Source organism: Enterobacter sp. Bisph1 (assembly GCF_000814905.1).
GTDB lineage: Bacteria > Pseudomonadota > Gammaproteobacteria > Enterobacterales > Enterobacteriaceae > Kosakonia.
The window spans coordinates 115,343-173,013 of record NZ_JXAG01000043.1 but is presented as its reverse complement, the minus strand read 5'-3'; the positions used below and the strand labels follow the sequence as shown (position 1 = coordinate 173,013).

The 57,671-nt window shown below is 55.7% G+C and carries 47 protein-coding genes and 1 riboswitch (1 of these 48 cut by a window edge); of the genes, 26 read left to right on the top strand and 21 right to left on the bottom strand.

Features of this window, described 5'->3' with window-relative positions:
* From dapB to folA, 7 genes are all read left to right on the top strand, one after another.
* On the top strand, positions 1-801 hold the 3' portion of the coding sequence (dapB, locus tag RW65_RS14565) for a 4-hydroxy-tetrahydrodipicolinate reductase (RefSeq protein ID WP_039057491.1). It extends 21 nt beyond the left edge of the window; 801 of the gene's 822 nt are visible here — the last part of the coding sequence; the start codon falls outside the window, past its left edge; its stop codon occupies positions 799-801.
* 454 nt (positions 802-1,255) lie between these two features.
* Positions 1,256-2,404, top strand: a complete 1,149-nt coding sequence (carA, locus tag RW65_RS14560; protein ID WP_039057490.1) for a glutamine-hydrolyzing carbamoyl-phosphate synthase small subunit — start codon at positions 1,256-1,258, stop codon at positions 2,402-2,404.
* A 15-nt stretch (positions 2,405-2,419) separates the two neighbouring features.
* Positions 2,420-5,644, top strand: a complete 3,225-nt coding sequence (gene carB, locus RW65_RS14555) for a carbamoyl-phosphate synthase large subunit (RefSeq protein WP_039057489.1) — start codon at positions 2,420-2,422, stop codon at positions 5,642-5,644.
* A 139-nt stretch (positions 5,645-5,783) separates the two neighbouring features.
* Positions 5,784-6,017, top strand: a complete 234-nt coding sequence (locus RW65_RS14550; RefSeq protein ID WP_039057488.1) for a YgdI/YgdR family lipoprotein — start codon at positions 5,784-5,786, stop codon at positions 6,015-6,017.
* Positions 6,018-6,146: 129 nt separating this feature from the next.
* Positions 6,147-6,677 carry a glutathione-regulated potassium-efflux system oxidoreductase KefF gene (kefF, locus tag RW65_RS14545; RefSeq protein ID WP_039057487.1) on the top strand — a complete coding sequence of 177 codons (531 nt, stop codon included), beginning with the start codon at positions 6,147-6,149 and terminating at the stop codon, positions 6,675-6,677.
* The gene (gene kefC, locus RW65_RS14540) at positions 6,670-8,532 is read left to right on the top strand and encodes a glutathione-regulated potassium-efflux system protein KefC (protein ID WP_039057486.1); all 1,863 of its coding nucleotides are present in this window, start codon (positions 6,670-6,672) and stop codon (positions 8,530-8,532) included. The genes kefF and kefC overlap by 8 nt, the downstream gene beginning before the upstream one ends.
* A 173-nt stretch (positions 8,533-8,705) precedes the next feature.
* Positions 8,706-9,185, top strand: coding sequence for a type 3 dihydrofolate reductase (folA, locus tag RW65_RS14535; RefSeq protein WP_039057485.1), 480 nt, complete (start codon positions 8,706-8,708; stop codon positions 9,183-9,185).
* A gap of 35 nt (positions 9,186-9,220) precedes the next feature.
* On the opposite strand, the gene apaH is transcribed toward folA, so the two are convergent.
* The 6 genes from apaH to lptD are packed head-to-tail and all read right to left on the bottom strand — an operon-like array spanning position 9,221 to position 15,923.
* A complete protein-coding gene (apaH, locus tag RW65_RS14530; protein ID WP_039057484.1) occupies positions 9,221-10,069 on the bottom strand; it encodes a bis(5'-nucleosyl)-tetraphosphatase (symmetrical) ApaH in 849 nt (282 codons plus the stop codon).
* Between the two features lie 4 nt (positions 10,070-10,073).
* Positions 10,074-10,451, bottom strand: a complete 378-nt coding sequence (gene apaG, locus RW65_RS14525) for a Co2+/Mg2+ efflux facilitator ApaG/CorD (RefSeq protein WP_039057483.1) — start codon at positions 10,449-10,451, stop codon at positions 10,074-10,076.
* Between the two features lie 3 nt (positions 10,452-10,454).
* Positions 10,455-11,276, bottom strand: coding sequence for a 16S rRNA (adenine(1518)-N(6)/adenine(1519)-N(6))-dimethyltransferase RsmA (gene rsmA / locus RW65_RS14520; RefSeq protein ID WP_039057482.1), 822 nt, complete (start codon positions 11,274-11,276; stop codon positions 10,455-10,457).
* Entirely contained in the window at positions 11,273-12,262 is a 990-nt protein-coding gene (gene pdxA, locus RW65_RS14515) for a 4-hydroxythreonine-4-phosphate dehydrogenase PdxA (RefSeq protein WP_156124006.1), read from the bottom strand. The genes rsmA and pdxA overlap by 4 nt, the downstream gene beginning before the upstream one ends.
* Positions 12,259-13,545, bottom strand: coding sequence for a peptidylprolyl isomerase SurA (gene surA, locus RW65_RS14510; protein ID WP_039057480.1), 1,287 nt, complete (start codon positions 13,543-13,545; stop codon positions 12,259-12,261). The genes pdxA and surA overlap by 4 nt, the downstream gene beginning before the upstream one ends.
* Positions 13,546-13,598: 53 nt before the next feature.
* Positions 13,599-15,923 (bottom strand): LPS assembly protein LptD, encoded by a 2,325-nt coding sequence (lptD, locus tag RW65_RS14505; RefSeq protein ID WP_039057479.1) that lies wholly within the window; start codon positions 15,921-15,923, stop codon positions 13,599-13,601.
* 197 nt (positions 15,924-16,120) lie between these two features.
* Here lptD and djlA point away from each other — a divergent pair, with 197 nt between their 5' ends.
* Positions 16,121-16,936 (top strand): co-chaperone DjlA, encoded by an 816-nt coding sequence (gene djlA, locus RW65_RS14500; protein ID WP_039057478.1) that lies wholly within the window; start codon positions 16,121-16,123, stop codon positions 16,934-16,936.
* Between the two features lie 39 nt (positions 16,937-16,975).
* Here the strand turns inward: djlA and rluA are convergent, their stop codons facing one another.
* From rluA to araB, 6 genes are all read right to left on the bottom strand, one after another.
* A complete protein-coding gene (gene rluA, locus RW65_RS14495; protein WP_039057477.1) occupies positions 16,976-17,635 on the bottom strand; it encodes a bifunctional tRNA pseudouridine(32) synthase/23S rRNA pseudouridine(746) synthase RluA in 660 nt (219 codons plus the stop codon).
* Between the two features lie 11 nt (positions 17,636-17,646).
* Positions 17,647-20,553, bottom strand: a complete 2,907-nt coding sequence (gene rapA, locus RW65_RS14490) for an RNA polymerase-associated protein RapA (RefSeq protein ID WP_039057476.1) — start codon at positions 20,551-20,553, stop codon at positions 17,647-17,649.
* A gap of 223 nt (positions 20,554-20,776) precedes the next feature.
* Positions 20,777-23,134, bottom strand: coding sequence for a DNA polymerase II (gene polB / locus RW65_RS14485; RefSeq protein ID WP_039057475.1), 2,358 nt, complete (start codon positions 23,132-23,134; stop codon positions 20,777-20,779).
* Positions 23,135-23,207: 73 nt separating this feature from the next.
* The gene (gene araD / locus RW65_RS14480) at positions 23,208-23,903 is read right to left on the bottom strand and encodes an L-ribulose-5-phosphate 4-epimerase (RefSeq protein WP_039057474.1); all 696 of its coding nucleotides are present in this window, start codon (positions 23,901-23,903) and stop codon (positions 23,208-23,210) included.
* 48 nt (positions 23,904-23,951) lie between these two features.
* On the bottom strand, positions 23,952-25,454 hold the full coding sequence (araA, locus tag RW65_RS14475) for an L-arabinose isomerase (RefSeq protein WP_039057473.1): 1,503 nt from the start codon (positions 25,452-25,454) through the stop codon (positions 23,952-23,954).
* Positions 25,455-25,464: 10 nt separating this feature from the next.
* A complete protein-coding gene (gene araB, locus RW65_RS14470) occupies positions 25,465-27,156 on the bottom strand; it encodes a ribulokinase (RefSeq protein WP_039057472.1) in 1,692 nt (563 codons plus the stop codon).
* 337 nt (positions 27,157-27,493) lie between these two features.
* Here araB and araC point away from each other — a divergent pair, with 337 nt between their 5' ends.
* The gene (gene araC / locus RW65_RS14465) at positions 27,494-28,339 is read left to right on the top strand and encodes an arabinose operon transcriptional regulator AraC (protein ID WP_039057471.1); all 846 of its coding nucleotides are present in this window, start codon (positions 27,494-27,496) and stop codon (positions 28,337-28,339) included.
* 127 nt (positions 28,340-28,466) lie between these two features.
* Positions 28,467-29,237, top strand: coding sequence for a DedA family protein (locus tag RW65_RS14460; protein ID WP_039057470.1), 771 nt, complete (start codon positions 28,467-28,469; stop codon positions 29,235-29,237).
* On the opposite strand, the gene thiQ is transcribed toward RW65_RS14460, so the two are convergent.
* The 4 genes from thiQ to sgrR all read right to left on the bottom strand — a co-directional run bounded on the left by thiQ (position 29,234) and on the right by sgrR (position 34,308).
* A complete protein-coding gene (gene thiQ / locus RW65_RS14455; RefSeq protein ID WP_039057469.1) occupies positions 29,234-29,932 on the bottom strand; it encodes a thiamine ABC transporter ATP-binding protein ThiQ in 699 nt (232 codons plus the stop codon). The genes RW65_RS14460 and thiQ overlap by 4 nt on opposite strands.
* Positions 29,916-31,526, bottom strand: a complete 1,611-nt coding sequence (gene thiP / locus RW65_RS14450) for a thiamine/thiamine pyrophosphate ABC transporter permease ThiP (protein ID WP_039057468.1) — start codon at positions 31,524-31,526, stop codon at positions 29,916-29,918. The genes thiQ and thiP overlap by 17 nt, the downstream gene beginning before the upstream one ends.
* Positions 31,502-32,485 (bottom strand): thiamine ABC transporter substrate binding subunit, encoded by a 984-nt coding sequence (gene thiB / locus RW65_RS14445; RefSeq protein WP_039057467.1) that lies wholly within the window; start codon positions 32,483-32,485, stop codon positions 31,502-31,504. Before thiB ends, thiP begins: the two co-directional genes overlap by 25 nt.
* 30 nt (positions 32,486-32,515) lie before the next feature.
* Positions 32,516-32,616: riboswitch (TPP riboswitch) on the bottom strand.
* Between the two features lie 36 nt (positions 32,617-32,652).
* The gene (gene sgrR / locus RW65_RS14440) at positions 32,653-34,308 is read right to left on the bottom strand and encodes an HTH-type transcriptional regulator SgrR (protein WP_039057466.1); all 1,656 of its coding nucleotides are present in this window, start codon (positions 34,306-34,308) and stop codon (positions 32,653-32,655) included.
* 87 nt (positions 34,309-34,395) lie between these two features.
* Between sgrR and sgrT the strand changes: the two genes are divergently transcribed.
* Positions 34,396-34,545, top strand: coding sequence for a glucose uptake inhibitor SgrT (gene sgrT, locus RW65_RS22045; protein ID WP_072037764.1), 150 nt, complete (start codon positions 34,396-34,398; stop codon positions 34,543-34,545).
* A 123-nt stretch (positions 34,546-34,668) separates the two neighbouring features.
* Positions 34,669-35,847, top strand: a complete 1,179-nt coding sequence (locus RW65_RS14435; RefSeq protein WP_039057465.1) for a sugar efflux transporter — start codon at positions 34,669-34,671, stop codon at positions 35,845-35,847.
* Positions 35,848-35,882: 35 nt separating this feature from the next.
* Here RW65_RS14435 and leuD read toward each other — a convergent pair whose 3' ends face one another.
* The 5 genes from leuD to leuL form a co-directional block, all read right to left on the bottom strand.
* Positions 35,883-36,488 (bottom strand): 3-isopropylmalate dehydratase small subunit, encoded by a 606-nt coding sequence (leuD, locus tag RW65_RS14430; protein WP_039057464.1) that lies wholly within the window; start codon positions 36,486-36,488, stop codon positions 35,883-35,885.
* Between the two features lie 10 nt (positions 36,489-36,498).
* Entirely contained in the window at positions 36,499-37,896 is a 1,398-nt protein-coding gene (gene leuC / locus RW65_RS14425; protein ID WP_039057463.1) for a 3-isopropylmalate dehydratase large subunit, read from the bottom strand.
* Positions 37,897-37,898: 2 nt separating this feature from the next.
* Positions 37,899-38,990 (bottom strand): 3-isopropylmalate dehydrogenase, encoded by a 1,092-nt coding sequence (gene leuB, locus RW65_RS14420; RefSeq protein WP_039057462.1) that lies wholly within the window; start codon positions 38,988-38,990, stop codon positions 37,899-37,901.
* Positions 38,990-40,561, bottom strand: a complete 1,572-nt coding sequence (leuA, locus tag RW65_RS14415) for a 2-isopropylmalate synthase (RefSeq protein ID WP_039057461.1) — start codon at positions 40,559-40,561, stop codon at positions 38,990-38,992. The genes leuB and leuA overlap by 1 nt, the downstream gene beginning before the upstream one ends.
* Before the next feature lie 91 nt (positions 40,562-40,652).
* A complete protein-coding gene (gene leuL / locus RW65_RS23240; protein WP_156124007.1) occupies positions 40,653-40,739 on the bottom strand; it encodes a leu operon leader peptide in 87 nt (28 codons plus the stop codon).
* A 463-nt stretch (positions 40,740-41,202) separates the two neighbouring features.
* Between leuL and leuO the strand changes: the two genes are divergently transcribed.
* The 14 genes from leuO (at position 41,203) to murG (ending at position 57,650) form a co-directional block, all read left to right on the top strand.
* The gene (leuO, locus tag RW65_RS14410; RefSeq protein WP_502685558.1) at positions 41,203-42,159 is read left to right on the top strand and encodes a transcriptional regulator LeuO; all 957 of its coding nucleotides are present in this window, start codon (positions 41,203-41,205) and stop codon (positions 42,157-42,159) included.
* A 382-nt stretch (positions 42,160-42,541) separates the two neighbouring features.
* Entirely contained in the window at positions 42,542-44,266 is a 1,725-nt protein-coding gene (gene ilvI / locus RW65_RS14405; protein WP_039057459.1) for an acetolactate synthase 3 large subunit, read from the top strand.
* 2 nt (positions 44,267-44,268) lie between these two features.
* A complete protein-coding gene (gene ilvN, locus RW65_RS14400) occupies positions 44,269-44,760 on the top strand; it encodes an acetolactate synthase small subunit (protein ID WP_039057458.1) in 492 nt (163 codons plus the stop codon).
* A 177-nt stretch (positions 44,761-44,937) separates the two neighbouring features.
* Positions 44,938-45,942 (top strand): catabolite repressor/activator, encoded by a 1,005-nt coding sequence (cra, locus tag RW65_RS14395; RefSeq protein WP_039057457.1) that lies wholly within the window; start codon positions 44,938-44,940, stop codon positions 45,940-45,942.
* A 619-nt stretch (positions 45,943-46,561) separates the two neighbouring features.
* Positions 46,562-47,020 (top strand): division/cell wall cluster transcriptional repressor MraZ, encoded by a 459-nt coding sequence (gene mraZ, locus RW65_RS14390; protein WP_039057456.1) that lies wholly within the window; start codon positions 46,562-46,564, stop codon positions 47,018-47,020.
* A gap of 2 nt (positions 47,021-47,022) precedes the next feature.
* Complete coding sequence (gene rsmH, locus RW65_RS14385) at positions 47,023-47,964, top strand: 16S rRNA (cytosine(1402)-N(4))-methyltransferase RsmH (protein WP_039057519.1); 942 nt, start codon at positions 47,023-47,025, stop codon at positions 47,962-47,964.
* Positions 47,961-48,326 carry a cell division protein FtsL gene (gene ftsL / locus RW65_RS14380; protein ID WP_039057455.1) on the top strand — a complete coding sequence of 122 codons (366 nt, stop codon included), beginning with the start codon at positions 47,961-47,963 and terminating at the stop codon, positions 48,324-48,326. Before rsmH ends, ftsL begins: the two co-directional genes overlap by 4 nt.
* A gap of 25 nt (positions 48,327-48,351) precedes the next feature.
* The gene (gene ftsI, locus RW65_RS14375; protein ID WP_039057454.1) at positions 48,352-50,118 is read left to right on the top strand and encodes a peptidoglycan DD-transpeptidase PBP3; all 1,767 of its coding nucleotides are present in this window, start codon (positions 48,352-48,354) and stop codon (positions 50,116-50,118) included.
* Positions 50,105-51,592 (top strand): UDP-N-acetylmuramoyl-L-alanyl-D-glutamate--2,6-diaminopimelate ligase, encoded by a 1,488-nt coding sequence (murE, locus tag RW65_RS14370; RefSeq protein ID WP_039057453.1) that lies wholly within the window; start codon positions 50,105-50,107, stop codon positions 51,590-51,592. Before ftsI ends, murE begins: the two co-directional genes overlap by 14 nt.
* Positions 51,589-52,947, top strand: a complete 1,359-nt coding sequence (murF, locus tag RW65_RS14365) for a UDP-N-acetylmuramoyl-tripeptide--D-alanyl-D-alanine ligase (RefSeq protein ID WP_039057452.1) — start codon at positions 51,589-51,591, stop codon at positions 52,945-52,947. Before murE ends, murF begins: the two co-directional genes overlap by 4 nt.
* Positions 52,941-54,023, top strand: coding sequence for a phospho-N-acetylmuramoyl-pentapeptide-transferase (mraY, locus tag RW65_RS14360; protein WP_039057451.1), 1,083 nt, complete (start codon positions 52,941-52,943; stop codon positions 54,021-54,023). The genes murF and mraY overlap by 7 nt, the downstream gene beginning before the upstream one ends.
* 2 nt (positions 54,024-54,025) lie before the next feature.
* Positions 54,026-55,342 carry a UDP-N-acetylmuramoyl-L-alanine--D-glutamate ligase gene (murD, locus tag RW65_RS14355; protein WP_039057450.1) on the top strand — a complete coding sequence of 439 codons (1,317 nt, stop codon included), beginning with the start codon at positions 54,026-54,028 and terminating at the stop codon, positions 55,340-55,342.
* Positions 55,342-56,583 carry a cell division protein FtsW gene (gene ftsW / locus RW65_RS14350; RefSeq protein ID WP_039057449.1) on the top strand — a complete coding sequence of 414 codons (1,242 nt, stop codon included), beginning with the start codon at positions 55,342-55,344 and terminating at the stop codon, positions 56,581-56,583. The genes murD and ftsW overlap by 1 nt, the downstream gene beginning before the upstream one ends.
* Positions 56,583-57,650 (top strand): undecaprenyldiphospho-muramoylpentapeptide beta-N-acetylglucosaminyltransferase, encoded by a 1,068-nt coding sequence (murG, locus tag RW65_RS14345; RefSeq protein WP_039057448.1) that lies wholly within the window; start codon positions 56,583-56,585, stop codon positions 57,648-57,650. Before ftsW ends, murG begins: the two co-directional genes overlap by 1 nt.
* Positions 57,651-57,671 lie beyond the last annotated feature (21 nt).

The window sequence follows — 57,671 nt, the reverse complement described above, 5'->3', positions numbered from 1 at the left end:
GTAGCCATCGCGGGTGCTGGCGGACGTATGGGCCGCCAGCTGATTCAGGCGGCACTGGCTATGGACGGCGTCAAACTTGGCGCGGCGCTGGAACGTGAGGGTTCTTCTCTGCTGGGCAGCGATGCGGGCGAACTGGCCGGGGCGGCGAAAACCGGCGTAACGGTGCAGAGCAGTCTTGCGGCCATCAAAGATGATTTCGATGTCTTTATCGATTTCACCCGCCCGGAAGGCACGCTGGCACATCTGGCTTTTTGTCGCCAGCACCACAAAGGCATGGTTATCGGCACCACTGGTTTTGATGACGCGGGCAAGCAGGCTATCGCCGATGCGGCGCAGGATATCGCCATTGTTTTTGCCGCCAACTTTAGTGTCGGCGTTAACGTCATGCTGAAACTGCTGGAGAAAGCGGCGAAAGTGATGGGCGAGTATAGCGATATTGAAATTATCGAAGCGCACCACCGCTATAAAGTCGATGCGCCGTCGGGCACGGCGCTGGCAATGGGGGAAGCTATCGCTGGCGCACTGAATAAAGATTTAAAAGAGTGCGCTGTTTATACGCGCGAAGGGCACACCGGAGAACGCGTTCCCGGCACGATTGGCTTTGCCACCGTGCGTGCCGGGGATATCGTCGGTGAACATACTGCGATGTTCGCCGATATCGGCGAACGTGTTGAGATAACGCATAAAGCGTCCAGTCGTATGACCTTCGCCAACGGTGCGGTGCGTTCCGCTTTATGGCTAAAAGGGAACAAAGCGGGGCTTTTTGATATGCGAGATGTGCTTGATCTCAATAATTTATAAGATTTATTACCCATCGTGATGTGGTTTTAGCAATATTAATTTATTGATTGCAAAGGGCGATATTTTATTGCCCTTTAATTTTATCTCTTTTAGTTCGTTTTTTGCATCAAACCGCTTTTTCTTGCAGCTATCTCGCCATTTAATGTTGATTAATTGTGAATTTTGACCATCTGGTCTACTTTTTTCAACGCCCACGCTTAAATTTGCAATTTTCCTTCGACGCAAGCGTTTTCCAACACGGTTTATTTGCTATTTTTATCTGTTAAATTCCATAAAACAGAGCAGTGGCGTAAAAGAACAAGAAAAATAGCGGAGAAAAGTTGACTTTTAACCCACTTCTCTCCAGAATGCCGCCGTTTGCCAAAATTCCACGGCCAGCAAATTTGCATTGATTCAACGGTTACACATGAATTAATATGCAAATAAAGTGAGTGAATATTCTCTGGAGGGTGTTTTGATTAAGTCAGCGCTATTGGTTCTGGAAGACGGAACCCAGTTTCACGGTCGGGCCATAGGGGCAACAGGCACGGCGGTTGGGGAAGTCGTTTTCAATACTTCAATGACCGGTTATCAAGAAATCCTCACTGATCCTTCCTATTCCCGCCAAATCGTTACTCTTACTTATCCTCATATCGGCAATGTCGGCACCAACTCCGCTGACGAAGAATCCTCTCAGGTACATGCGCAAGGTCTGGTCATTCGCGACCTGCCGCTGATTGCCAGCAACTACCGCAATACCGAAGACCTCTCTTCTTATCTCAAGCGCCATAACATTGTGGCCATTGCCGATATCGATACCCGTAAGCTAACGCGACTCCTGCGCGAAAAAGGTGCCCAGAACGGCTGTATTATCGCTGGCGAAAATGTCGATGCCGCAGTGGCGCTGGAGAAAGCGAAAGCGTTTCCTGGCCTGAACGGTATGGACCTGGCGAAGGAAGTTACAACGGCGGAACCCTACAGCTGGACGCAAGGCAGTTGGACGCTGGCTGGCGAACTGCCGCCAGCGAAGAGCGAGAGCGAATTGCCGTTCCATGTTGTAGCGTACGATTACGGTGCCAAACGCAATATCCTGCGCATGCTGGTGGATCGCGGCTGCCGTCTGACGATTGTCCCGGCGCAAACCCCGGCGGCCGATGTCCTGAAGCTCAACCCGGACGGTATCTTTCTCTCGAATGGCCCTGGCGACCCGGCACCCTGCGATTATGCTATCGAGGCGATTAAAACCTTCCTCGATACCGAGATTCCGCTGTTCGGTATCTGTCTCGGCCATCAGCTGCTGGCGTTAGCGAGCGGCGCGAAAACGGTAAAAATGAAGTTTGGTCACCACGGCGGCAACCATCCGGTAAAAGATATCGATAACAACACCGTGATGATTACCGCGCAGAACCACGGCTTTGCGGTGGACGAAGCGACGATGCCAGCCAACCTGCGCGTCACGCATAAATCCCTGTTCGATGGCACCTTGCAGGGGATTCATCGCACCGATAAACCGGCGTTTAGTTTCCAGGGTCATCCGGAAGCAAGCCCCGGCCCCCATGACGCCGCGCCGCTGTTTGACCACTTTATTGCCTTAATTAAGCAGTATCGTAATACCGCCAAATAATCAGGAGAAAAAGCCATGCCAAAACGTACAGACCTAAAAAGCATCCTGATCCTTGGCGCTGGTCCGATTGTTATCGGCCAGGCATGTGAATTCGACTACTCTGGCGCGCAGGCGTGTAAAGCGCTGCGCGAAGAGGGCTACCGCGTTATTCTGGTGAACTCCAACCCGGCGACCATTATGACCGACCCGGAGATGGCGGACGCCACCTATATCGAGCCTATCCACTGGGAAGTGGTGCGCAAAATCATCGAAAAAGAGCGCCCGGATGCGGTGCTGCCGACCATGGGCGGCCAGACGGCGCTTAACTGTGCACTCGAGCTTGAGCGCCAGGGCGTGCTGGAAGAGTTCGGCGTCACCATGATTGGTGCCACCGCCGATGCGATTGATAAAGCGGAAGACCGCCGTCGTTTCGACATCGCGATGAAAAAAATTGGCCTCGACACGGCGCGCTCCGGTATCGCACACAATATGGATGAAGCGCTGGGTGTAGCGGCTGACGTCGGTTATCCGTGCATTATCCGCCCGTCGTTTACCATGGGCGGCACCGGTGGCGGCATCGCTTATAACCGCGAAGAGTTTGAAGAGATTTGCGCCCGCGGGCTCGATCTCTCCCCGACCAAAGAGCTGCTGATTGATGAGTCGCTGATTGGCTGGAAAGAGTATGAAATGGAAGTGGTGCGCGATAAGAATGACAACTGCATCATTGTCTGCTCGATTGAAAACTTTGACGCCATGGGGATTCACACTGGTGACTCTATTACCGTTGCACCCGCGCAAACCCTGACGGATAAAGAGTACCAAATCATGCGTAACGCCTCGATGGCGGTACTGCGTGAAATCGGCGTTGAAACCGGTGGTTCTAACGTACAGTTTGCGGTAAACCCGAAAAACGGTCGTCTGATTGTTATCGAAATGAACCCGCGTGTTTCGCGCTCTTCGGCGCTGGCGTCGAAAGCGACCGGTTTCCCGATTGCCAAAGTAGCGGCGAAACTGGCGGTCGGCTACACCCTCGATGAGCTGATGAATGACATTACCGGCGGGCGTACCCCGGCCTCGTTCGAGCCCTCTATCGACTACGTTGTGACCAAAATCCCGCGTTTTAACTTTGAAAAATTTGTCGGCGCGAATGACCGACTGACCACGCAGATGAAATCCGTGGGCGAAGTGATGGCGATTGGCCGCACTCAGCAGGAGTCGCTGCAAAAAGCCCTGCGCGGTCTGGAAGTAGGCGTTACCGGTTTCGATCCGAAAGTAAGCCTCGATGATCCGGAAGCACTGACCAAAATCCGCCGCGAGTTAAAAGACGCCGGTGCCGAGCGTATCTGGTATATCGCCGATGCGTTCCGCGCAGGGCTGTCCGTGGATGGCGTATTCAACCTGACCAATATCGATCGCTGGTTCCTGGTGCAAATTGAAGAGCTGGTGCGCCTGGAAGAGCAGGTTGAAAGCCTCGGTATTAACGGTCTTGATGCCGATTTCCTGCGTACCCTGAAACGCAAAGGTTTTGCCGATGCGCGGCTGGCGAAGCTGGTTGGCGTGCGTGAAGCGGAAATCCGCAAACTGCGCGATCAGTACAATCTGCATCCGGTGTACAAACGCGTCGATACCTGTGCGGCGGAATTTGCCACCGACACTGCGTATATGTACTCCACCTACGACGAAGAGTGCGAAGCCAATCCGAATCAGGATCGCGAAAAAATCATGGTTCTCGGCGGCGGGCCAAACCGCATCGGGCAGGGCATTGAGTTTGACTACTGCTGTGTACACGCTGCGCTGGCGCTGCGCGAAGACGGTTACGAAACCATTATGGTCAACTGTAACCCGGAAACCGTCTCCACGGATTACGACACCTCCGACCGTCTCTACTTTGAGCCGGTAACCTTCGAAGACGTGCTGGAAATCGTCCGCATTGAGAAACCGAAAGGCGTTATCGTGCAGTACGGCGGCCAGACGCCGCTGAAACTGGCGCGCGCGCTGGAGTCAGCCGGCGTGCCGGTGATTGGTACCAGCCCGGATGCTATCGACCGCGCGGAAGACCGCGAGCGCTTCCAGCATGCGGTTGAACGTCTGAAACTGAAACAGCCGGCCAACGCCACCGTCACGGCGCTGGAACAGGCGGTTGAGAAAGCGAAAGAGATCACCTATCCGCTGGTGGTGCGTCCTTCCTACGTCCTCGGCGGTCGGGCGATGGAAATCGTCTATGACGAAGTGGATCTGCGCCGCTACTTTATGACGGCGGTCAGCGTCTCTAACGATGCGCCGGTACTGCTGGACAAGTTCCTTGATGATGCCGTGGAAGTGGATGTTGACGCCATTTGCGACGGCGAAACGGTGCTGATTGGCGGCATCATGGAGCATATCGAGCAGGCAGGCGTCCACTCCGGCGACTCGGCCTGTTCGCTGCCGGCCTACACCCTGAGCCAGGAAATTCAGGATGTGATGCGCCAGCAAGTACAGAAACTGGCGTTTGAACTGCAGGTGCGTGGCCTGATGAACGTCCAGTTTGCGGTAAAAGATAACGAAGTTTATCTGATTGAGGTTAACCCGCGTGCCGCGCGTACCGTACCGTTCGTGTCAAAAGCGACCGGCGTGCCGCTGGCGAAAGTCGCCGCGCGCGTGATGACCGGTAAAACTCTGGCGCAACAGGGCCACACCAAAGAGATTATCCCGCCGTATTACTCGGTGAAAGAGGTGGTGCTGCCGTTTAACAAATTCCCAGGCGTCGATCCGCTGTTAGGGCCAGAAATGCGCTCCACCGGCGAGGTAATGGGCGTCGGTCGTACCTTTGCCGAAGCCTTCGCCAAAGCGCAGTTGGGCAGTAGCTCGACCATGAAAAAACAGGGCCGGGCGCTGCTTTCGGTGCGTGAAGGGGATAAAGAACGCGTGGTGGATCTTGCCGCGAAGCTGCTGAAACAGGGCTTCGAGCTGGATGCTACCCACGGTACGGCGATTGTGCTGGGCGAAGCAGGCATCAACCCGCGTCTGGTGAACAAGGTGCATGAAGGGCGTCCGCACATTCAGGATCGTATCAAGAATGGCGAATATACCTACATCATCAACACCACAGAAGGGCGTCAGGCGATTGAGGATTCCAAGCTGATTCGCCGCAGTGCGCTGCAGTATAAAGTGCATTACGACACGACGCTGAACGGCGGCTTTGCCACCGCGATGGCGCTGAATGCCGATGCCACTGAAAAAGTGATTTCCGTTCAGGAAATGCATGCGCAGATAAGCAAGTAATCTGCCCCCCTCTCTCCGTATCGGGGAGAGGGTTTTCTCCCGCCTCATTCAGAGTGTTCTGCATTTTCCCCACCGTTCAGTGAGTTAGCTAAAATATAATCACAAGCGATTGTCATTCACTGAAAGCAGGGAGATAAACATGCGAACGAAGCTACTGATGACCTCAATTTTTACTGCCGCAGCACTGTTTACCGTAGCGGGTTGTTCTTCTAACCAGTCGGTGCGCACTGTTGATGGCCGTACCATTGTCACCGACGGCAAACCGAAGGTGGACAAGGACACCGGCATGGTTTCCTATAAAAATGCGGAAACCGGTAAAACCGAGCAAATAAACCGCGATCAGGTGAAAAATATGAGCGAACTGGATAACTAATCCCATGCTCATCAGCGGTAGCTACGGCTGCCGCACACCTTTCCTCAATACCCGCACAGATTGCCGCTGTTTACCTGAGCACTAACTGTCTACACTCACAAGAAAAAGCGAGTGAAAACAGGTTAATTGATGATCCTCATAATTTATGCCCATCCTTATCCGCAGCATTCCCATGCCAACAAGCGCATGATCGAGCAGGCGGAAACCCTTAAAGACGTCGAAATAAGATCCCTGTACGAACTCTATCCTGACTTCAATATTGATATTGCCGCCGAGCAAGAGGCGATTTCCCGCGCCGATTTGATTATCTGGCAGCACCCGATGCAGTGGTACAGCGTGCCGCCGCTTCTTAAACTGTGGCTGGATAAAGTGCTGGCTCACGGCTGGGCTTATGGCCACGGTGGTACCGCCCTACGCGGTAAAAGCGTGCTGTGGGCGGTGACAACCGGCGGTGGCGATAACCATTTTGATATCGGATCCCATCCCGGCTTTGACGTGCTTTCCCAGCCGCTTCAGGCCACGGCGCTCTACTGTGGCATGCGCTGGCTGCCGCCTTTTTCCGTGCACTGTACTTTTATCTGTGACGATGAAACTTTGCAGGCGCAGGCGCGCCATTACAAACAACGTTTGCTGGCGTGGCAGGAGGTGTCGCATGGATAGCCATTCATTAATTCAGGCGCTGATCTATCTGGGATCGGCGGCGCTGATAGTCCCTATTGCCGTACGGTTGGGGTTGGGTTCGGTGCTTGGCTATTTGATTGCCGGCGGCATTATTGGGCCGTGGGGATTGCGGCTGGTGACGGACGCTGAATCCATCCTCCACTTTGCCGAAATCGGCGTCGTATTAATGCTGTTTGTCATCGGCCTTGAGCTGGATCCGCAGCGCTTATGGAAACTGCGGGCCTCGGTGTTTGGCGGCGGCGCGCTGCAAATGGCCAGCTGCGGTCTATTGCTGGGGGGTTTTTGCGTGCTGCTCGGGCTGCCGTGGCCGGTGGCCTTATTGATTGGCCTGACGCTGGCGCTCTCCTCGACGGCGATTGCCATGCAGGCGATGAACGAGCGTAACCTGACGGTATCGCAAATGGGGCGCAGCGCTTTTTCCGTACTGCTGTTCCAGGATATCGCCGCTATTCCGCTGGTAGCGATGATCCCGTTGCTGGCCGCCAGCGGTGGCGCAATGACGCTCTCTGCTTTTACGCTCTCGGCGCTTAAGGTGGTTGCCGCCCTGACGCTGGTGGTGCTGATTGGGCGCTACGTTGCCCGTCCGGCGCTGCGCTTTGTGGCTCGCTCCGGGCTGCGGGAAGTGTTCTGCGCCGTGGCGCTGTTTCTGGTTTTCGGCTTCGGGTTATTACTGGAAGAGGCCGGTTTGTCGATGGCAATGGGGGCGTTTCTTGCCGGTGTGCTGCTTGCCAGTTCTGAATACCGTCATGCGCTGGAGAGCGACATTGAGCCGTTTAAGGGTTTGCTGCTGGGGCTGTTTTTTATCGGCGTCGGTATGTCGATCGACTTCGGCACCCTGGTAACGCATCCGCTGCGGATTTTAGTGCTGCTGGTCGGGTTTTTGCTGATTAAAAGCGTCGTTCTGTGGCTGATTGCGCGTCCGCTGCGCGTGCCGGGCAAGCAGCGGTTATGGTTTGCCGCGCTGTTAGGGCAGGGCAGTGAATTCGCCTTTGTAGTGTTTGGTGCCGCGCAAACGGCGCAGGTGCTGGATAGCGAATGGGTGAAAGCGCTCACCCTGACGGTCGCGCTGTCGATGGCGGTAACCCCGCTGCTGCTGGTGCTGTTGACGCGCCTTGAAGCATCCAGCAGCCAGCAGGAGCGCGAAGCGGACGAGATCGATGAGGAACAAGCACGGGTGATTATTGCCGGGTTTGGGCGTTTCGGGCAGATCGCCGGACGTTTGTTACTCTCCAGCGGGGTAAAAATGGTGGTGTTGGATCACGACCCGGATCATATTGAGACGCTGCGTAAATTCGGTATGAAGGTCTTTTATGGCGATGCAACGCGTGTCGATTTACTCGAATCGGCGGGGGCCGGGCGTGCAGAAGTGCTGATCAACGCCATTGACGATCCTCAGGCCAGCCTGCAATTAACGGAACTGGTAAAAGAGCATTTCCCGGATCTGCACATTATTGCCCGCGCCCGCGATGTCGATCACTATATTCGCTTGCGTCAGGCCGGTGTGGATAAACCGGAGCGTGAAACCTTTGAAGCGGCGCTGAAAGTTGGCCGACTGGCGCTGGAAGGGTTGGGGCTGGGTTCCTATGAGGCCCGCGAACGTGCCGATCATTTCCGTCGTTTTAACACCTCCATGGTGGATGAGATGGCGCAGGGGGAGAACGATACCCAGGCGCGGGCGGCGGTATTCAAACGAACCAGTGCGATGCTGACGGAGATCATCTCTCATGACCGGAGCCATTTGTCGGTGACCCAGCGTCATGGCTGGCAGGGGACGGAAGAGGGACGTCATACGGGCGATCCCGCAGACGAACCGGCGGCAAAACCAGAGGCCTAAATTGTCGTTTTAATCTGCTGATTCCACTTTAGTTAAGCGCGGGCGGGGTAACGATGCCGTGCGGGGCCGCCCGCAAAACAGAAAATTTTCGCATTCTTTACCTCGCCCCCCGTCGACGAAAGATTGCGCTTTCCGTATAGTGGCGACAATTTTTTGCATCCGGGAATGAATAAATGATCAGTCTGATTGCGGCGTTGGCAGTGGATCGCGTCATCGGCATGGAGAATGCGATGCCGTGGAACTTACATGCCGATCTCGCCTGGTTTAAACGCAACACCCTGAACAAACCGGTGGTGATGGGCCGCCTGACGTGGGAATCCATCGGTCGTCCGCTGCCGGGCCGCAAAAACATTGTCATCAGCAGCCAGCCGGGGACGGACGATCGCGTGCAGTGGGTGAAATCCGTTGACGAAGCTCTCGCCCAGTGCGGCGATGCCGAAGAGATCATGGTGATTGGCGGTGGTCGGGTTTATGAACAGTTTCTGCCGAAAGCGCAGCGCTTGTACCTGACGCATATTGATGCGGAAGTGGAAGGCGATACCCATTTTCCGGATTACGATCCCGACGAATGGGATTCGGTGTTTAGCGAATTTCACGATGCGGACGCGCAGAACTCGCACAGCTACTGCTTCGAGATCCTTGAGCGCAGATAGTCAATGTTCCCCGGCGCAGGCCGGGGAACTGCATTTCACGAGGCAATCGCCTCGCCATCGCCCAAATCCATCTGACGGTTTGAGGCCTGCGTGAAGTACTGTTTGTCTTCCCAGCGCAGGCAGGTCAGTAAGCCGCCCCAGCAGCAGCCCGTGTCCAGACCGTAAATGCCTTCCGGCGTTCCCGTCCCTTCCAGCGAAGCCCAGTGACCAAAGACAATACTGTACTCTTGCGCCACCGGTCCCGGAAGTGAGAACCAGGGTTTAAGCGGCGCGGGAGCGTTCTCAGGCGTGTCTTTGCAGTACATATCCAGCTGCCCGTTCGGGAAGCAGTAGCGCATACGCGTCAACGCATTGGTAATAAAGCGCAGACGGGCGAGACCGCTGAGTTCTGGCGTCCAGTGGTTCGGCAGATCGCCGTACATTGCATCGAGAAATAACGGATAGGAGTCACTCGATAGCACCGCTTCAACATCACGCGCGCAGCGCTGAGCGGTATCCAGATCCCACTGCGGCGTAATGCCGGCATGGGCCATCACCAGTTTTTTCTCTTCGTCGATCTGCAGCAACGGCTGGCGACGCAGCCAGTTAATCAGTTCGTCAGCATCGGGCGCTTCCAGCAGCGGGTTTAATCTGTCTTTCGGTTTGTTACGGCTGATGCCTGCGAAGACCGCGAGCAGGTGCAAATCGTGGTTGCCCAGCACGATACGTACGCTGTCGCCGAGGGATTTGACGAAGCGCAACACCTCAAGGGAGCCTGCCCCGCGTGCGACTAAATCGCCCGTCAGCCAAAGCGTGTCCTGCTCTGGCGAAAACTCCACCTGTTTTAACAGCGCGATCAGTTCATCATAGCAACCATGAACGTCGCCAATAAGATAAGTAGACATGGTATTAATGGACTAGTGTTGGAACGGCGAGCCGGAAGACCGGGATAGCGATGCGGAAAGTTTCTCCCTCGGCATCGATCATTTCGTAATGGCCTTGCATGGTGCCCAGCGGCGTTTCGATTACCGCGCCGCTGGTATATTGATATTCACCGCCCGGCTCAATATGCGGCTGAACCCCAACCACACCTTCGCCCTGAACTTCCGTTTCGCGGCCATTTCCATTAGTGATAAGCCAGTAGCGTTTGAGCAACTGAACTGGCGTTCGCCCCAGGTTCCGGATGGTAATGGTGTAGGCGAAAACATAGCGTTCATCGTCGGGAGCCGACTGAGACTCAATGTAGATGCTCTGTACCTGAATACAAACTCGGGGCGAATTGATCATACGTTAACTCTCCTTCGGCGGCGCGTTATCAGTCAGGTAATTCGCCAACTGGCAATATTGCGCAACGGAGATGTTTTCCGCGCGCATTGCCGGATCGATACCTAACGACGCCAGCACCTCGACGGTAAATACGTTTCCGAGGCTGTTGCGAATGGTTTTACGACGCTGGTTAAACGCTTCGGTGGTGACGCGGCTCAGCAGGCGAACCTCTTTCACCGGATGCGGCAACGTGGCGTGCGGGACCAAACGAACCACAGCGGAGTCCACCTTCGGCGGCGGTGCAAACGCCGTTGGCGGCACTTCCAGCACCGGAATAATCTGGCAGTAGTACTGCGCCATTACGCTTAATCGACCATACGCCTTACTGTTAGGTCCTGCAACCAAACGGTTGACTACCTCTTTTTGCAGCATAAAGTGCATGTCGGCGATGGCATCAGTATAGCTAAACAGATGGAACATCAACGGCGTGGAGATGTTATACGGCAGGTTGCCGAAAACACGCAGCGGCTGACCGATGGTCTGTGCAAGCTCGCCAAAGTTCATGGTCATGGCATCTTGCTGATAGATAGTCAGTTTCGGTGCCAGGAACGGATGGGTTTGCAGACGTGCCGCCAGATCGCGGTCCAGCTCAATGACGGTGAGTTTATCCAGACGTTCGCCCACTGGTTCGGTGAGCGCGCCAAGGCCCGGGCCGATTTCGACCATGGCCTGGCCTTTTTGCGGGTTGATGGCCGATACAATGCTGTCGATCACAAAATGATCGTGGAGAAAGTTTTGCCCGAAGCGTTTGCGAGCTAAGTGGCCCTGATGGACGCGAGTATTCATTGAGTATTAACAATCATTTTGATGGCGAGATTAAGCGCCGTAATAAAACTGCCGACATCCGCCGTCCCTTTGCCCGCCAGTTCAAGGGCGGTGCCGTGGTCAACGGATGTGCGAATAAAAGGTAAACCGAGGGTGATATTCACGCCACGGCCAAAGCCCTGGTATTTTAGCACGGGCAGGCCCTGATCGTGGTACATCGCCAGTACGGCATCGGCGTTATCAAGATATTTTGGCTGAAAGAGCGTGTCCGCAGGCAGCGGACCGCTTAAATTCATGCCCTGCGCGCGCAGTTCATTGAGCACCGGAATAATAGTTTCAATCTCTTCCGTTCCCATATGTCCGCCTTCACCCGCGTGCGGATTCAGCCCACATACCAGAATATGCGGCGTCGGAATACCGAACTTCTGCTGCAGATCCGCGTGTAAAATACCAATCACTTCCCGTAGCAAATCCGGCGTAATGGCGTCGGCCACGGCTTTGATGGGCAGATGGGTGGTCGCCAGCGCGACGCGCAGCTCTTCCGTCGCCAGCATCATCACCACTTTGGCGGCATGGGCGCGCTCTTCGAAAAACTCCGTATGGCCGGTAAACGGTGTGCCTGCGTCGTTGATCACCCCTTTATGCACCGGACCGGTAATCAGCGCGGCAAATTCGCCGCTCAGACAACCGTCGCAGGCGCGAGCCAGCGTCTCCACAACGTAAGCACCATTAAGGGTGCTCAAAACACCGGCGGTGACGGTGGTATGTAAAGGGATATGCAACAGCGTCAAGGTGCCTGCCTGCTGCGGCGCGGCGCCGACCGTGGGATCGTAGCGGCGCAGCTGCAGCGGCAGACCGAGCTGGGAAGCCCGGTCGGTCAGCAGCGTAGCGTCTGCACAGATAACCAGTTCAACCGGCCAGTCGCGCTGGGCGAGCTGCACCACCAGATCCGGGCCAATCCCGGCAGGTTCGCCGGGAGTGATAACGACACGCTGCGTGTTCATCAGTTGCTCAGAATTTTAACGTAGGCGCTGGCACGCTGTTCCTGCATCCAGGTTGCCGCTTCTTCCGAGAACTTACGGTTCATCAACATGCGATAGGCTCTGTCTTTTTGCGCCGCATCGGTTTTGTCGACGTTACGGCTATCCAGCATTTCGATCAGATGCCAGCCAAAGGAGGAGTGAACCGGACCGCTCATCTGGCCGCGTTTCAACTTCGACAGCGCATCGCGGAAAGCCGGATCGTAGATATCCGCTGCCGCCCAGCCCAGATCGCCGCCCTGATTGGCAGAACCCGGATCCTGAGAGAACTCTTTCGCGGCGTTAGCAAAGGTGGTTTTGCCACTTTTGATATCGGCGGCGATCTGTTCCAGCTTCGCCCGCGCTTGATCGTCGCTCATGATCGGCGACGGTTTCAGCAGGATATGGCGGGCATGCACTTCCGTCACGGAGATACTCTGTGACTGGCCGCGCATATCGTTGACTTTAAGGATATGGAAACCCACACCGGAACGGATAGGTCCGATGATATCGCCTTTTTTCGCCGTGCTCAGCGCCTGGGCAAAAATGCTCGGCAGCTCCTGAATGCGCCCCCAGCCCATCTGGCCGCCTTTCAGCGCTTGCTGATCGGCAGAATAGGTGATCGCCAGCTTGCCAAAATCACCGCCGTTTTGCGCCTGCTGCACAATAGAACGCGCCTGGCTTTCCGCCTCGTTGACCTGATCAGAGGTCGGGTTTTCCGGCAGCGGGATCAGGATATGGCTCAGATTCAGTTCGGTGCTGGCGTCATTCTGGTTACCGACCTGCTGCGCCAGCGCTTCCACTTCCTGCGGCAGTACGGTAACGCGACGGCGTACTTCACCGTTACGCACTTCGGAGATAATCATCTCTTTACGGATCTGGTTACGGTAGGTGTTGAAATTCATCCCGTCGTAAGCCAGGCGGCTACGCATCTGATCCATGGTCATATTGTTTTGTTTAGCAATATCAGCAATGGCGGCATCCAGCTGTTCGTCCGTCACCTTGACGCCCATTTTATTGCCCATCTGCAAAATAATTTGATCCATGATCAGTCGTTCAAGGATCTGGTGGCGCAGGGTTGCGTCATCCGGTAACTGCTGTCCCGCCTGGCCTGCGTTGGCCTTCACGGACTGCATCAAACCATCAACGTCACTTTCCAGCACCACGCCGTTATTGACCACGGCGGCGACTTTATCAACAACCTGAGGCGCGGCAAAACTGGTATTCGCAACCATAGCGATACCGAGAAGCAGCGTTTTCCAGTTCTTCATACCTTTTCCATTTCAATTAACCGCAAAGCGGATTACGTTGCAAATCAAACAGATCACAGAGAGCTACTGTACGGCAGGATATTTGAACGCAGCATTTGTTGCGTTCCCAAACCGTAGTTGGAACTCAAGCCACGCAGTTCAATGTTGAAGCCGATGGCGTTGTCATATTTGCTTTGATTATTTTCCCAGCCGTTGATTTTGCGTTCGTAACCGACACGAATCGCATAACAGCAGGAGTTATACTGCAGGCCTAACATCTGATCGGCAGGTTTACGGGTGTTGGTATCATAGTAATACGCGCCAACAATCGACCAGCGATCGGCAATCGGCCAGCTTCCAACAGCGCCAACTTGCGAAATCCCGTCTTTATACTGCGCGGCTGAAGCATAGCTCGGCAATGTAGCCTGAATATATTCAGGGCCGGCATACCGGTAGCTCAGTTGCAGCATGCGGTTTTCATCGCGACGGTACTCCAGCGCCGTGCTGCTGTTGGCGATATTGTTCAGACGGGTGTCATACTGTACGCCGCCGCGCAAACCCCAACGGTCAGAGATACGCCAGTACGTATCGCCTGCCCACACCAGCGAACCTGTTTTGTTGTCTTTCTCCCACGTTATGTTGTCGTCACCGGTACGGGACTCGGTGAAATAGTAGATTTGACCAACAGAAACGTTAAAACGTTCAACGGACGCATCGTCATAAATGCGGGTTGTGACGCCGGTAGTGACCTGGTTTGCAGATGAGATGCGGTCGAGGCCGCCATAGGTGCGATCGCGGAACAGCCCGCTGAAGTCCGACTGCAGCAGTGAGGAGTCAAAGTTGTTGATATGGCTCTGGTCGCGATACGGCACATAGAGATATTGCGCGCGCGGTTCCAGCGTCTGGGTATAACCTGCCGCCCAGTCCATATCCCGTTCGAACACCAGCTTGCCGTCCGTCTTGAACTGCGGCATTACGCGGTCAACGGACTCTTTATAATTGGTGCCTTCAATGTTGGTCTGCTGGTAATGGGTCGCCAGCATCTTCACTTCCGTATTCAGGCTGCTCCAGGCGTTGGACAACGGCAAATTGAGCGTTGGCTCCAGATGGAGACGGGTGGCCTCCGGACGGTTTGAGTTGGTATTGGTAAAATTCACCGCCTGGCCGTAGACACGGAAATCGAAGGGGCCAAGATCGTTGTGAAACCAGTTCACATCAACCTGTGGCAGGGCAGCATACGAGTTGCTGCTCTTGGTGTCGAAGACCTGGAACTGTTTTGTTGTTACCGTGGCATCAAAATTTTGCAGCGCATAGCCGACGCTGAAAATCTGCGTGGCGTAGCCGTCGGTACTGGAACCGTATTGCGACGTGAAGTCGTTAAAATAACGGGGGTCGCTGACTTTGGTATAGTTGGCGCCGAATCGCCATACTTCATCCATCACCCCGGCATGCTGCCAGAAAAACAGCCAGCGGTGGCGATCCCCTTCGGTCGGGTACTCGTTTTGGTAAACTTTATCCGAAGGCAGATAATCGAACTCGATAAGGCCCGAGCCCGCCTGGGTCAAATAGCGGAATTCGTTTTGCCACTGCACGTTACCGCGCTTATGGATATAGTGCGGCGTAATCGTCGCATCCATATTCGGCGCAATGTTCCAGTAATACGGCAGGTAAAACTCGAAATAGTTGTTGGTGCTATACCGGGCGTTAGGGATCAGGAAGCCTGAACGGCGTTTATCGCCGATAGGTAACTGCAAATAGGGGCTATAAAACACCGGCACCGGGCCGAGTTTAAAGCGCGCGTTCCAGATTTCCGCGACCTGCTCCTCGCGATCCTGGATAACCTCGCTGCCGACCACGCTCCAGGTATTCGACCCGGGCAGGCAGGAGGTAAACATACCGTTGTCAAGAATGGTGTAACGGTTTTGACCACGCTGTTTCATCAGATCCGCGGTACCGCGACCCTGCCTGTCCACCATCTGGTAATCACCTTGCCAGACGTTGGTATCTTTGGTGTTGAGGTTTGACCAACCTTTAGGACCTTTCAGGATGACCTGATTGTCGTCATAGTGCACATTACCCAGTGCATCCACTGTGCGAACCGGTTCCGTTTGACCTTCCGGCTGCTGCTGATGAAGCTGCACCTCATCGGCCTGCAAACGGCTGTTACCCTGCTTAATATCGACATTGCCGGTAAATACGGCATCGTCAGGGTAATTGCCCTTTGCATGATCGGCATTGATAGTCACCGGCAAATTATTGGTGTCGCCCTGAATCAGCGGGCGATTGTAGCTGGGAACGCCAAGCATACACTGCGAGGCAAGATCGGCTGCCATCCCCTGCTGGCTATAAAGGGCGGAGCCAATCATGGTGGCCAGGAGGGTGGGGATACGTTTTTTCATACGTTGTATTTGTTGTTCCGTCATCTGTGGCTTTAGGCTGGCAAACGGTCAGAGACTAACTTACTCGCCATTGCAACGCTAGTTTTAATCCTGCCCGCGTTCGAGCCAGATCGAAGAAGACTGCGCCTGTGCACGGCATAGAATGACGGGTATGATAAAGCAAATTTTAGCCGACGGCATGACGATTTGGGGAGTATATGCAGTATTGGGGGAAAGTGGTTGGTGTAGTCATCGCTCTTTTCATGGGCGGCGGCTTTTGGGGCGCGGTTCTGGGGCTGATAATCGGGCATTTTTTTGACAAGGCGCGCAGCCGTAAAATGGCGTGGTTTGCCAACCAGCGCGAACGTCAGACGCTCTTCTTCGCCACCACCTTTGAGGTGATGGGACATCTGACCAAATCGAAAGGCCGGGTGACCGAAGCGGATATCCAGGTCGCCAGCCTGTTTATGGATCGTCTAAACCTGCACGGCGAGTCGCGCAGCGCAGCGCAGCAGGCTTTTCGCGTCGGCAAAACGGATAACTATCCGCTTCGCGAAAAAATGCGTCAGTTTCGCAGCGTCTGCTTTGGCCGTTTCGACTTGATTAGGATGTTTCTGGAAATTCAAATCCAGGCGGCCTTCGCCGACGGATCGCTGCATCCCAGCGAGCGCGAAGTGCTGTACGTCATTGCCGAGGAGCTGGGCATTTCCCGCATGCAGTTCGATCAGTTTCTGCGCATGATGCAGGGTGGAGCGCAGTTTGGCGGCGGTTATCAACAGCAACAGGCGGGCGGTGGCTGGCAGCAGGCGCAACGAGGGCCGACGCTGGAAGATGCGTGTAACGTGCTGGGGGTTAAGCCATCGGACGACACGACCACCATCAAGCGCGCGTACCGTAAACTGATGAGCGAGCACCATCCGGACAAGCTGGTGGCAAAAGGTTTACCGCCGGAGATGATGGAGATGGCGAAGCAGAAAGCGCAGGAAATTCAGAAGGCGTACGAACTTATTCGCGAGCAGAAAGGCTTTCGTTAAGGATATGAAACTCTCCCGGCCAGCAGACCGGGAGAATTTTTAGAAATCCACCGGCGCTTTAAACGTCATGCTGTTACCAAAGGCCGGATGGGTGATAGTGAGCGTCTCTGCATGCAGCAGTAAACGCGGTGCCATCGCCAGCGCTTCTGGCGTTGCGTAAAACCGGTCGCCGAGGATCGGATGGCCTAACGCTAACATATGCACACGCAGCTGATGCGAACGTCCGGTGATCGGCTTCAGCCGCACCCGCGCGCTGCCATCATCGTCAAGGGCCAGCACCTCATATTCCGTTTGTGCCGTTTTACCGGTTTCAAAACAGACCTTCTGCTTTGGCCGGTTCGGCCAGTCACAAATCAGCGGTAAATCCACCAGCCCTTGCGCTTTTTGCGGATGACCCCACACGCGGGCCAGATACTGCTTTTTCGGCTCACGTTCACGGAACTGACGTTTTAACTCACGTTCGGCGCTTTTGGTCAGCGCCACTACAATCACACCGCTGGTCGCCATATCCAGGCGGTGCACCGACTCAGCCTGCGGAAAATCACGCTGAATGCGCGTCATCACGCTATCTTTGTGCTCTTCCAGACGGCCGGGCACTGACAACAAGCCGCTGGGCTTGTTGACGACCATAATATGCGCATCCTGATAGAGAATGACCAACCAGGGATCCTGCGGCGGATTGTAGGGTTCCATTAACATCACCGGCTCCGTTACTGATGCGTCACGACAATCAGGCGCAGCGCGTCGAGGCGCCAGCTGGCCTGATCCAGGCTCTGCATCACCTGCAGGCGGTTGCTCTCAATCGCCGCCAGTTCGTCATCGCGAATGTTCGGGTTCACCGCTTTTAACGCCTCAAGACGGGACAGCTCAGCCGACAGTTTTTCATCCGCTTCGCTACGGGCCGCGTCAATCAACGCCCGCGCGGCGGTTTCCACCTGCACTTCGCCTTTTTGCAAAATGGTATGCACTTCCTGCTGCACCGCGTTCACCAGCTTACTGCCGGTGTGACGATTCACGGCGCTAAGCTGGCGGTTAAAGCTTTCGAACTCCACCTGGCCTGCCAGGTTGGTGCCGTTTTTATCCACCAGCAGGCGGATCGGCGTCGACGGCAGGAAGCGGTTTAACTGCAGCTGTTTTGGCGCCTGTGCTTCCACCACATAAACCAGCTCCAGCAGCAGCGTACCGACGGGCAGTGCTTTGTTTTTCAGCAGCGAAATGGTGCTGCTGCCGGTATCGCCGGAGAGGATCAGATCCAGGCCGTTACGGATAATCGGGTGTTCCCAGGTGACAAACTGCGCATCTTCACGCGAAAGGGCGACATCGCGATCAAAGGTAATGGTGCAGCCATCTTCCGGCAGCCCTGGGAAATCCGGCACCAGCATATGATCTCCTGGCGTCAGCACGATCATGTTCTCACCGCGATCGTCCTGGTTAATGCCCACGATATCGAACAGGTTCATGGCGAAGGCGATAAGCGCGGTATCGTCGTCCTGCTCGGCAATACTTTCCGCCAGCGCCTGCGCTTTTTCACCGCCGTTAGAGTGGATCTCCAGCAGACGGTCGCGGCCCTGTTCCAGCTGCGTTTTCAGCGCGTCGTGCTGCTCACGACAGGATTTAATCAGTTGCTCAAAGCCGTCGCTGTTTTCCGGCGCGGCCAGGTAATTAATCAGCTCTGCATGCACGCTATCGTAAATAGCGCGCCCGGTAGGGCAGGTGTGTTCGAAAGCGTCCAGCCCTTCGTGATACCAGCGTACCAGCACCGACTGCGCGGTTTTTTCCAGATATGGGACATGAATCTGGATATCGTGGGCCTGGCCAATACGATCCAGACGGCCGATACGCTGCTCCAGCAGATCCGGGTTGAAGGGCAGATCGAACATCACAAGACTGCTGGCGAACTGGAAGTTACGCCCTTCCGAGCCGATTTCCGAACACAGCAGCACCTGCGCGCCGCTGTCTTCTTCGCTAAACCAGGCCGCCGCGCGGTCGCGTTCAATAATTGACATGCCTTCGTGGAATACCGCTGCGCGGATCCCTTCGCGCTCACGCAGCACCTGCTCCAGCTGTAGCGCAGTGGCCGCTTTCGCGCAGATCACCAACACTTTTTGCGAACGGTGGCTGGTCAGGTAGCCCATCAGCCACTCAACGCGCGGATCGAAGTTCCACCAGGTACCGCTATCGCCTTCAAATTCCTGATAGATCTGCTCCGGATAGAGCATATCGCGGGCGCGCTCTTCCAGGCTCTTACGCGCACCCATAATGCCGGAGACTTTGATTGCCGTTTGATACTGCGTCGGCAGCGGCAATTTAACGGTGTGCAGCTCGCGTTTTGGGAAGCCTTTTACGCCGTTACGGGTGTTACGGAACAGCACGCGGCTGGTGCCGTGTCTGTCCATCAGCATGGAAATCAGCTCCTGGCGGGCGGCAGTCGCGCCTTCGCGATCGCTGTTGGCGGTTTGCAGCAGCGGTTCGATATCCTGCTCGCCGACCAGTTCGCTTAACCTGTTCAGATCATCATTGCTCAGGCGCTCGCCCGCCAGCAGCAGGGCCACAGCATCGGCGACCGGGCGGTAGTTTTTCTGCTCTTCGACAAACTGGGCGAAATCATGGAAGCGGTTCGCATCCAGCAGGCGCAGACGGGCAAAGTGGCTCTCCATACCCAGCTGTTCCGGCGTGGCGGTTAACAGCAAAATGCCCGGTACGCGCTCGGCCAGTTGCTCAATCGCCAGATATTCACGGCTGGCTTCGTTTTCGCTCCACACCAGATGATGCGCTTCATCGACCACCAGCAGATCCCACTCGGCATCGCACAGATGCTCAAGGCGTTGCTTACTGCGACGCACAAAATCGAGGGAACAAATTACCAGCTGTTCGGTTTCGAACGGGTTGTCGGCATCATGCTGCGCTTCGGCATAACGTTCATCATCAAACAGCGCGAAACGCAGGTTGAAACGACGCAGCATCTCAACCAGCCACTGGTGCTGCAGGGTTTCCGGCACCACGATCAGCACGCGTTCCGCCGCGCCTGCGAGTAACTGCTGATGCAGGATCATCCCGGCTTCGATGGTTTTGCCCAGCCCCACTTCATCTGCCAGCAGCACGCGCGGTGCGTGGCGGCGGCCGACATCGTGGGCGATATGCAGCTGATGAGGGATAAGGTTAGTGCGCTGACCGCGCAGCCCGCTCCACGGCATGCGGTACTGTTCACTTTGGTATTTACGCGCGCGAAAGCGCAGGGCGAAACGATCCATTCTGTCGATCTGCCCGGCGAACAGGCGGTCTTGCGGCTTGCTGAACACCAATTTGCTGTCGAGCAGCACTTCACGCAGGATAACGTCGCTCTCCTGGGTGTCGAGGCGCGTACCGATATAAGCAAGCAGGCCGTTTTCCTCTTTTACCTCTTCAATCGTGAGCTGCCAGCCTTCATGGCTGGTGACCGTATCACCGGGGTTAAACATCACGCGGGTAACCGGGGAGTCGCTGCGGGCGTACAGACGGTTTTCACCCGTTGCCGGGAAAAGGAGGGTAACCGTGCGCGCATCGATAGCAACAACGGTGCCGAGTCCGAGTTCGCTTTCCGTATCGCTAATCCAGCGTTGACCAAGTGTAAAGGGCATAAATGAACTCTTTATCTCAAATTGCAGGCAATAGTTCGTCACCGCCTGGAGGCAGGCGGGCGGATGAAATTTGGGGCCAGAAAAAGGAAGGGCGCTATGGTAAAGGAAGCAATCCCTTTCGTCACTATCTATACCCGCCGTCTTTGAGGCGCTTGTGCGACCTCAACGCGAGAAAATCCGTGCATAACAGCGACGGTTCCCGCAGGAAACAGGCAAGTAAACTTCAAAAGAGTCCCAGTTGACCTGTAACCAGTGTAGCAAAATCATCGTTAAGGAAAGGCAGAATTCCCTCGGCAACCGGCTGCAACTGCTTCGTCAGGTAGTGATCGTAATCAAGAGGCGAGCGTTGATAATCCACTGGTTCTGGTCCGCTGGTAGTCCAGACGTACTTAATCGTACCGCGGTTTTGGTACTGCGCCGGACGCCCGCGTTTAAGGTTCTCTTCATCCGCCAGCCGCGCGGCGCGCACATGGGGCGGCACGTTACGTTCATAATCCGCCAGCGCTCTGCGCAGGCGCTTGCGATACACCAGTTGGTCATCGAGTTCGCCCGCCATCAGGCGGGCAATAGTGTCGCGAATATAGTCCTGGTAAGGCTCATTGCGAAACACGCGCAAATAGAGCGTTTGCTGGAACTGCTGCGCCAGCGGCGTCCAGTCTGTGCGCACGGTTTCGAGTCCCTTAAAGACCATGCGCTGCGTCTCGCCTTCCTGAATCATTCCGGCGTAGCGTTTTTTGCTGCCCTGTTCGGTGCCACGAATGGTTGGCATCAGAAAACGGCAAAAATGGGTTTCAAACTCCAGCTCCAGCGCGCTCTCCAACTGCTGCTCTTTAAGATGCTGCGCCCACCAACTATTTACATGCTCGACCAGCGCACGGCCAATCTGCGCGGCGGCTTCTTCACTGTGGGCTTGCTTTAGCCAGACAAACGTTGAATCGGTATCGCCATAGATAACGTCATAACCCTGCGCTTCTATCAGCGCCCTGGTCTGCAACATGATCTGGTGGCCGCGCATGGTGATCGATGAGGCTAAGCGGGGATCGAAAAAGCGGCAGGCGCTGGTGCCGAGTACGCCATAGAGCGCATTCATAATGATCTTCAACGCCTGAGATAGCGGCTTATTGCCCTGGCGTTTAGCTTCATCGCGCCCGTCCCAGATCTGCCCAACGATCCCCGGCAGGCAATGTTTCTCGCGGGAGAACCATGCGCCAAGGAAACCTTCCGTACTGTGAGTGTTATCCGGCTGCGCCATCCCTTCCACCAGGCCGACGGGATCGATCAGAAAGGTGCGGATAATAGAGGGGTAGAGGCTTTTGTAATCCAGTACCAATACCGAATCATACAGACCGGGGCGAGAATCCATCACATAGCCGCCGGGGCTGGCCTGCGGCGGTACGCTACCAAGATTCGGCGCGACATAGCCCGCCCGGTGCATGCGCGGGATATAGAGGTGGCTGAAAGAGGCCACCGAGCCGCCGTGACGGTCAGCGGGCAAACCGTTTACCGTGGCGCGCTCCAGCAGAAACGGCATGATCTCCGTTTTATGGAAGATACGCGTTACCAGCTCGCAATCTTTTAGGTTGTAGGTAGCCAGCGCCGGTTTATCCTGCGCGAAGCGGCGATCGATCTCATCCATACGATCCCAGGGATTATCAATCGCTTTCCCTTCGCCGAGCAGCTCTCTGGCGACCGCTTCCAACGAGAAGGAGGAGAAGTTCCAGAAGGCGGATTTCAGCGCTTCAATGCCGTCGATTATCAGCCGGCCGGTGGCCTGGGCGAAGAAGACACCATTTTTAAAACCGTGCTCGCGCCACTCCAGTTCGCTGCCGTTTCGCCCCAGCCTCAGCGGCACGCGATAGCGCTCGGCGCTTTTTTGCAGCACCCGCAGATCGAACTGGACAACATTCCAGCCAATGAGGACATCGGGATCGTGGGCGGCAAACCAGGCGTTGAGTTTTTCCAGCAGTTGCGGGCGGCTGGCAACATACTCGAGAGAGAAATCCAGCCCTTGTGCGCTGCCGTTCTCTGGGCCAAGCATATAGACCGTGCGCTGTCCGCAGCCCTCAAGACCGATACAGTACAGCTCCCCGTGGCGGCTGGTTTCGATATCCAGCGAAACCCATTTTAGCGGCGGGCGATAGTGCGGGCTGGGTTTCAGGCGCGCCTCGACCAGTGCGTCGCCTTGCGGCGTGCCGTCGACCCATACCGGCGCGGTAATAAAGCGCTCCATCAGAAAGCGCTCCGGTGGGCGAATATCGGCTTCATAGACGGTGATGTGCTCGTCGCGCAGCATTTTCTCTATGCGCATTAGCTGGCGATGGGCGCGACAGTAAAGGCCGTACACCGGCTGGCGCTGAAAGTCGTTAAGGTTTAGCGGCGTTAAGCGCCACTGCTTTTCATCACGCAGTGCCCGTTTCGCTTTTTCTACCTGAGCTGCAGGGATAAAGGCGACGGACTCCTGGGGCGGCAGAACAACGCGCAGCGGACCGTTATCCGTTGCCAGCCAGAACTCCACCTCGGTGCCGCTGGCGGTATCCCGCCAGTGTCGGGTTAAAATAAAACCTTCTTGCGCCTGCGCCACAGCCGTCTCTCATAAAACAAAACCAGGCGAGATTATAGCCTGGTTTGTTTTTAGGTGCTGTGGTTTTATACAGTTATTGGCCGTAATAGGCCTTCGCGCCGTGTTTACGCAAATAGTGTTTATCCAGCAGCGTTTGTTGCATGGGAGGAAGCTGTGGGGCGAGCTGGCGGCTAAAGATGCCCATATAGGCGACTTCTTCCAGCACGATGGCGTTATGGACGGCGTCATCGGCGTTTTTACCCCAGGCGAACGGGCCGTGGGAATGCACCAGCACGCCGGGCATTTGCGCCGGTTCGATGCCTTTTTTCTCAAAGGTTTCGACAATCACATTGCCGGTTTCCCACTCATACTCGCCGTTTATCTCCTCATCGGTCATTTTGCGGGTGCAGGGGATCTCGCCGTAGAAATAATCTGCGTGAGTGGTTCCCGTGGCCGGAATTGGCTGACCGGCCTGCGCCCAGATAGTCGCGTGGCGCGAATGGGTATGCACAATGCCACCAATTGTCGGAAACGCCTGGTAAAGCAGACGATGGGTTGGCGTATCGGAAGAGGGTTTTTTATTGCCTTCCACCACTTCACCGGTGGTGATATTGACCACCACCATGTCGTTTGCGGTCATCACGCTGTAATCGACGCCGGAAGGCTTAATCACCATCATGCCGCTTGCGCGATCGACGGCGCTGACGTTGCCCCAGGTCAGGGTAACGAGGTTATGTTTCGGTAGCGCCAGATTGGCTTCCAGCACCTGCTGTTTCAATGCTTCTAACATGCGTTCCTCCAGGAAAAGGGCCTGCCGCAGCAGGCCGGGTGTTCCCTGTTAACGTTTTGAACCGTAATAAACTTCGTTCCAGCGCAGCGCGTCTTTAAACGCCGGCAGGCGGGTGTCGTTATCGATAACCGTCAGTTCAATATCGTGCAGTTCGCTGAACTGGCGCATATCTTCAAGGGTCAGCGCCTGGCTAAAGACGGTATGGTGCGCACCGCCGGCGAGGATCCATGCTTCTGAGGCGGTTGGCAGATCCGGCAGCGCTTTCCACAGGGCGTTGGCGACCGGCAGTTTCGGCAGATCATGCGGGGTTTTTACTGCTTCAACGCTATTCACCAGCAGGCGGAAGCGATCGCCTAAATCGATCAGGCTGGCGTTAATCGCCGGGCCGGTTTTGGTAGAGAAAATCAGGCGTGCCGGATCGGCTTTGCCGCCAATACCGAGGTATTGCACATCCAGCGTCGGTTTTTCATCAATCGCGATGGAGGGGCACACTTCCAGCATATGCGAGCCGAGCACCAGGTCGTTGCCGTTTTCAAAGTGGTAGGTGTAATCCTCCATAAAGGAGGTGCCGCCGCCTAAGCCGCCGGACATCACTTTCATAATGCGCAGCAGCGCAGCGGTTTTCCAGTCACCTTCACCGGCAAAGCCGTAGCCTTGCTGCATCAAACGTTGTACCGCTAAACCCGGCAGCTGTTTCAGGCCGTGCAGATCTTCAAAAGTGGTGGTAAAGGCGTGGAAACCACCCTCTTCAAGGAAGCGTTTTATGCCAAGCTCGATACGCGCGGCATCAATCACGTTCTGGCGTTTTTCGCCATTAACCTGTGCGGCCGCCGTCAGGTTGTAGCTGCTCTCATACTCATCAACCAGCGCGTTGATATCGCCGTCGCTCACCGCGTTGACCACCTGTACCAGATCGCCAACGCCCCAGGTATTAACGGAGAAGCCGAACTTGATCTGGGCGGCAACTTTATCGCCGTCCGTCACTGCCACTTCACGCATATTGTCGCCGAAGCGCACCACTTTTAGATGGCGGGTATCCTGTTTAGACACCGCCTGACGCATCCAGGAACCGATACGCTGTTGGGCGTGTTGATCCTGCCAGTGGCCGGTCACTACACTGTGCTGCAGACGCATACGCGCGCCGATAAAGCCGAACTCGCGGCCGCCGTGCGCGGTCTGGTTGAGGTTCATAAAGTCCATATCGATGCTATCCCACGGCAGGGAGGCATTGAACTGGGTATGGAATTGCAGCAGTGGTTTATTCAGGATCGCGAGGCCGTTAATCCACATTTTGGCCGGCGAGAAGGTGTGCAGCCAAACCACCATCCCGGCGCATTTATCGTCATAGTTGGCGTCGCGGCAGATATGGGTGATCTCATCCGGCGAGGTGCCCAGCGGTTTCAGCACCAGTTTGCAGGGGAGTTTCGCTTCCGCATTGAGGGCGTTGACCACCTGTTCGGCGTGCTTCGTCACCTGTTTCAGGGCTTCCGGGCCGTACAGATGCTGGCTGCCAATGACGAACCACACTTCATAATTGTCGAAAATAGTCATGTTCTTGTCCTTAATGAGTTAACGCGGCCTGCGAGACTGTCGCGGCTGAAGGGAGATAGTGTTGCTCGGCGCTCTTCGCCCACTGCTGATAGCGGCGATAGAGGCGTTCAAACTGTTGCGCCTGCGCGCTGGGCTGCAGGGTTTTTTCGATAGCGCTGGCCATGTTCAACTGTGCTGCAGGAATATCGGTATGCACTTTTGCGGCGACGGCGGCAAAGATGGCCGCGCCTAACGCACAGCACTGTTCAGATTCCACCACCTGTAATGGGCGGTTTAACACGTCGCAGCAGGCCTGCATTACGCCGAGGTTTTTACGGGCGATACCGCCCAGCGCCATCACGTTATCCACGGCGATGCCCTGCTCGGTGAAGCATTCCATAATGGCGCGCGCGCCAAACGCCGTTGCCGCAATCAGCCCGCCAAACAGCGCTGGCGCGTCAGTGGCGAGGTTCAAATCGGTGATCACCCCTTTCAAGCGCTGATTGGCGTTAGGTGTGCGGCGACCGTTAAACCAGTCCAGGATCACCGGCAGATGTTCGAGAGAGGGGTTTTTCACCCACGCATCCGTAAGCGCAGGCAGCAGCTGTTTCTGGCTGGCTTTGATTTGCGCTTTCAGTTCCGGGTGCTGCTGGGCCAACTGCTCCAGCGGCCAGCCCAACACGCGGCCAAACCAAGCGTAGATATCGCCAAAGGCGGACTGTCCGGCTTCCAGACCGATAAAGTCCGGCACCACGCTGCCGTCAACCTGGCCGCAAATACCTTTCACCGCGCGGTCGCCGACGCTCTGCTTGTCAGCGATCAAAATGTCGCAGGTGGATGTGCCAATCACTTTCACTAGCGTATTCGGCTGCGCACCAGCACCAACGGCACCCATATGGCAGTCAAACGCGCCGCCGGAGATCGCTACCGACTCGGGCAAGCCCAGACGTTGCGCCCACTCGGCCGTCAGCGTGCCGACGGGTAAATCGGCGGTAAAAGTCTCGGTAAACAGCGGCCAGCTCAGGTGTTTGTTGATGATGGGATCGAGTTCATCAAAGAAGGTGGCAGGCGGCAGACCGCCCCAGCTTTCGTGCCACAGGGATTTATGCCCGGCGCTGCAGCGGCCGCGACGAATCGCTTGCGGATGCGTAGTGCCCGAGAGCAGGGCGGGGATCCAGTCGCACAGCTCAATCCATGAGGCGGCAGCCTGCGCCACGGCGTTGTCGGCGCGGGTAACATGCAGGATTTTGGCCCAGAACCATTCGCTGGAGTAGATACCGCCAATGTAGCGCGAATAATCGGTTTTACCGGCGGTGTGGCATAAGCGGGTAATCGCTTCTGCCTCTTCGACGGCGGTATGATCTTTCCACAACACAAACATGGCGTTCGGGTTGTCGGCAAACTCCGGACGCAGCGCCAGCACGCGGCCTTCGGCATCAATCGGCGCGGGGGTTGAGCCGGTACTGTCTACGCCAATACCTTTAATCTCTGCACGCTGTGCATCGCTTAGCTCTGCCAGCACATTTTTGAGCGCCGCCTCCATCGATTCAATGTAATCGCGCGGATGGTGGCGGAACTGGTTATGCGGCGCATCGCAATAGCGCCCTTCCTGCCAGCGCGGATACCACTCGACGCTGGTGGCGATCTCCGCCCCGGATGTACAGTCTACCGCCAGCGCACGTACTGAATCGCTGCCGAAATCGAGGCCAATTGTGATTGCCATGTATCTTGCTCCATGAAGAATAACCGTTATAAAAACGATAGTGAGCGGCGGCGAAAACCGTCAGGCAGGATCCGCTAATCTTATGGATTAAAATGCTATGGCATCGTAAAGTGTGACGCCGTGCAAAAATTCGATGTGGACATTTCTGCCGCCTTTATAGACACTTCCGTTATCCCTTTTTACCCTGCCTGAAGGCGTCAAAAAGGCGCGATCGCTTTTGTCTTGCGGGATTAGACAATCGTCGTGTTTACGCATGCTGGCGGCTGATATGGGTAAAATAACGGGATGCTCAATATGGACAATTGGTTTCCTTGCCGAGTACGGGAGTATTGCGTTTATGGCTGAATTACAGAACGATCCACTGCTGCCTGGTTACTCCTTTAACGCGCATCTGGTGGCGGGATTAACCCCCATTGAAGCGGATGGGTATCTCGATTTCTTTATCGACCGGCCGCTGGGCATGAAGGGGTATATCCTCAACCTCACCGTGCGCGGCGAGGGTGTGGTGATGAATCACGGTAAGCAGTTTGTCTGCCGCCCGGGGGATATCTTGCTTTTTCCGCCGGGGGAGATTCATCATTATGGCCGTCATCCCGATGCCAGCGAGTGGTATCACCAGTGGGTTTACTTCCGTCCACGCGCCTACTGGCATGAGTGGCTAAACTGGCCGACGTTATTTGCCCAAACCGGCTTTTTCCGTCCTGATGATGCGCATATTCCGCGTTTTCGCGAGCTTTTCGCGCAAATTATCGATGCAGGGCAAAGCGCCGGGCGTTATGCGGAACATCTGGCGATCAATCTGCTGGAACAGCTGTTACTGCGGCGTATGGAGGCGATCAACGAATCCCTGCACCCGCCGCTGGATAACCGCGTGCGCGACGCTTGTCAGTACATCAGCGATCACCTCGCGGATAACCATTTCGATATCGCCAGCGTCGCCCAGCATGTCTGTCTGTCGCCGTCGCGCTTATCGCATCTGTTTCGGCAACAGTTGGGGGTGAGCGTGCTAAGCTGGCGCGAGGATCAGCGTATCAGCCAGGCAAAATTGCTACTGAGTACCACGCGCATGCCCATCGCCAGCGTAGGGCGCAATGTCGGCTTCGACGATCAGCTCTATTTCTCCAGGGTGTTTAAAAAATGCACCGGGGCCAGCCCCAGCGAATTCCGTGCGGGATGTGAATAAAAAGTAAAGTTTGGCAATGAAAAGTTCTGTAATGTGACATAACCAGTAAAATTTTCAGATAATTGAGCGCTTGACCCTCGCGGATGACCCCCGGAGAATCCAGCGTTCATTCTGAACAGGACACCTTATGGAAGCATTGCTGGAACAGTTTATTACCCAATCCGCCAGCTGGTCGCTGGTGGCGATTGCGCTGGTGGCCTTTTTCGAGTCGCTGGCGCTTGTCGGGTTGATTTTACCCGGCACGGTAATGATGGCGGGGCTCGGCGCGCTGATCGGCAGCGGCGAGGTTAATTTCTGGCATGCATGGCTGGCGGGAATTGTCGGCTGCCTGCTCGGCGACTGGATCTCCTTCTGGCTGGGCTGGCGTTTTAAAGGGCCGCTGCATCGCTGGTCGTTTATCAAAAAGAACAAAGCGCTGCTGGATAAAACCGAACACGCCCTACATAAGCACAGCGTATTTACCATTCTGGTTGGGCGTTTTGTCGGGCCGACGCGTCCGCTGATCCCGATGGTCGCAGGCATGCTGGATCTGCCGGTAAGGAAGTTTCTGCCACCGAACCTGGTCGGCTGCCTGCTGTGGCCACCTTTCTATTTCCTGCCCGGTATTCTGGCCGGTGCGGCGATCGATATCCCCGATGATATGCAAAGCGGGAACTTCAAATGGCTGCTGCTGCTGACGGCGCTGCTGCTGTGGCTGGCCTGCTGGCTATGCTGGCGGCTGTGGCGCGCCGAAAAAGCGGGCATCAGCCGTTTAACGCGTTTGCTGCCACGCCGCCGCTTGCTGTGGCTGGCGCCGGTTATGCTGATTCTCGCCATCGCGGCGGTGGTGGTGCTAGCCCAGCATCCGTCAATGCCCATTTACCTCAACATTCTGGGTAATGTCATCCGCGGTCATTAACCGTTGATCCCCAACAGCGCCGAGGCTGGCGATTTGCCGCTGAGCAGGTCGTCGGTATCGCCATCCCAGGCGATACGCCCGTCGGCTACTACCAGCGAACGCTCGGCAATCCGCGCCGCATCTTCCACACTGTGTGAGACCATCAGCAGCGTTAACCGCTGCTGGCGGCACACCGCTTTAACCAGCGTCAGCATCTCCTGGCGCAGGGCCGGATCGAGGGCGGAAAACGGCTCATCAAGCAATAGCACCGGCTGCTGACGTACCAGGCAGCGCGCCAGCGCCACGCGCTGGCGCTGGCCGCCGGAAAGCTGCGCCGGCAGGCGATCCAGCAACGACTCCAGCCCCATCGTGACGGCGATTTGCTGCAGTTGATGCTGCTGTTCGGCATTCAGCTTTAACCCTGGATTCAGCCCGAGGCCGATATTTTGCCGCACCGTAAGATGGGTAAAAAGGTTGTTTTCCTGGAATAGCATCGATACCGGGCGCTGCGACGGCGGCGTATCGGTATGCGGTGCGCCTTCGATAATGATGCTGCCGCTGGCGGGAGTAAGAAACCCGGCAATCAGATTCAGCAGGGTGCTTTTGCCCGCGCCGCTTGGCCCGAGCACGGCAAGCAGCTCCCCCTGCGTGACCGAAAGAGAAAAGCGCATCGGCAGATGGTGGTAAAGCCAGGTGACATCAATCAGTTTTAGCATGGCGGCCCGGAAGTTTTTCAATCACGGTGAAGAGTAAAAAGCACAGCAGCAGCAGAATAAGCGCCGTGACCGCACCGTCCTGACTGCGGTAGGATCCAATTTGCTGGTAGAGATAAAAAGGCAGCGTGCGGAAATCATCATTGCCAAACAGCGCCACGACGCCGAAATCGCCAATCGACAGTACGCAGGCAAAGGCCAGCGCCTGCGTCAGCGGCCGTTTCAGCGCGCGCAGCTCAACAATGCGCAGACGTTGAAAACCCTGCATGCCCAGCGACTGGCATAGCATACTGTAGCGGGCGGTGAGATCGCGCATCGGGTTTTCCAGCACTTTTAGCGCATAGGGAATCGCCATTAAGGCATTGGTAAATATCACGATGCCATCGGCGGAAGCGGGCAGGCCAACGCTGTTATTCAGCAGCAGGAAGAAACCCGTCGCCAGCACGATCCCCGGCATCGCCAGGATTAACATGCCGCTGAGCTCCAGCGCTTGTCCCGCCATGATCTGCTGGCGCGCGCGCAGCTCCCGGCTGCTCCACAGCAGCATCATCGTTAGCACCACGCATACTATTCCTGCGCCAAGGGCGATACGCAGGGAAGTCCATACCGCTTGCCACAGCACCGGCTGCGCCAGCACCTTTAATAAGCTCAGATTCAGCCCATCAACGATCACCGCCAGCAGCGGCGGCAGCAGCAGTAGCAAGGCCAGGGTAATCAGCGCGATATCCGCCACCCGGCTCAACAGTCTTTCTTCCGGGTTACGCCAGCCCTCAATTTGGTGGCTGCCCACCGCAAATGCTTTGCTCATCCGCTGGCTGAGCTGCACCAGACCAAGGCAGCAGATCATCTGGATCAGCGCCAGCATGGCCGCGCGAGCCGGATCGAAATCGAAGCTTAACGCCTGGTAGATAGCCAGTTCGATAGTGGTGGCCTGCGGCCCGCCGCCCAGCGACAGCACGGTGGCGAAACTGGCGAAACAGAGCATAAAGATTAGTGCGGCGACCGCCGGGATTTGACGGCGCAGCCACGGCCATTCGACAAAGCGGAAGAAGGCCCAGCCGCGCATGCCGAGCTGCGCGGCCAGCTGGCGCTGCTCGCCGGGGATCTGTTCCAGCGACTGCAAGAGCAGACGTGAAGCCATCGGCAGGTTAAAGAATACGTGGGCCAACAGAATGCCCTGCAGACCATAGGGCGAGAAATTCCAGCTCCACCCCAGCGCCTGACAGAGCGTGGCCAGCCAGCCCTGGCGACCATAAACGCTTAGAATGCCAAATACCGCCACCAGCACCGGCAAGATAAGGGTCATGGCGCACAGACGCAGCAGCATCAGACGGCCGGGAAAGCGCCGCCGGTAAAGGGCGCGGGCAAGAAAAATCGCCGGTATCACAGAGAGCAGCGCCGAGAGAAACGCCTGCCAGAAAGAGAAACGCACCACATGCCACAGGTAGCTGTCAGTCAGAAAATCAGACAGCCCGCTGACGGGTGCGTTTTGCCACAGGGCGAGAAACGCTGCCAGCGCCACCGCCACCATTAACGCGGCGGCGGTGAGCCCCGGCAGCAGCCAGCCGGCAATCAATGGCTGACGGCGCGTTGCCACGCATTTACCCAGTTTGCGCGCTGGCTTGCGACTTCTTGCGCAGAGTAGTTCAACGACGTTTGTGGTTTCACCAGTTGATCAAAGCCCGCCGGCAGCGTGACATCGCTGATCGGGTACATCCAGTTACCGCTCGGGATGGCATTCTGGAAAGCGGGCGAGACCATAAATTTGAGGAATTTTTCCGCCAGCGCAGGCTGTTTGCTGGCAGCGGTGCGCGCGGCAACTTCCACCTGCAAATAGTGGCCTTCGCTGAAGTTTGCCGCAGCGTAGTTATCTTTTTTCTCTTCAATAATATGGTAGGCCGGAGAAGTGGTATAGCTCAGCACCAGGTCACTTTCGCCTTTCAGGAACAGGCCGTAGGCTTCGCTCCAGCCCTTGGTCACCGTCACGGTTTTGGCGGCGAGTTTCTGCCAGGCCTGCGGGGCTTGATCGCCATAGACTTTCTGCATCCACAGCAGCAGGCCAAGGCCCGGCGTGCTGGTGCGCGGATCTTCATAAATAACGCGCCATTTCTGATCGCTTTCTACCAGTTCTTTCAGGCTTGTTGGCGGGTTTTTCAGTTTGTTTTTATCGTAAACGAAAGCGAACCAGCCGTAATCGAAGGGGACAAAGGTGTCGTTGTTCCAGCCGCCAGGCACCTTGACCGCATCGCCAGGTACGCCGCTTTTTGCAAACAGCTTGGTTTGTGTGGCGGCTTCCAGCAGGTTGTTATCCAGCCCCAACACCACGTCGGCTTTGCTGTTTTTGCCTTCCATGCGCAGGCGGTTCAGGAGCGAAACGCCATCTTCCAGCGCCACGAATTTCAATTCGCAATCGCACTCTTTTTCAAAGGCTTTTTTTACCGCTGGCCCTGGGCCCCAGTCGGCAGAGAATGAGTCGTAGGTGTAAACGGTTAAAACAGGTTTGGCAAAAACGGGCGCTGCAACCAGCAGCAGGAACGGCAGTGATTTTTTTAGCACTTTGCACCTCAAATTGGGTGGCAAAGGATTTTGAGATGCAGCCTCAAATCCCTTCGCCGGCGTTATCCGGATCAGGTTCGACGGGTATTTTCTCAGCACACGCCTGTGGCGCAGCACCCCGTTGAGAACGGCGCTATTGTAATGATTTGGTAAAAAATGCGAAAGCCTTATGGATCCGGCGGCGCAAACCAGGCCGATTTAAAGTCAAACCAGCCCAGCGTATTCATGCGCAGCCCGCGCATAGTGCGTTGTCCCTGAATCATCAGCCAGTGATGAATTAACGGTACGATGGCTTTGCGGGTCAGTAACTGCTGTGACCAGGCGGCAAGCTGCATCTCACCGTTGCGCCATTTTGCCGCATCTGCCTGCCAGTCGATGGGGATGCAGTGTTGCAATAGCGGCACTTCGTAGAGGTTAGCAAATACCGAGAAATCAAGGGGCAGAGTGAAGTTAGCGCTGTTTAGCCAGATATCGCTCTCGGCTTCGCCCCGATGCCATTCGGCGTAATCCACCTCCTGTACGATGAGCTTCACGCCATGTTCCGCCAGCAGCGTACTCATGGTGCGTGATAGCGCCTCGTGTTCATTGTGTTCGCGATAGAAGGTCAGCGTCAGGGTTTCCAGCCCGGCAGGTTTTTCACCGCCGCCGGGGCGTGCGTGATGCCAGCGCGGCAGCAGGCCATAGGCCGGGAACCAATACTGTTGATAGTGCTCGTTGGCATTGAACAGCAGGTTGGTGGGGGAGAGCACATGGCTGACCCATTCTCGCACCGCCGGGTTAGCGCCAAGACGCGAACGCTCATCGAACAGCAGATAGTAACAGCCCTCTTCAAGGCGGCTTTCAACGGCTTTTTCGCCTTCCGTTGGCCCCTCAAGGGTCAGGCCGCAGGCCGGTTCATCGCTCAGGTCCGGCAGCACCCAAACGTTCACTTCGTCGATCAAGGCGCGGAAACCGAAATAGTCGTCAAAGGCATGAATTTTCAACTGGTTGCTGTTATTGCGCGTCACGGCATACGGCCCGGTGCCAATTGGCTGGCTGGCGAAGTTGTGTAGCGTGTTCCATTCCCGCGGCAAAATCATCGACGGCACATGTCCCATCAGCCAGGGCAGCCAGTTATCCGGCTGGCTGAGGTGAATATCCAGCGTCCAGGGCGTCGGCGAGAGCACCTCGCGAATATGAGAATAGAGTGGCAGGGCGGTGGCGCGTTGCAAAGAGGTAATAACGTCGCTCATCTCCAGTTCGCGGCCATGGTGAAAATGAATGCCGGGGCGCAAATAAAAGCGCCAGTGCAAAGGGGAAATCAACTTCCAGTGATGGGCTATGTCCGCTTCCAGTTCCCCGTTTTCCTCATTTATACGGGTCAGTGCATTGAAGATTTGCCGCGCCATATGGGTTTCGGAGCGGCGTAATGCGGTGCCGGGCAGCAGGTTGCGCAGCGGGCGGTAATAAAGTACGCGCAGAATATGCCGCCCCTGGCGAAAGCTTCTGCCAAGATGGGACACCAGCATCTGGCGCACGGCGGTTTTATCACCGACCAGCTGCACCAGTTGATCAATGCGATCCTGTTCCAGCAGGTCTTCGGCGCGCTGCTGCTGCAGTGCAAGACCGGTATACAGGAAGGTTAAACGTGAGCGCTTGCCGCGACCCGCTTCCGCATCCCATGTCAGCCAGCCACGCTCCTGCATGGTATTGAGCAGGGTGCGCATATGGCGGCGCGAGCAGCTGAGCAGCTCCGCCAGCTCGTTAAGGGTGGTTTCCTGCGATTTTCCATCACAGCATTGCCACAGGCGGATGAACTGTTGTTGCAGGCGACCGGATGACATAAAAGAGGAACTCCTGACAAAAACTCAGCAATTTATTTATCCCTATATTAAGCCAATACTTCTCAGTGATGAAAGCGAGGAGGTGATATGCAGGGATTATTTGTTAGACAGTTTTATCTGGGCTATTTTCGTGCCACACAGGACGTGGGCTGGCTCGCCCTTAGCGCAACGTTGCGCCTGACGATGCTGGAGGAGCTGATGCAGTGGGAAGTGACAATCCCTGCAGCGAAAGACTGAATCGCAGCCATCATGTGTGACTGAGTATTACGTGCGAATGCACGCGCCAGCAAAAAGTTTTTTGCTGGCTTTTTTCGTTTATGCTTATCACCGCTTTTTAGCCGTATTAACAAGGAAAAGTCCATGCTCTGGCTAATGACGATGGGGCGTCGCCTTAATGGCGTGTACATCGCTTTTATGTTTGTCGCATTTATGATGGGAGTGGCCGGTGCGTTACAAGCGCCGACCCTGAGCCTGTTTCTCAGCCGGGAAGTGGGCGCGGAGCCGTTTTGGGTTGGACTCTTTTATACCGTTAACGCGATAGCCGGGATTCTGGTCAGCCTTGGGCTGGCAAAACGATCCGACCGCCAGGGCGATCGCCGCAAACTGATCCTCTTTTGCTGCCTGATGGCGGTAGGCAATGCGCTATTATTTGCCTTTAACCGCCATTATTTAACGCTGATTACCTGCGGGGTACTGCTGGCGTCGTTGGCGAATACCGCCATGCCGCAGCTGTTTGCGCTGGCGCGTGAATACGCAGACAGTTCTGCCCGTGAAGTGGTGATGTTCAGCTCGGTGATGCGCGCCCAGCTTTCGCTGGCGTGGGTGATTGGCCCGCCGCTGGCCTTTATGCTGGCCCTCAATTACGGCTTTACTACCATGTTCACCATCGCCGCCGGGATATTTGCCATCAGCCTGGCGCTGATTGCTCTGTTACTGCCGTCGGTGAAACGTATTGAGCAGCCCGCCGACGTGGCGGTGACGCAGGTCAGCGGCTGGAGCGATAAAAATATCCGCATGCTGTTTATTGCCTCCACCCTGATGTGGACCTGCAATACCATGTACATCATCGATATGCCGCTGTGGATAAGCCTCGAACTGGGGCTGCCGGATAAACTCGCCGGTATTTTGATGGGTACTGCGGCAGGGCTGGAGATCCCGGCGATGATCCTCGCAGGCTATTTTGTCAAACGCATTGGCAAACGGCGCATGATGGTCACCGCCGTTGCGGCGGGCGTGCTGTTCTATGTCGGTCTGATTTTTTTCCACAGCCAGACGGCATTACTGTCGCTGCAGCTGTTTAACGCGGTGTTTATCGGTATTGTCGCCGGGATCGGTATGTTGTGGTTTCAGGATCTGATGCCGGGACGCGCCGGGTCGGCAACCACGCTGTTTACCAATAGCATTTCGACCGGTGTGATTCTGGCTGGGGTGATTCAGGGCGCGCTGGCGCAGAGCTACGGTCACGGGTCGGTGTACTACGCGATCGCGGTGCTCTCTGTGGTCACGCTGTGGCTGACCAGCCGGGTAAAAGATGTCTGAAAGTATCAGGCCCGGAAGACCGGGCCTGATAAACGTTAGCGCATAAAGGCGGGCTGCTTGTTCTCATAAGCGGCGATCGCAACTTCGTGCTGCAGCGTCAGACCGATGCTGTCCAGACCGTTCAGCATGCAGTGACGGCGGAAGGCGTCGATAGAGAAGCTGTAAGACTTGCCGCCCGCTTTAACCACCTGCGCCTGCAGATCCACTTCAAAGGTGGTTCCCGGATGGCTCTGCACCAGCGTGAAGAGTTCATCGACCTCTGTATCGCTCAGCGTCACCGGCAGCAGCTGATTGTTAAAGCTGTTGCCGTAGAAGATGTCGGCAAAGCTTGGGGCAATGACCACTTTGAAACCATAATCCGTCAGCGCCCACGGGGCGTGTTCCCGCGACGAGCCGCAGCCAAAGTTTTCCCGCGCCAGTAAAATCGATGCGCCCTGGTACTGCGGGAAGTTCAGCACAAATTCCGGATTGGGCTGCTGGCCTTTATCATCGAGAAAACGCCAGTCGTTAAACAGATGGGCGCCAAAGCCGGTGCGCGTCACCTTCTGCAAAAACTGTTTCGGGATAATAGCGTCCGTATCGACATTCGCGGCGTCCAACGGAACCACAAGTCCAGTATGTTGGGTAAATTTCTCTGCCATGGTGCTCTCCTTACAGGCTGCGAATATCAGCGAAATGGCCGGTTACGGCAGCGGCAGCGGCCATCGCCGGGCTGACCAGATGGGTGCGACCGCCGCGGCCCTGACGGCCTTCAAAGTTACGGTTGCTGGTGGACGCACATCGCTCACCCGGATTCAGACGGTCGTTGTTCATCGCCAGACACATGGAGCAGCCCGGTAAGCGCCACTCAAAGCCAGCTTCAATAAAGATCTTATCCAGCCCTTCGGCTTCCGCCTGCGCTTTCACCGGACCGGATCCCGGCACCACCAGCGCCTGTACGCCGGGGGCGACTTTGCGCCCTTTGGCGATCTCTGCCGCCGCGCGTAAATCTTCAATACGCGAGTTAGTACAGGAACCAATAAAGACTTTATCAATCGCCACTTCCGTCAGCGGCACGCCCGGTTTAAGGCCCATATAGGCCAGCGCTTTTTCCGCCGACGCGCGTTCAACGGGATCGGCAAAGGAGGCTGGATCGGGAATAAAATCGGTAACCGAAATGACCTGGCCTGGGTTGGTGCCCCAGGTGACCTGCGGGGCGATCTCTTCTGCCTGTAAGGTCACGACGGTATCAAAGTGCGCGCCTTCATCGGTATGCAGGGTTTTCCAGTAGGCCACCGCATCGTCGAAATCTTTGCCTTTCGGCGCGTGCAGGCGGCCCTGAACGTAGTTAAACGTGGTGTCATCCGGCGCGACCAGACCCGCTTTCGCACCCATCTCAATGGCCATATTGCACAGCGTCATACGGCCTTCCATGCTCAGGGCGCGGATCGCCTCGCCGCAGAACTCAACCACATGACCGGTACCGCCGGCGCTGCCGGTTTTACCGATAATCGCCAGTACGATATCTTTTGCGGTGATGCCCGGTGCTGCCGTGCCTTTAACCTCAATCTTCATGGTTTTGGCGCGCCCCTGTTTCAGGGTTTGCGTCGCCAGCACATGCTCCACTTCGGAGGTGCCGATACCGAACGCCAGCGCGCCAAACGCGCCGTGAGTCGCGGTGTGGGAATCGCCGCAAACAATGGTCATTCCCGGCAGGGTAATACCCTGTTCCGGCCCCATTACGTGGACGATGCCCTGATACGGGTGGTTCAGGTCATACAGTTCGACGCCAAACTCGTTGCAGTTTTTAATCAACTCCTGCATCTGGATACGCGCCATTTCGCCGGAGGCGTTGATATCTTTGGTTTGCGTCGAGACGTTGTGATCCATGGTGGCAAAGGTTTTACCCGGCTGGCGCACCGGACGGTGATGCGCGCGCAGGCCATCAAACGCCTGCGGTGAAGTAACTTCATGCACCAGGTGACGATCGATATACAACAGTGGGGTTTCGTTCGGCGCTTCATACACAATATGGGCATCGAACAATTTTTCATACAAAGACTTAGCCATAATTACACCCCTTCGGCGACATAACGAGCGATGATGTCACCCATCTCATCGGTAGTGACAGCGGCCGCGCCACGGGCCAAATCGCCGGTACGCACGCCCTCTTCTAAAGCACGGTTAATAGCGCCTTCGATGGCATCAGCCGCTTCGCCCGCATTCAGGCTGTAGCGCAGCAGCAGCGCCAGCGACAGGATCTGCGCAATCGGGTTAGCAATATTTTTACCGGCGATATCCGGGGCGGAGCCGCCTGCCGGTTCATACAGGCCAAAGCCTTGTTCATTGAGGCTGGCCGACGGCAGCATGCCCATTGAACCAGTGATCATCGCGCACTCATCAGAAAGAATGTCGCCGAACAGGTTCGAACACAGCAGCACATCAAACTGGGACGGATCTTTAATCAACTGCATGGTGGCGTTGTCGATATACATATGGACCAGTTCAACGTCCGGGTATTCGCCAGCAATTTCGTTGACGATTTCACGCCACAGCAGGGAGGTTTGCAATACGTTGGCTTTATCAATCGAATGCACTTTCTTACGGCGTTTACGCGCCGATTCAAAGGCAATGCGCGCAATGCGCTCAATTTCAAAACGGTGATAGATCTCGGTATCAAAGGCTTTTTCATGCTGACCGCTGCCTTCGCGGCCTTTTGGCTGACCAAAGTAAATACCGCCGGTTAACTCGCGCACGCACAGAATGTCGAAGCCGTTAGCGGCGATATCTTCACGCAGCGGACAGAAGGCTTCCAGCCCCTGATATAATTTTGCCGGACGCAGGTTACTGAACAGCTTGAAATGCTTACGCAGCGGCAGCAATGCGCCGCGCTCCGGCTGTTGCGCCGGGGGCAAGTTTTCCCACTTCGGGCCACCAACGGAGCCGAACAGGATCGCATCGGCTTGCTCACAACCTGCCACCGTGGCCTGCGGCAGCGGATTGCCGTGACGATCGATGGCAATGCCGCCGACATCATAGTGGCTGGTGGAAATCTTCATCGCGAAACGGTTACGCACGGCTTCCAGGACTTTCAGCGCTTGCGCCATTACTTCCGGGCCAATGCCGTCACCCGGCAACACAGCAATATGATAACTCTTCGACATCACACGGTTTCCTTGTTGTTCTCTTTGTTCTGCGCTTTGCGTTGCAACTCTTTTTCAACTTCGGCGGCGCGCCAGATGTTATTCAGCACGTGCACCATCGCTTTCGCGGAGGATTCAACGATATCGGTAGCCAGCCCCACGCCGTGGAAGCGGCGACCGTTATAGTTGACGACGATATCCACCTGGCCCAGCGCATCTTTACCGTGGCCTTTGGCGGTTAAACCGTATTTCACCAGTTCAATGTCATACTCGGTGATGCGGTTGATGGCCTGATAGACGGCGTCCACCGGACCGTTGCCGTTCGCCGCTTCGGCTTTTACTTCTTCACCGCAGGCCAGCTTAACGGAGGCGGTGGCAATGTCGCTGGAGCCGGACTGCACGCTGAAGTAATCCAGGCGGAAATGTTCTGGCTCTTCCTGCTGTTTATTAATAAACGCCAGCGCTTCCAGGTCGTAATCGAACACCTGGCCTTTCTTATCCGCCAGCTTCAAGAACGCGTCGTACAGGTTATCCATATTGTAGTCGGCTTCCTGATAGCCCATCTCTTCCATACGGTGCTTCACTGCCGCTCGCCCGGAACGGGAGGTCAGGTTCAGTTGCACCTGGTTCAGCCCGATGGATTCCGGGGTCATGATTTCGTAGTTTTCGCGGTTTTTCAGCACGCCATCCTGGTGAATACCCGAGGAGTGGGCGAAGGCGCCAGTACCGACCACCGCTTTGTTGGCCGGAACCGGCATATTGCAGATCTGGCTGACGGTCTGGCTGGTGCGCCAGATTTCATGGTGATTGATTTGCGTGTGCACATTCATAATGTCTTTACGCACTTTAATCGCCATGATCACCTCTTCAAGTGAGCAGTTACCGGCGCGTTCGCCGATACCGTTCATCGCCCCTTCCACCTGGCGTGCGCCAGCGTGAACGGCGGCGATTGCGTTGCCCACCGCCATGCCTAAATCGTCATGGGTGTGAACGGAGATAATGGCTTGATCGATGTTGGGAACGCGTTCGTAGAGGCCAGAAATGATATTGGCGAACTCAAAGGGCATGGTATAGCCCACGGTATCCGGGATATTGATGGTTTTCGCACCCGCGTTAATGGCGGCTTCCACCACCCGCGCCAGATCGGCAATTGGCGTACGGCCTGCGTCTTCGCAGGAAAATTCTACATCGTCGGTATAGTTGCGCGCCCGTTTAACCATGTAGATAGCGCGCTCAATCACTTCATCCAGCGTACTGCGCAGTTTGGTGGCAATATGCATCGGCGAGGTGGCGATAAAGGTATGGATACGGAAGGCTTCCGCCACTTTTAACGATTCGGCCGCGACATCAATATCTTTCTCGACGCAGCGGGCGAGGGCGCAAACGCGGCTGTTTTTTACCTGACGAGCAATGGTTTGTACCGATTCAAAATCACCCGGAGAAGAGACCGGGAAGCCTACCTCCATCACATCGACGCCCATACGTTCCAGCGCCAGGGCGATTTGCAGCTTCTCTTTCACGCTCAGGCTTGCCTGTAACGCCTGTTCACCATCACGTAATGTGGTATCGAAAATAACGACTTGCTGGCTCATGGTTTAGGTCCTTTTTCTCTTAGGTCGCCTCGCTACGAGCATAAAAAAACCCGCGCCAAGGCGCGGGTTTTAGTCTTAACTGGAGGACGATTCAGTTGTGAAAGCCGCCCACCGGTCTACCGCGCACGAGAGATGCGTTTAGTAGTAGTAGACCAGCGAAACCGACGTTGCGAATCATGAATCTTGCTCCAGGTGAAAGCGATATGCTTTTAGTGGTACTGGATACGTAAGTTAATGTCAACCCCAGAGCGGAAAACCCTTCGCAAAGAGAAACGATTATTTTGCTGTGCGGCAGGTAAAAATTCTGCAAGACGCGGCTAAAACGTCTGTTTCATGCTTAGGCGACGGTTGGTTGAAATGATAAATAAGCGACAGCAGCGTAAACGAGGTAATGTTAGCCGTGATTCATTAAAAGAAAGCCGTAGAGAAATATATTTCTTGTATCGCCAGAGAGGCATTAAATTAAAAATAGCGTAGCATTTTCCTGGAATTAAGGTGAATTACTTACCTTTATGGGAAATAAATCGTGACTAAGCTTTATGTATTCCTAATTTCTTACGTCGCGCTTCTATTAATGTTATATGCATGATAAATCATCGTCCTGAATATTATAACGCAGAGCGAAGGAATTGATGATGACGATGGATTGCAAAAGCCTTGAGGTAAACGTTAATAATCAGCGTGTGAATGAAGCAGGAAAACCACAGTTACGTTCTGTCGACCTTAATTTGCTCACCGTTTTTGATGTCGTGATGCAGGAACAAAATATCACGCGCGCAGCACATATCCTTGGCATGTCACAACCGGCGGTCAGCAACGCCGTTGCCCGCCTTAAGATCATGTTTAATGATGAACTTTTTATACGCTATGGCCGGGGTATTCAGCCTACGGCGCGTTCGTATCAGCTGTTTGGCGCTATTCGCCAGGCGCTACAGCTGGTGCAAAATGAACTGCCGGGTTCCGGGTTCGATCCTCTCTGCAGCGAACGGGTATTTAATCTCAGCGTGTGTAGCCCGTTGGATAACCTGTTAACGTCGGCAATATATAATCGTGTAGCTAAGATCGCGCCTAAAGTTAATTTAGTGTTTAATTCCGATCTTAATCACAGTACAGAGCACCAGTTGCGCTATCAAGAACTTGAATTTGTGATCAGCTACGAAGAATTCCGCCGACCGGAATTTTTTTGTGTTCCGCTATTTAATGATGAAATAGTGCTGGCCGCGAGTCGCCAGCATCCCCGCCTTAAAACATTCATCACCGAAAACGCCATTTTCAGAGAGCAGCACGCGGTGGTCTCGCTGGACAGGCATGCGTCGTTTAGCCAGCCGTGGTATGACAGCGTCGACAAGCGAAGCTGTATTGCCTATCAGGGAATGGCACTGTCCAGCGTGTTAAATGTCGTCTCGCAGACCCATTTAGTGGCCATTGCGCCCCTCTGGTTAGTCAATATGTTCTCTGAAGGACAAGACTTACAGGCGCTGCCGCTGCCGTTAAATCTTAAGCGCCGCACCTGCTATCTCTCCTGGCACGAAGCCGCAGGCAGGGATAAGGGCCATCAATGGATGGAAGAGTTGCTGGTTTCGGTGTGCAGTCGTTAACTCCTGCATGGGATAGCCCGGCGCGAGCGCCGGGTTATTCTGCTCCCTGCTTTTCCTGCGCTATTTTGTCCTGATTTACGTCCATCGCAATAACGGGCGTTATGTCGAAAATGGATCATTTACTGAGCAAGCGGCCATTCGAATGATGAATGGTCATCGTCTTTGTTTATCACAGAGGTTTCCACCAATTCTGCCCGTTTGAGATTGTTTTTTCACTTTCGCCCGTGGTTCTCGCCGCGGGCTGGCGCATTGCCTGTCAGATTTTGAGCGGTTATGTTAACTGCCATTCATAATCAGAATGCAGGGATTTCCTGCTCTGAGCAGAGCGACGGTGCGGTGAAAATGTGCCGTGCGTCGACAAACGTAAGCCTGGAGGCAAAGCATGGAGATGTTGTCTGGCGCCGAGATGGTCGTCCGATCGCTGATTGATCAAGGCGTAAAGAAAGTATTCGGCTATCCCGGTGGCGCGGTTCTTGATATCTACGATGCCCTGCACACCGTTGGCGGGATTGAACATATCCTGGTGCGTCACGAGCAGGCTGCGGTGCATATGGCCGATGGGCTGGCGCGCGCGACGGGAGAAGTGGGTGTTGTGCTGGTGACCTCCGGTCCTGGGGCAACCAACGCTATTACCGGTATCGCCACCGCCTATATGGATTCCATTCCGCTGGTGGTGCTTTCCGGGCAGGTTGCCACCTCGCTGATTGGCTATGACGCCTTTCAGGAGTGCGACATGGTCGGGATTTCCCGCCCGGTGGTAAAGCACAGCTTTTTGGTTAAACAGACGGAAGATATTCCCGGTGTATTAAAGAAAGCCTTTTGGCTTGCGGCCAGCGGTCGTCCAGGGCCGGTGGTTGTGGATTTGCCGAAAGATATTATGAATCCGGCTAACAAGCTGCCTTACGTCTGGCCGGAATCCGTTAGCATGCGTTCCTATAATCCCACCACCCAGGGACATAAAGGGCAGATAAAGCGCGCGCTGCAAACCCTGGCGGCGGCGAAAAAACCGGTGGTCTATGTCGGCGGCGGCGCGATCAACTCGGCGTGCGAAGTGGCGTTACGCCAGCTTGCTGAAAAACTTAATTTACCGGTGGTCTCTTCCTTGATGGGACTGGGCGCCTTTCCGGCCTCTCACCGCCAGGCGCTGGGCATGCTGGGCATGCACGGCACTTACGAAGCCAATATGACGATGCACCATTCAGACGTCATCTTTGCCGTTGGCGTGCGCTTTGACGATCGCACCACCAATAATCTGGCAAAATATTGTCCTCATGCGACGGTGCTGCATATCGACATCGATCCCACCTCGATTTCCAAAACCGTGCAGGCGGATATTCCTATTGTCGGCGATGCGCGGTGGGTGCTGGAACAGATGCTGGAATTGCTGGAGCAGGAAGCGTATCCGCAGCCGCTGGACGATATCCGCGACTGGTGGCAACAGATCGAACAGTGGCGCGCCCGTCAGTGCCTGAAATACGATACGCACAGTGAAAGTATTAAACCGCAGGCGGTGATTGAAACCATCTGGCGTCTGACGCAGGGGGATGCGTATGTTACCTCTGATGTTGGTCAGCATCAGATGTTCGCCGCGCTCTATTATCCCTTCGATAAACCGCGCCGCTGGATTAATTCAGGCGGGCTGGGCACGATGGGATTTGGGCTACCGGCGGCGCTCGGCGTGAAAATGGCGCTGCCGGATGAGACGGTGATTTGCGTCACCGGTGACGGCAGTATTCAGATGAATATTCAGGAGCTGTCAACGGCACTGCAATATGAGCTGCCGGTGCTGGTGTTGAATCTTAACAACGGTTACCTGGGCATGGTCAAGCAGTGGCAGGATATGATTTACGCTGGCCGCCATTCGCAATCTTATATGCAGTCGTTGCCTGATTTTGCCCGGCTGGCGGAAGCGTACGGCCATGTTGGCATCCGTATTACGCGCCCGGACCAGCTTGAAGCGAAACTGGCAGAAGCGCTGGAGCAGGTGAAGAACAATCGCCTGGTATTTGTTGACGTTATTGTTGACGGTAGTGAACACGTTTATCCGATGCATATCCGCGGCGGCGGGATGGATGAGATGTGGTTAAGCAAAACGGAGAGAACCTGATTATGCGCCGGATATTATCTGTATTACTGGAAAATGAATCGGGCGCGTTATCGCGTGTGATCGGTCTCTTCTCACAGCGCGGCTACAACATTGAAAGCCTGACGGTTGCCCCCACCGACGATCCGACCCTGTCGCGGATGACCATCCAGACCGTCGGCGATCAGAAAGTGCTCGAGCAGATCGAAAAACAGCTGCACAAACTGGTGGATGTTCTGCGGGTCAATGAATTAGGGCAAGGCGCTTATGTTGAGCGCGAGATAATGTTGGTGAAGATCCAGGCCAGCGGTTATGGGCGCGAAGAGGTGAAACGCAACACGGAGATTTTCCGTGGGCAGATCATTGATGTGACCCCTTCTATTTATACGGTTCAGCTTGCCGGAACCAGCGATAAGCTGGATGCGTTTCTGGCGACCATCCGCGACGTGGCGAAGATTGTCGAAGTCGCGCGATCCGGCGTGGTGGGCTTATCCCGCGGCGATAAGATCATGCGCTGATAGCAATCCCTGATGCCATTTGCAGGCCCGGCTTCTTATGCCGGGCTTTTTTTTGCAAAATCAGACGGAGCCAGATACGAAAGCGGTTGCCGGAGTGTGGATTCTGCGCTTAGATGTTATGGAAATTAGCCTATATCCCTAAAAAGGTTATGGAGTACATTATTTTAAGGGGCAATTGTGAAACTGGATGAAATCGCCCGGCTAGCCGGCGTCTCACGCACCACGGCCAGCTACGTCATTAATGGTAAGGCGAAGCAGTACCGTGTCAGTGATAAAACCGTTGAAAAAGTGATGGCGGTCGTGCGTGAGCATAATTACCACCCGAACGCGGTGGCGGCTGGGTTGCGAGCAGGACGTACTCGCTCGATTGGGTTGGTTATCCCCGATCTCGAAAACACAAGCTATACGCGGATTGCCAACTATCTGGAGCGCCAGGCGCGCCAGCGCGGCTATCAGCTGCTGATTGCCTGTTCAGAAGATCAGCCCGACAACGAAATGCGCTGTATTGAACATCTGCTGCAACGGCAGGTGGATGCGATCATTGTCTCCACCTCGCTACCGCCGGAACACCCCTTCTATCAACGCTGGGCTAATGATGCCTTCCCAATCGTCGCGCTGGATCGCGCGCTGGATCGCGAACACTTCACCAGCGTCGTCGGTGCCGATCAAGATGACGCAGAAATGCTGGCCGAAGAGCTGCGTAAGTTCCCGGCGGAGCGCGTACTCTATCTGGGCGCATTACCGGAGCTGTCGGTGAGTTTCCTGCGTGAGCAAGGTTTTCGCACCGCGTGGAAAGACGATCCGCGCGACGTTGAGTACCTTTATGCTAATAGCTATGAGCGGGAAGCCGCAGCGCAGCTGTTTGAAAAATGGCTGGAAACCCATTCGATGCCGCAGGCAATGTTTATCACCTCGTTTGCCTTATTACAGGGCGTGCTGGACGTGACGTTACGCCGTGACGGCAAACTGCCTGCTGATTTGGCGATTGCCACCTTTGGCGATCACGAGCTGCTCGATTTTCTGCAATGCCCGGTATTGGCCGTAGCGCAGCGCCACCGTGATGTAGCCGAACGCGTGCTGGAAATCGTGCTGGCAAGTCTGGATGAGCCGCGCAAACCGAAACCGGGCCTCAGCCGTATTCGCCGGAATCTCTACCGGCGCGGCATCCTGAGTCGGGTGTAAGTTTCGCATGAAAGGCAGCGCAAGCTGCCTTTTTTGTATTCTTATCCGACCCTGAGGCAAATTATTATCGTGATTATCTTAAGATAAATCCTTATTTTTTCCGTGGCTGTTGGAAATTAATTTTTCTGGTTTCTTAAAAACCATTTTTTAAAGTGAATCGAGCGGTAACTTATCGCCAATTTTGTATTGAATTGTTACATCTCCACCAACATTGGCGTATTGAATTAACGCGCATTTAGCGGGTGAAAATTCTACCGCTGTCGATATGCCGCCGCGCCATGTGCGCGTTGGCGTAACTGCTACTGTTAAGTCTGGTAAATATGTCTTAAAATGCAGCCCGCGTCGCAAACTGACATTTTAAATATGCGCGCAAAAATTGAATGGTCTTAATGGCGTAAATGCATATTTTGTTTTTTTTCTTGCAAATATTCATGACGTTAATTTGCCTCGTAAGCTGAACACTATTTCACCTGCGAAGATATTCTCTGCAAATAAGGGATCTTTTGTTCTCGTTAGCCATTGTGCTGGCTTGACAAGCTTTTCCTCCGCTCCGTAAACTCCTTCGGTGGGGTTTTGTGGGATAAAGTGGTGTAAAAGGGTCACTGGGGGTGCATCGGACATGTTCCGTGGAGCGACGTTAGTTAATCTCGACAGCAAAGGGCGGTTATCCGTTCCAACCCGCTATCGGGATTTGCTGCAGGAGAACGCCTCCGGTCAAATGGTTTGCACCATTGACATCCATCACTCATGCCTGCTGCTTTACCCTTTGCCCGAGTGGGAAATTATCGAGCAAAAACTGTCGCGTCTGTCGAGCATGAATCCGCTTGAACGGCGCGTGCAACGTTTATTGCTGGGGCATGCCAGCGAATGCCAGATGGATAGCGCCGGGCGATTGTTGATTGCCCCTGTTTTACGGCAACACGCCGGGTTAACGAAAGAAGTGATGCTGGTCGGGCAGTTCAATAAATTTGAACTGTGGGATGAAACGACCTGGTATCAACAGGTCAAGGAAGATATCGACGCTGAGCAATCAGGTTCCGAAGCACTGTCGGACAGGTTGCAGGATTTGTCTTTGTAATGATGATGGAAAATTTTAAACACACGACGGTGCTGCTGGACGAGGCCGTTAACGGCCTGAATATTCGTCCGGATGGCATTTACATCGATGGCACTTTTGGACGTGGTGGCCACTCGCGCTTGATCCTCTCCCAACTGGGAGCGGCAGGACGCTTGCTGGCGATCGATCGCGATCCGCAGGCAATTGCTGTAGCACAAACCATTGATGATCCTCGCTTCTCCATCATTCATGGACCTTTTTCCGCCCTTGCTGATTACGTCAGCGAGCGCGATCTGACTGGCAAGATCGACGGTATTCTTCTCGATCTTGGCGTATCTTCACCTCAGCTCGACGATCCGGAGCGCGGCTTCTCCTTTATGCGTGACGGTCCGTTAGATATGCGTATGGATCCCACGCGCGGTCAGTCAGCCGCACAATGGTTACAAACCGCGGATGAAGCCGATATCGCCTGGGTGTTGAAAACCTTTGGCGAGGAGCGCTTTGCCAAACGTATTGCCCGCGCCATTGTCGAGCGTAACCGTCTTGATCCGATGACCCGCACTAAAGAGCTGGCGGAGGTGGTGGCGGCAGCCACGCCGGTGAAGGACAAATTCAAACATCCTGCGACCCGTACCTTCCAGGCGGTGCGCATTTGGGTAAACAGTGAACTGGAAGAGATAGAGCTGGCGCTAAAAAACTCGCTCGGCGTGCTGGCCCCGGGAGGCCGGCTTTCGATCATCAGCTTCCATTCGCTGGAAGATCGCATTGTGAAACGCTTTATGCGTGAGCAAAGCAGAGGTCCGCAGGTTCCTGCCGGACTGCCGATGACCGAAGCGCAACTCAGTAAACTGGGTGGCCGTCAGCTGCGAGCCTTAGGAAAGTTGATGCCGGGCGAAGAGGAAGTGGCTGAAAATCCACGCGCCCGTAGTTCAGTTCTGCGCATTGCAGAGAGGACGAACGCATGATCGGCAGAGTGGCGGAGACCCTGAGCAAAGTAAAAGGATCGTTAGGAAGCAACGAGCGCCATGCTTTGCCTGGCGTGATCGGTGACGATCTTTTGCGTTATGGGAAACTGCCGCTCTGTCTGTTCATTTGCATCATCATGACGGCGGTGACGGTGGTGACTACCTCACATCACACTCGCCTGTTGACGGCGCAGCGCGAACAGCTGGTTATCGAGCGCGATGCGCTGGACATTGAATGGCGCAACCTGATTCTTGAAGAGAATGCGCTTGGTGACCACAGCCGGGTTGAACGGATCGCCACCGAGAAGCTGCAAATGCAGCATGTCGATCCCTCACAGGAAAATATCGTCGTGCAGAAATAGAGATGAATAAGGAATTACGCAACGCATGAAAGCAGCGGTGAAAACGCTTAAACCGAAACGCCAGGAAGAGCAGGCCAACTTTATAGGTTGGCGTTTTGCGTTGCTTTGCGGTTGCATCCTGCTGGCGCTGACGTTCCTGCTTGGTCGCGTTGCCTGGTTACAGGTGGTGAGCCCGGAAAGGCTGGTGCGTGAAGGCGATATGCGTTCCCTGCGCGTACAGGAGGTCGCGACGTCGCGCGGGATGATAACCGACCGCTCCGGTCGCCCGTTGGCGGTAAGCGTGCCGGTGAAAGCCATTTGGGCCGATCCAAAAGAGCTGCACGATGCCGGTGGCGTAACCCTGGATAATCGCTGGAAAGCGCTCTCCGATGCGCTAAATATGCCCCTCGACCAGCTCGCTTCTCGCATCAACGCGAACCCGAAAATGCGCTTTATTTATCTCGCCCGCCAGGTGAACCCGGATCTGGGCGACTACATCAAAAAGCTTAAACTACCCGGCATTCATCTGCGTGAAGAGTCTCGCCGTTACTACCCTTCCGGGGAAGTGACCGCTCACCTTATCGGTTTTACCAACGTCGACAGCCAGGGCATTGAAGGCGTTGAGAAGAGCTTCGACAAATGGCTCACCGGGCAGCCCGGCGAGCGTATTGTGCGCAAAGACCGCTACGGGCGCGTGATCGAAGATATCTCCTCTACCGACAGCCAGGCGGCGCACAATCTCGCATTAAGCATCGATGAACGCCTGCAGGCGCTGGTTTACCGTGAACTGAATAACGCTGTGGCGTTTAACAAGGCGGAATCCGGCAGCGCCGTGCTGGTGGATGTCAGTACCGGTGAAGTGCTGGCGATGGCGAACAGCCCATCCTATAACCCGAATAACTTCTCCGGCACCTCAAAAGACGCGATGCGTAACCGGGCCATCACCGACGTGTTTGAACCGGGCTCTACCGTAAAACCGATGGTGGTAATGACCGCCCTGCAGCGCGGCGTGGTCACGCCGAACACGGTGCTCAATACCGTGCCTTACAGAATTAACGGCCACGAAATCAAAGATGTGGCGCGATACAGTGAATTAACCCTCACCGGGGTGCTACAGAAGTCGAGTAACGTCGGGGTGTCTAAACTGGCGTTAGCGATGCCCTCCTCAGCGTTAGTAGATACTTACTCACGTTTTGGTTTGGGAAAAGCGACCAATTTGGGGATGGTCGGGGAACGCAGTGGCTTATTTCCTCAAAAACAACGGTGGTCTGACATAGAGAGGGCCACCTTCTCTTTCGGCTACGGGCTAATGGTAACGCCGTTACAGTTAGCGCGTGTCTATGCAACTATCGGCAGCTATGGCGTCTATCGTCCGCTGTCGATTACCAAAGTTGACCCGCCCGTACCGGGCGAGCGCATCTTCGACGAATCCATTGTGCGTACCGTGGTGCATATGATGGAAAGCGTTGCGCTGCCGGGCGGCGGCGGGGTGAAAGCGGCAATCAAAGGTTATCGCATTGCGATTAAAACCGGTACGGCGAAAAAAGTCGGCCCGGACGGCCGCTATATCAACAAATACATTGCCTATACCGCGGGCGTCGCGCCTGCCAGCCATCCGCGCTTTGCGCTGGTGGTGGTGATTAACGATCCGCAGGCGGGTAAATACTACGGTGGCGCCGTGTCCGCGCCGGTCTTCGGTGCCATCATGGGCGGCGTACTGCGTACCATGAACATTGAGCCGGACGCGCTGGCCACGGGCGAAAAAAGTGAATTCGTAATTAATCAAGGCGAGGGATCAGGTGGCAGATCGTAATTTGCGCGACCTTCTCGCTCCGTGGGTGCCAATGCTACCTGCGCGAGCGCTACGAGAGATGACGCTCGACAGCCGTGTGGCTGCCGCGGGGGATCTTTTTGTGGCTGTGGTCGGTCATCAGGCGGACGGGCGTCGATATATCCCGCAGGCGATTGCGCAAGGTGTTGCTGCCATTATTGCTGAAGCGAAAGATGAAGCAGATGACGGTGAAATTCGTGAAATGCACGGGGTTCCCGTCATTTACCTCAGCCAGTTAAATGAGCGTCTCTCTGCGCTGGCGGGCCGCTTTTACGGTGAGCCCTCTGAACAGTTACGGCTTATTGGCGTCACCGGAACCAACGGTAAAACCACCACCACACAGCTGCTGGCACAGTGGAGCCAGCTACTTGGCGAAACCAGCGCGGTAATGGGCACAGTGGGCAATGGCCTGCTGGGTAAAGTGGTACCGACGGAAAACACGACCGGTTCGGCTGTCGATGTACAGCATGTCATTGCCGGGCTGGCCGCGCAGCACGCCACATTTGCCGCCATGGAAGTCTCTTCTCACGGCCTGGTGCAGCATCGTGTGGCGGCCCTGAAGTTCGCCGCCAGCGTGTTCACTAATTTAAGCCGCGATCACCTTGATTATCATGGCGATATGGCGAGCTACGAAGCGGCAAAATGGCTGTTGTTCTCCTCCCATCATTATGGGCAGGCGATCGTCAACGCCGATGATGAAGTTGGCCGTCGCTGGCTGGCGAAATTACCCGATGCGATAGCCGTTTCGATGGAAAACAATATCAACCCGGACTGTCATGGGCGCTGGCTAAAAGCCGTCAGCGTCGATTATCACGACAGCGGCGCGACGATCCGTTTTGCCTCCTCATGGGGCGAAGGGGAAATAGAAAGCCGCCTGATGGGCGCGTTTAACGTCAGCAACCTGCTGCTGGCGCTGGCAACGCTGCTGGCGCTGGGTTATCCGCTGAGCGAACTGTTGAACACTGCGTCCCATTTGCAGCCGGTTTGCGGTCGTATGGAAGTGTTCAGCGCGCCGGGTAAACCGACGGTGGTGGTGGATTACGCCCATACGCCGGATGCGCTGGAAAAAGCACTGCAGGCGGCTCGTCTGCACTGTACCGGCCAACTGTGGTGCGTATTTGGCTGCGGCGGCGATCGCGATAAAGGCAAACGACCGTTAATGGGCGCGATTGCCGAGGAGTTCGCGGATGTGCCGGTGGTGACGGACGACAATCCACGCACCGAAGAGCCGCGCGCCATTATTAATGACATTCTGGCAGGCATGCTCGACGCCGGTCACGCTCGCGTAGTGGAAGGTCGCGCGCAAGCGGTAACCAGCGCCATTATGCAAGCGAAAGAGAATGATGTGGTTCTGCTGGCCGGAAAAGGTCACGAAGATTATCAAATTGTCGGCACACGTCGTCTGGACTACTCGGATCGGGTAACGGCGGCGCGTTTGCTGGGGGTAATAGCATGATTAGCGTAACGCTGAGCCAGCTTGTCAGCACATTGAATGCTGAACTGCACGGCAAGGATGTAGTGATTGAGGCCGTGACCAGCGACACCCGTAAACTGACGCCGGGATGTCTGTTTGTCGCCCTGAAAGGCGAACGTTTTGACGCACACGACTTCGCCGAACAAGCGAAAGAGGGTGGAGCGGGTGCGCTGCTGGTCAGTCGCAAACTCGATATCGATCTGCCGCAGCTGGTGGTGAAAGATACGCGCCAGGCGTTTGGCGAACTGGCAGCCTGGGTGCGCCAGCAGGTGCCAACCCGGGTGGTGGCGCTTACCGGTTCTTCCGGCAAAACCTCGGTAAAAGAGATGACCGCCGCCATTCTTAGCGAATGCGGCAACACGCTGTACACCGCAGGCAACCTGAATAATGACATCGGCGTGCCAATGACATTGTTGCGCCTGACTAAAGAACACCAGTTTGCGGTGATTGAACTGGGTGCGAACCATCAGGGCGAAATCGCCTGGACCGTAGGATTGACGCGTCCGGAAGCTGCGCTGGTGAATAACCTGGCGGCGGCCCATCTGGAAGGATTTGGCTCCCTTGCCGGCGTGGCGAAAGCGAAAGGTGAAATCTATACCGGCCTGCCGGCTAACGGCATTGCCATTATGAATGCCGACAATAATGACTGGCTGAACTGGCAGAGCATTATAGGCGATCGCAAAGTATGGCGTTTCTCTCCCAACGCGGCAAATAGCGATTTTACCGCGACGAATCTGCATATCACTTCCCACGGGACTGAGTTCACGCTGCAAACGCCAACGGGCCATGTGGATGTGATTCTGCCGCTGCCGGGCCGTCACAATATCGCTAACGCGTTGGCGGCAACGGCACTGTCGATGGCGGTTGGCGCGAGCCTGGACGCGGTGAAACGCGGTCTGGCAAATCTTAAAGCGGTACCGGGGCGCTTATTCCCGGTGCAGTTAGGCGAAAACCAGCTGCTACTGGATGACACCTATAACGCGAATGTCGGTTCGATGACCGCAGCGGCGAACGTACTATCTGAAATGCCGGGTTATCGGGTAATGGTGACAGGCGATATGGCTGAGCTGGGCGATGAGAGCGAAGCCTGTCATATCCAGGTCGGCGAAGCGGCGAAAGCCGCCGGCATTGATAAAGTGCTGAGCGTCGGCACGTTGAGCAAAGCGTTAAGCGCGGCCAGCGGCGTGGGCGAACATTTCAACGATAAAACGGCCGTGGTTGCACGGTTAAAAACGCTCATTGCTGAGCAGAAAATTATTACCATTTTGGTGAAAGGTTCACGTAGTTCCGCCATGGAAGAGGTGGTTCATGCGTTACAGGAGAGTGGGACATGTTAGTGTGGCTGGCCGAGCATTTGGTCAAATATTATTCCGGCTTTAACGTCTTTTCCTATCTGACGTTTCGCGCCATCGTCAGCCTGCTGACCGCGCTCTTCATCTCTTTGTGGATGGGGCCGCGCATGATTGCCCGCTTGCAAAAACTCTCTTTCGGCCAGGTCGTACGTAACGACGGCCCGGAATCGCACTTTAGTAAACGCGGCACCCCGACGATGGGCGGGATCATGATCCTGACCGCGATTGTGGTGTCGGTGGTGCTGTGGGCATACCCGGCAAACCCTTACGTCTGGTGCGTGCTGGTGGTGCTGGTGGGCTATGGCGTCATTGGCTTTGTCGACGACTACCGCAAAGTGGTGCGTAAAGACACGAAAGGCCTGATTGCGCGCTGGAAGTATTTCTGGATGTCGGTTATCGCGCTCGGCGTCGCCTTCGCGCTCTATCTGGCGGGTAAAGATACGCCCGCGACCGAGCTGGTGGTGCCGTTCTTTAAAGACGTAATGCCGCAACTGGGCATTTTTTATATTTTGCTGGCCTATTTCGTCATCGTCGGTACCGGCAATGCAGTCAACCTGACGGATGGCCTCGATGGCCTGGCGATTATGCCGACGGTGTTCGTCGCCGGCGGCTTTGCGCTGGTGGCATGGGCGACGGGTAACATGAATTTTGCTAACTACCTGCACATTCCTTATCTGCGGCATGCAGGGGAACTGGTGATTGTCTGTACGGCGATTGTTGGCGCGGGGTTGGGATTCTTATGGTTTAACACCTATCCGGCACAGGTCTTTATGGGCGATGTCGGTTCACTGGCTCTTGGCGGCGCGCTGGGCATTATCGCGGTGCTGCTGCGCCAGGAGTTTCTGCTGGTGATCATGGGCGGGGTGTTCGTGGTGGAAACATTGTCGGTCATTTTGCAGGTGGGTTCGTTCAAACTGCGCGGCCAACGCATTTTCCGCATGGCGCCTATTCATCATCACTATGAACTGAAAGGCTGGCCGGAACCGCGCGTGATTGTGCGCTTCTGGATCATTTCGCTGATGCTGGTGCTGATTGGCCTGGCAACGCTGAAGGTACGTTAATCATGGCAGATTACCAGGGTAAAAAAGTCGTCATTATTGGTTTAGGCCTGACCGGCCTCTCCTGCGTGGACTTTTTCCTCGCGCGCGGCGTCACGCCTCGCGTCATGGATACGCGCGTGTCGCCGCCGGGGCTGGATAAGCTGCCGGAAGCGGTAGAGCGCCATCTTGGTAGTCTTAACGATGACTGGCTGCTGGCCGCCGATTTGGTAGTGGCAAGCCCGGGGATCGCGCTGGCGCATCCGTCGTTGAGCGCGGCGGCGGATGCCGGTGTTGAAATCATCGGTGATATCGAACTGTTCTGCCGTGAAGCGCAGGCACCCATAATCGCCATTACCGGTTCCAACGGTAAAAGCACCGTCACTAAGCTGGTGGGTGAGATGGCGGAAGCAGCCGGAATGAATGTCGGCGTCGGCGGCAATATTGGCCTGCCCGCACTGATGCTGCTGGACGAGACGCGTCAGCTGTATGTGCTGGAACTTTCAAGCTTCCAGCTTGAAACCACCTTCAGCCTGCAAGCCGCGGCGGCTACTATTCTGAACGTGACGGAAGATCATATGGATCGCTATCCGTTCGGTCTGCAGCAATATCGTGCGGCCAAGCTGCGCATCTATGAAAACGCCAAACTGTGCGTCGTTAACGCCGATGACGCCTTAACCATGCCGGTACGCGGCGCGGACGAGCGCTGCGTAAGCTTTGGCGTAGATGTGGGGGACTATCACCTTAATCGCCAGCAGGGGGAAACCTGGCTGCGGGTGAAAGGCGAGAAAGTCCTCAATGTCGCAGAGATGAAACTGAGCGGCCAGCACAACTACACCAATGCGCTGGCGGCGCTGGCGCTGGCGGATGCCGTCGATTTACCGCGCGCCAGCAGCCTGAAAGCGCTGACAACATTTACCGGCCTGGCGCACCGCTTTCAGCTGGCACTGGAGCATAACGGCGTGCGCTGGATTAACGATTCGAAAGCCACCAATGTCGGCAGTACCGAGGCCGCGCTGAATGGTTTACATATTGACGGCACGCTGCACCTGCTGCTGGGTGGCGATGGCAAATCGGCGGATTTCTGCGGGCTGCAGCGTTATCTCAGCGGCGAGCGTATCCGTCTTTACTGCTTTGGCCGGGACGGTGCACAACTCGCCGCCCTGCGCCCGGAAATTGCTGAGCAAACAGAGACGATGGAGCAAGCCATGCGCTTAATTGCCCCACGCGTACGGCCGGGCGATATGGTGCTGTTGTCACCCGCCTGTGCCAGCCTCGATCAGTTTAAGAATTTTGAACAACGGGGCGATCTCTTTACCCGTCTGGCGCAGGAGTTAGGCTGATGCGTTTAACGCTCCCCCGCCCACGGATGCCGCGCCTGCCAGGATTTAATCTCCTGGGCTGGCTGTTCGCGGCGTTAAAAGGCTGGGTCATGGGCTCGCGGCAGAAGGACTCCGACAGCCTGGTGATGTATGACCGCACGCTGCTGTGGTTGACGCTGGGCCTGGCGGCGATTGGCTTCATTATGGTGACCTCGGCGTCGATGCCCGTTGGACAGCGCCTGACGGACGATCCGTTCTTCTTTGCCAAGCGTCACGCACTGTATCTGTTTTTGGCGTTCTGTATGTCGATGGTGACCCTGCGCCTGCCGATGGATTTCTGGCAAAAATACAGCTCTGCGATGCTGATCGCGGCGATCATTATGCTGTTGGTGGTGCTGGTAGTCGGCAGTTCGATCAACGGTGCGTCGCGCTGGATCGATCTCGGCGTGATGCGTTTCCAGCCGGCGGAGTTTACTAAGCTGTCGCTGTTTTGCTACCTGGCGAACTACCTGGTGCGCAAGGTAGACGAAGTGCGCAATAACCTGCGCGGCTTCTTAAAACCGATGGGCGTGATCCTGGTGCTGGCGGTATTACTGCTGGCGCAGCCCGATCTCGGTACGGTAGTTGTACTGTTCATTACCACGCTGGCGATGTTATTTCTGGCAGGGGCGAAACTGTGGCAGTTCATCGCCATTATCGGCATGGGGATTTCAGCGGTGGTGCTGCTGATCCTTGCAGAACCCTATCGTATTCGCCGCGTTACCTCCTTCTGGAACCCGTGGGAAGATCCGTTTGGTAGCGGATACCAGCTTACCCAGTCGCTGATGGCCTTTGGTCGCGGCGAATTATGGGGGCAAGGTTTAGGTAATTCGGTGCAAAAGCTTGAGTATCTGCCGGAAGCGCACACCGACTTTATCTTCTCCATTATCGGGGAAGAACTCGGTTATATCGGTGTGGTAGCGGCACTTTTAATGGTATTCTTCGTCGCTTTCCGCGCCATGTCCATCGGGCGTAAGGCACTGGAAATCGATCATCGATTTTCGGGTTTCCTGGCCTGTTCGATAGGCATCTGGTTTAGCTTTCAGGCGCTGGTTAACGTTGGTGCGGCAGCGGGTATGCTGCCGACAAAAGGGTTGACGCTGCCGCTTATCAGTTACGGTGGTTCCAGCTTATTGATTATGTCAGTCGCGATTACGCTGCTGCTACGCATAGATTATGAAACGCGTCTGGAAAAAGCCCAGGCGTTTACACGGGGTGTGTGATGAGTGGTCAACCGAAACGGTTAATGGTCATGGCGGGCGGTACCGGTGGGCATGTTTTCCCCGGTCTGGCCGTCGCGCACCATTTGATGGATCAGGGCTGGCAAGTACGCTGGCTCGGAACCGCCGATCGTATGGAGGCTGACCTGGTGCCGAAACACGGTATCGAGATCGACTTTATTCGCATCTCCGGACTGCGCGGTAAAGGGATTAAGGCGCAGCTGATGGCGCCGGTGCGTATTTTCCACGCCTGGCGTCAGGCGCGCGCCATTATGCAGCGCTTTAAGCCTGATGTGGTGCTGGGCATGGGCGGCTACGTTTCCGGTCCCGGCGGGCTGGCGGCCTGGTCGCTGGGTATTCCTGTCGTGCTGCATGAGCAAAATGGTATTGCCGGTTTGACCAATAAATGGCTGGCGAAGATCGCCACCAAAGTGATGCAGGCTTTTCCGGGCGCTTTCCCGACTGCGGAAGTGGTGGGCAACCCGGTGCGCGTCGATGTACTGGCTCTGCCGTTGCCGCAGCAGCGCTTGCCCGGCCGTGAAGGCCCGGTGCGCGTGTTAGTGGTCGGCGGCTCGCAAGGCGCACGCGTGCTGAACCAGACCATGCCGCAGGTGGCGGCCAAATTAGGGTCGAAAGTCACTATCTGGCATCAGAGCGGAAAAGGCGCGCAGCAGGACGTTGAGTACGCTTATGCAGCAGCCGGTCAGGCGCAGCATAAAGTTACTGAATTTATTGACGATATGGCTAAAGCCTATGCGTGGGCGGATGTGGTGGTTTGCCGCTCCGGTGCGCTCACGGTCAGTGAAATTGCCGCCGCAGGTTTACCGGCGCTGTTTGTGCCGTTTCAGCATAAAGACCGGCAGCAGTACTGGAATGCGCTGCCGCTGGAAAAAGCCGGTGCGGCAAAAATTCTGGAGCAGCCGCAGTTTACCGTTGATGCGGTGGCGGCAACCCTTGCGGGCTGGAACCGCGAAGCATTACTGGAGATGGCGGAGCGCGCGCGGGCGGCAGCCATCCCGGATGCCACCGAGCGGGTGGCAAATGAAGTGAGCCTGGCAGCTCAGGCATAATACTGGCGACGCCTTTTGCGT

What these genes read in the sequence shown, in the direction of transcription:
- carB (WP_039057489.1), top strand. Translation starts at nt 2,420, where the DNA reads ATGCCAAAACGTACAGACCTAAAAAGCATCCTGATCCTTGGCGCTGGT.
- RW65_RS14550 (WP_039057488.1), top strand. Translation starts at nt 5,784, where the DNA reads ATGCGAACGAAGCTACTGATGACCTCAATTTTTACTGCCGCAGCACTG.
- kefF (WP_039057487.1), top strand. Translation starts at nt 6,147, where the DNA reads ATGATCCTCATAATTTATGCCCATCCTTATCCGCAGCATTCCCATGCC.
- kefC (WP_039057486.1), top strand. Translation starts at nt 6,670, where the DNA reads ATGGATAGCCATTCATTAATTCAGGCGCTGATCTATCTGGGATCGGCG.
- folA (WP_039057485.1), top strand. Translation starts at nt 8,706, where the DNA reads ATGATCAGTCTGATTGCGGCGTTGGCAGTGGATCGCGTCATCGGCATG.
- apaH (WP_039057484.1), bottom strand. Translation starts at nt 10,069, where the DNA reads ATGTCTACTTATCTTATTGGCGACGTTCATGGTTGCTATGATGAACTG.
- apaG (WP_039057483.1), bottom strand. Translation starts at nt 10,451, where the DNA reads ATGATCAATTCGCCCCGAGTTTGTATTCAGGTACAGAGCATCTACATT.
- rsmA (WP_039057482.1), bottom strand. Translation starts at nt 11,276, where the DNA reads ATGAATACTCGCGTCCATCAGGGCCACTTAGCTCGCAAACGCTTCGGG.
- surA (WP_039057480.1), bottom strand. Translation starts at nt 13,545, where the DNA reads ATGAAGAACTGGAAAACGCTGCTTCTCGGTATCGCTATGGTTGCGAAT.
- lptD (WP_039057479.1), bottom strand. Translation starts at nt 15,923, where the DNA reads ATGAAAAAACGTATCCCCACCCTCCTGGCCACCATGATTGGCTCCGCC.
- djlA (WP_039057478.1), top strand. Translation starts at nt 16,121, where the DNA reads ATGCAGTATTGGGGGAAAGTGGTTGGTGTAGTCATCGCTCTTTTCATG.
- rluA (WP_039057477.1), bottom strand. Translation starts at nt 17,635, where the DNA reads ATGTTAATGGAACCCTACAATCCGCCGCAGGATCCCTGGTTGGTCATT.
- rapA (WP_039057476.1), bottom strand. Translation starts at nt 20,553, where the DNA reads ATGCCCTTTACACTTGGTCAACGCTGGATTAGCGATACGGAAAGCGAA.
- araD (WP_039057474.1), bottom strand. Translation starts at nt 23,903, where the DNA reads ATGTTAGAAGCATTGAAACAGCAGGTGCTGGAAGCCAATCTGGCGCTA.
- araA (WP_039057473.1), bottom strand. Translation starts at nt 25,454, where the DNA reads ATGACTATTTTCGACAATTATGAAGTGTGGTTCGTCATTGGCAGCCAG.
- araB (WP_039057472.1), bottom strand. Translation starts at nt 27,156, where the DNA reads ATGGCAATCACAATTGGCCTCGATTTCGGCAGCGATTCAGTACGTGCG.
- araC (WP_039057471.1), top strand. Translation starts at nt 27,494, where the DNA reads ATGGCTGAATTACAGAACGATCCACTGCTGCCTGGTTACTCCTTTAAC.
- RW65_RS14460 (WP_039057470.1), top strand. Translation starts at nt 28,467, where the DNA reads ATGGAAGCATTGCTGGAACAGTTTATTACCCAATCCGCCAGCTGGTCG.
- thiQ (WP_039057469.1), bottom strand. Translation starts at nt 29,932, where the DNA reads ATGCTAAAACTGATTGATGTCACCTGGCTTTACCACCATCTGCCGATG.
- sgrR (WP_039057466.1), bottom strand. Translation starts at nt 34,308, where the DNA reads ATGTCATCCGGTCGCCTGCAACAACAGTTCATCCGCCTGTGGCAATGC.
- sgrT (WP_072037764.1), top strand. Translation starts at nt 34,396, where the DNA reads ATGCAGGGATTATTTGTTAGACAGTTTTATCTGGGCTATTTTCGTGCC.
- RW65_RS14435 (WP_039057465.1), top strand. Translation starts at nt 34,669, where the DNA reads ATGCTCTGGCTAATGACGATGGGGCGTCGCCTTAATGGCGTGTACATC.
- leuD (WP_039057464.1), bottom strand. Translation starts at nt 36,488, where the DNA reads ATGGCAGAGAAATTTACCCAACATACTGGACTTGTGGTTCCGTTGGAC.
- leuC (WP_039057463.1), bottom strand. Translation starts at nt 37,896, where the DNA reads ATGGCTAAGTCTTTGTATGAAAAATTGTTCGATGCCCATATTGTGTAT.
- leuB (WP_039057462.1), bottom strand. Translation starts at nt 38,990, where the DNA reads ATGTCGAAGAGTTATCATATTGCTGTGTTGCCGGGTGACGGCATTGGC.
- leuA (WP_039057461.1), bottom strand. Translation starts at nt 40,561, where the DNA reads ATGAGCCAGCAAGTCGTTATTTTCGATACCACATTACGTGATGGTGAA.
- leuL (WP_156124007.1), bottom strand. Translation starts at nt 40,739, where the DNA reads ATGATTCGCAACGTCGGTTTCGCTGGTCTACTACTACTAAACGCATCT.
- leuO (WP_502685558.1), top strand. Translation starts at nt 41,203, where the DNA reads ATGGATTGCAAAAGCCTTGAGGTAAACGTTAATAATCAGCGTGTGAAT.
- ilvI (WP_039057459.1), top strand. Translation starts at nt 42,542, where the DNA reads ATGGAGATGTTGTCTGGCGCCGAGATGGTCGTCCGATCGCTGATTGAT.
- ilvN (WP_039057458.1), top strand. Translation starts at nt 44,269, where the DNA reads ATGCGCCGGATATTATCTGTATTACTGGAAAATGAATCGGGCGCGTTA.
- mraZ (WP_039057456.1), top strand. Translation starts at nt 46,562, where the DNA reads ATGTTCCGTGGAGCGACGTTAGTTAATCTCGACAGCAAAGGGCGGTTA.
- rsmH (WP_039057519.1), top strand. Translation starts at nt 47,023, where the DNA reads ATGATGGAAAATTTTAAACACACGACGGTGCTGCTGGACGAGGCCGTT.
- ftsL (WP_039057455.1), top strand. Translation starts at nt 47,961, where the DNA reads ATGATCGGCAGAGTGGCGGAGACCCTGAGCAAAGTAAAAGGATCGTTA.
- ftsI (WP_039057454.1), top strand. Translation starts at nt 48,352, where the DNA reads ATGAAAGCAGCGGTGAAAACGCTTAAACCGAAACGCCAGGAAGAGCAG.
- murF (WP_039057452.1), top strand. Translation starts at nt 51,589, where the DNA reads ATGATTAGCGTAACGCTGAGCCAGCTTGTCAGCACATTGAATGCTGAA.
- mraY (WP_039057451.1), top strand. Translation starts at nt 52,941, where the DNA reads ATGTTAGTGTGGCTGGCCGAGCATTTGGTCAAATATTATTCCGGCTTT.
- murD (WP_039057450.1), top strand. Translation starts at nt 54,026, where the DNA reads ATGGCAGATTACCAGGGTAAAAAAGTCGTCATTATTGGTTTAGGCCTG.
- ftsW (WP_039057449.1), top strand. Translation starts at nt 55,342, where the DNA reads ATGCGTTTAACGCTCCCCCGCCCACGGATGCCGCGCCTGCCAGGATTT.
- murG (WP_039057448.1), top strand. Translation starts at nt 56,583, where the DNA reads ATGAGTGGTCAACCGAAACGGTTAATGGTCATGGCGGGCGGTACCGGT.